Source organism: Streptomyces sp. NPDC018964 (genome assembly GCF_044390325.1).
GTDB lineage: Bacteria > Actinomycetota > Actinomycetes > Streptomycetales > Streptomycetaceae > Streptomyces.
The window spans coordinates 1-41,877 of sequence record NZ_JBIRYZ010000038.1 but is presented as its reverse complement, the minus strand read 5'-3'; the positions used below and the strand labels follow the sequence as shown (position 1 = coordinate 41,877).

General features: G+C 69.7%; 24 protein-coding genes and 1 pseudogene. 11 read left to right on the top strand and 14 right to left on the bottom strand.

All coding sequences use genetic code 11. The annotated features are described in order from the left end of the window. A pseudogene (locus ACH5AO_RS35815) lies at positions 1 to 122 on the bottom strand (alpha/beta hydrolase); the annotation flags it as partial. A 788-nt stretch (positions 123 to 910) separates the two neighbouring features. Between ACH5AO_RS35815 and ACH5AO_RS35810 the strand changes: the two are divergent. The 4 genes from ACH5AO_RS35810 to ACH5AO_RS35795 all read left to right on the top strand — a co-directional run bounded on the left by ACH5AO_RS35810 (position 911) and on the right by ACH5AO_RS35795 (position 8,658). After that, positions 911 to 2,446 carry a GMC family oxidoreductase gene (locus tag ACH5AO_RS35810; protein ID WP_398932146.1) on the top strand — a complete coding sequence of 512 codons (1,536 nt, stop codon included), beginning with the start codon at positions 911 to 913 and terminating at the stop codon, positions 2,444 to 2,446. A 474-nt stretch (positions 2,447 to 2,920) separates the two neighbouring features. After that, the gene (locus ACH5AO_RS35805; RefSeq protein ID WP_398932144.1) at positions 2,921 to 3,541 is read left to right on the top strand and encodes a hypothetical protein; all 621 of its coding nucleotides are present in this window, start codon (positions 2,921 to 2,923) and stop codon (positions 3,539 to 3,541) included. Positions 3,542 to 4,563: 1,022 nt separating this feature from the next. Then, positions 4,564 to 4,950 carry a ricin-type beta-trefoil lectin domain protein gene (locus tag ACH5AO_RS35800; RefSeq protein WP_398932142.1) on the top strand — a complete coding sequence of 129 codons (387 nt, stop codon included), beginning with the start codon at positions 4,564 to 4,566 and terminating at the stop codon, positions 4,948 to 4,950. A gap of 549 nt (positions 4,951 to 5,499) precedes the next feature. Then, positions 5,500 to 8,658 (top strand): amidohydrolase family protein, encoded by a 3,159-nt coding sequence (locus ACH5AO_RS35795; RefSeq protein ID WP_398932141.1) that lies wholly within the window; start codon positions 5,500 to 5,502, stop codon positions 8,656 to 8,658. Between the two features lie 557 nt (positions 8,659 to 9,215). On the opposite strand, the gene ACH5AO_RS35790 is transcribed toward ACH5AO_RS35795, so the two are convergent. Continuing rightward, positions 9,216 to 9,551, bottom strand: coding sequence for a YbaB/EbfC family nucleoid-associated protein (locus ACH5AO_RS35790; RefSeq protein WP_398932139.1), 336 nt, complete (start codon positions 9,549 to 9,551; stop codon positions 9,216 to 9,218). Positions 9,552 to 10,546: 995 nt separating this feature from the next. Between ACH5AO_RS35790 and ACH5AO_RS35785 the strand changes: the two genes are divergently transcribed. The 3 genes from ACH5AO_RS35785 (at position 10,547) to ACH5AO_RS35775 (ending at position 13,420) form a co-directional block, all read left to right on the top strand. Further along, the gene (locus tag ACH5AO_RS35785) at positions 10,547 to 11,149 is read left to right on the top strand and encodes an XdhC family protein (RefSeq protein WP_398932137.1); all 603 of its coding nucleotides are present in this window, start codon (positions 10,547 to 10,549) and stop codon (positions 11,147 to 11,149) included. A gap of 245 nt (positions 11,150 to 11,394) precedes the next feature. Then, entirely contained in the window at positions 11,395 to 12,498 is a 1,104-nt protein-coding gene (locus ACH5AO_RS35780) for an NlpC/P60 family protein (protein ID WP_398932135.1), read from the top strand. Between the two features lie 4 nt (positions 12,499 to 12,502). Continuing rightward, positions 12,503 to 13,420: a hypothetical protein gene (locus tag ACH5AO_RS35775; RefSeq protein ID WP_398932133.1), complete on the top strand. Its 918-nt coding sequence runs from the start codon at positions 12,503 to 12,505 to the stop codon at positions 13,418 to 13,420. A gap of 280 nt (positions 13,421 to 13,700) precedes the next feature. Here the strand turns inward: ACH5AO_RS35775 and ACH5AO_RS35770 are convergent, their stop codons facing one another. From ACH5AO_RS35770 to ACH5AO_RS35720, 11 genes are all read right to left on the bottom strand, one after another. Continuing rightward, complete coding sequence (locus ACH5AO_RS35770; protein WP_398932131.1) at positions 13,701 to 20,534, bottom strand: hypothetical protein; 6,834 nt, start codon at positions 20,532 to 20,534, stop codon at positions 13,701 to 13,703. Between the two features lie 940 nt (positions 20,535 to 21,474). Beyond that, positions 21,475 to 21,993 carry a hypothetical protein gene (locus ACH5AO_RS35765; RefSeq protein WP_398932129.1) on the bottom strand — a complete coding sequence of 173 codons (519 nt, stop codon included), beginning with the start codon at positions 21,991 to 21,993 and terminating at the stop codon, positions 21,475 to 21,477. A 1,125-nt stretch (positions 21,994 to 23,118) separates the two neighbouring features. Further along, the gene (locus tag ACH5AO_RS35760; protein ID WP_398932127.1) at positions 23,119 to 23,895 is read right to left on the bottom strand and encodes a polysaccharide deacetylase family protein; all 777 of its coding nucleotides are present in this window, start codon (positions 23,893 to 23,895) and stop codon (positions 23,119 to 23,121) included. After that, positions 23,885 to 25,084, bottom strand: coding sequence for a lysylphosphatidylglycerol synthase domain-containing protein (locus ACH5AO_RS35755; RefSeq protein ID WP_398932125.1), 1,200 nt, complete (start codon positions 25,082 to 25,084; stop codon positions 23,885 to 23,887). The genes ACH5AO_RS35760 and ACH5AO_RS35755 overlap by 11 nt, the downstream gene beginning before the upstream one ends. Beyond that, on the bottom strand, positions 25,081 to 26,223 hold the full coding sequence (locus ACH5AO_RS35750) for a glycosyltransferase family 2 protein (protein ID WP_398932123.1): 1,143 nt from the start codon (positions 26,221 to 26,223) through the stop codon (positions 25,081 to 25,083). Before ACH5AO_RS35750 ends, ACH5AO_RS35755 begins: the two co-directional genes overlap by 4 nt. Next, positions 26,220 to 27,521 carry an endonuclease/exonuclease/phosphatase family protein gene (locus ACH5AO_RS35745; RefSeq protein WP_398932121.1) on the bottom strand — a complete coding sequence of 434 codons (1,302 nt, stop codon included), beginning with the start codon at positions 27,519 to 27,521 and terminating at the stop codon, positions 26,220 to 26,222. The genes ACH5AO_RS35750 and ACH5AO_RS35745 overlap by 4 nt, the downstream gene beginning before the upstream one ends. Next, the gene (locus ACH5AO_RS35740) at positions 27,518 to 28,546 is read right to left on the bottom strand and encodes a glycosyltransferase family 2 protein (RefSeq protein ID WP_398932119.1); all 1,029 of its coding nucleotides are present in this window, start codon (positions 28,544 to 28,546) and stop codon (positions 27,518 to 27,520) included. The genes ACH5AO_RS35745 and ACH5AO_RS35740 overlap by 4 nt, the downstream gene beginning before the upstream one ends. A 256-nt stretch (positions 28,547 to 28,802) precedes the next feature. Next, complete coding sequence (locus ACH5AO_RS35735; protein ID WP_398932117.1) at positions 28,803 to 29,666, bottom strand: UbiA prenyltransferase family protein; 864 nt, start codon at positions 29,664 to 29,666, stop codon at positions 28,803 to 28,805. A gap of 215 nt (positions 29,667 to 29,881) precedes the next feature. Next, on the bottom strand, positions 29,882 to 30,919 hold the full coding sequence (locus ACH5AO_RS35730; protein WP_398932115.1) for an NAD-dependent epimerase/dehydratase family protein: 1,038 nt from the start codon (positions 30,917 to 30,919) through the stop codon (positions 29,882 to 29,884). A gap of 873 nt (positions 30,920 to 31,792) precedes the next feature. Continuing rightward, a complete protein-coding gene (locus tag ACH5AO_RS35725; RefSeq protein WP_398932113.1) occupies positions 31,793 to 32,755 on the bottom strand; it encodes an ion transporter in 963 nt (320 codons plus the stop codon). A 402-nt stretch (positions 32,756 to 33,157) separates the two neighbouring features. Then, positions 33,158 to 33,688 (bottom strand): MarR family winged helix-turn-helix transcriptional regulator, encoded by a 531-nt coding sequence (locus ACH5AO_RS35720; RefSeq protein ID WP_398932111.1) that lies wholly within the window; start codon positions 33,686 to 33,688, stop codon positions 33,158 to 33,160. A 273-nt stretch (positions 33,689 to 33,961) separates the two neighbouring features. Between ACH5AO_RS35720 and ACH5AO_RS35715 the strand changes: the two genes are divergently transcribed. The 4 genes from ACH5AO_RS35715 to ACH5AO_RS35700 all read left to right on the top strand — a co-directional run bounded on the left by ACH5AO_RS35715 (position 33,962) and on the right by ACH5AO_RS35700 (position 40,819). After that, on the top strand, positions 33,962 to 35,065 hold the full coding sequence (locus tag ACH5AO_RS35715; RefSeq protein ID WP_398932109.1) for an NAD(P)-dependent alcohol dehydrogenase: 1,104 nt from the start codon (positions 33,962 to 33,964) through the stop codon (positions 35,063 to 35,065). Between the two features lie 14 nt (positions 35,066 to 35,079). Then, positions 35,080 to 36,147: an MBL fold metallo-hydrolase gene (locus ACH5AO_RS35710; RefSeq protein ID WP_398932107.1), complete on the top strand. Its 1,068-nt coding sequence runs from the start codon at positions 35,080 to 35,082 to the stop codon at positions 36,145 to 36,147. A 617-nt stretch (positions 36,148 to 36,764) separates the two neighbouring features. Continuing rightward, positions 36,765 to 37,553, top strand: a complete 789-nt coding sequence (locus ACH5AO_RS35705) for a maleylpyruvate isomerase N-terminal domain-containing protein (protein WP_398932105.1) — start codon at positions 36,765 to 36,767, stop codon at positions 37,551 to 37,553. Positions 37,554 to 37,864: 311 nt separating this feature from the next. Next, positions 37,865 to 40,819 (top strand): BTAD domain-containing putative transcriptional regulator, encoded by a 2,955-nt coding sequence (locus tag ACH5AO_RS35700; protein ID WP_398932104.1) that lies wholly within the window; start codon positions 37,865 to 37,867, stop codon positions 40,817 to 40,819. 321 nt (positions 40,820 to 41,140) lie between these two features. On the opposite strand, the gene ACH5AO_RS35695 is transcribed toward ACH5AO_RS35700, so the two are convergent. Further along, positions 41,141 to 41,877 (bottom strand): hypothetical protein (locus tag ACH5AO_RS35695; protein WP_398932102.1); only part of this gene is annotated, 737 nt, incomplete at its 5' end.

Here is a 41,877-nt window from a genome sequence, read left to right as displayed (position 1 = left end):
ATGACCGGATAGCCCTCGCGCTGGAGGTTCTTGATCACGCCGTTCCAGCTCGAGGAGTCCGCGAACGCGCCGTGCACCAGGACGATCGTCGGCTTATCGGTGGGGGACTGGGCGTTGTTCATAGTCTTCCTCACGGTTGTGGATCAACGAGGTGTCGAGGGCGGTTCGCGTGTGCTCCGCCCCTCACGTGCGGGCACGTTGTGCCCTGAGGGCCGGCCCGCCCGGCTTCGCTCATGCTCGGGGTGCCGATGTCCCGGACCGGGCCGGTGAGATGCGTACGGCTGCCGGTGCGTGACGGTCGATACTCTCTGAATGAATGCAATATATTGCACGTGGCATGGTGTCATATGTCAAGCGGTCCGCGTGGGGAACCTGGCGCTTCTGGGCAGAGACCCCTGCGATGCGCTCAGGGGCCGTGGCGGGGTGATGACACCCGGCGGTCCTGCTCCCTCAGTCCTCGGCGTCACGCCGGACCGCGATGGCGGCGCGGTGACCGGCGGGCCGGTCCGGAAACCGGGCGGGGGCCGGCGCCCGTCCATGAGGAGAGGGCTTCTCTGTCGTGCCCTCAGGCCGGGCCCGGTGAAGCGGAACACCGCTCGCGGCACCGGCGGCGAGGTGAACCGTGACTCGACGAGAACCGTTGGAATGAAGAGGGCGCCTCTCCGCCGGAAGTTATCGGAAGTGCGGGACGGCCCGTCCGCCGACCGTACCGCATTGATGCCTGATGGCCGGCCGGGCGAAAGCCCGGCAGTGATGCCCGTCGAGCGCACGGACAAGTAGCCGGCCGGTAATTCGACAAGGCGCGTGCCGTCCCGCAGCGCCGACTTCTCGGACCGAGTCGCGGATCCGTCCCCTGCCGGACAGGCGATGCATTCATGTGTTTCAGGAGAAGCGAGCAGAAGGAGAAGCTGTGAAGCATTTCGATTACGTGATCGTAGGGGCTGGTTCTGCCGGGTGCGTCGTCGCAGCGCGGCTCACCGAGGACAGCGACAGCCGCGTGCTTCTCCTGGAAGCCGGCGGGGAGGACACATCGGATTTGATCCATACGCCGTCGGCCTGGCCGGCGCTCTGGGGTACTGAATTCGACTGGAACTACAGAACCGAACCGCAGGCGGGCACATCCGGATCAGTACATTCCTGGCCCCGAGGAAAGGTGCTCGGTGGCTCCAGCAGCATCAACGCCATGGTTTACCTGCGAGGTCACAGGAATGACTTCGACAGATGGGAGAGAGGGGGCGCCGCCGGATGGGGGTACAGCGGTGTGCTTCCGTTCTTCCGTCGGATGGAGCACGTTCCGGGTAACGAGATCGACTACAGGGGCCGAGGCGGTCCGATAACTCCGGGCGTCGCGAGCGACCCCAATCCCCTCTCCCAGGTTTTCCTCGATGCGGCCGCAGAGCTGAGCTACCCCCTGACTCAGGACTTCAACGGCTCTGTCCAGGAAGGCGCCGGATGGCATGAACTCCTGATCGCGGGCGGTAAGCGGCTGAGCGCCGCCGCTGCCTATCTCCATCCGGTATCAGGCCGGCCGAACCTGACGGTCGTCACGGGCGCACGGGCACGGCGGCTTCTTTTCCGGGCATCGCGATGTGTGGGAGTGGAGTACGTACACGAGGGTGAACTGACCCGAGTGGGGGCAGAGGCGGAGGTGATCGTATGCGCCGGCGCCGTGGATTCCCCGAAACTTCTTCTCGCCTCGGGAATCGGGCCCGCCGAACATCTCCGTGAAGTGGGCGTCGAGGTGGTCAACGACCTTCCTGGCGTAGGGCAGAACCTGCACGACCACCCTCTGCTGGGATATGTCGTCGAAGCAAGCAGGGAAATTCCCCCGGGCACGGCGAATCATGCCGAGGTCTCCATGCTCTGGCGCAGTGAACCGGGTCTTCCCGGCCCGGACATGCAGTTCATGTTCATCCATGTCCCGTTCCACCCGCCGACTCTTCAGTCGCCGGCCAACAGTTACACCATCGGCATCGCCACTGTTCCGCGCAGCAGGGGCTGGATCAAGCTGTCCGGTTCCGACCCGGACAGGCCGCCCGTCATCAACCCCAACTATCTCGATGACGACTACGATGTCCAGCGACTGCTGTTGGGGATCGAACGGGCCCGCGAGCTGAATGCTGCTCGCGCGTTCAGCGGTTGGCGCAACAAGGAAGTTCTTCCGGGCCGCGACGTTCAAAGCGAGGCGTGGCTGCGTCAATTCATCGCCCAGGGTACCGGAACGTATTATCACCCGGTGGGCACCTGCAAGATGGGGGTGGACGACATGTCGGTCGTCAATCCGCATCTCCAGGTCCACGGTATGGCCGGCCTTCGCGTGGCCGACGCCTCTGTGATGCCGACCATTGTCAGTGTGAACACCAATGCCGCCACCCTCATGATCGGCGAGAAGGCCTCGAGCCTCATCCGAGGAGATCGCCTTTCCACGGGCCTCCGCCAGGGCTGACTCGATGACCTGTGCCGTCCGGCGGGCGTCCAGGCGGGAAGTGAGCGTCCTCCGTTCCGCCCGCCGGGGCCACGCCGGCCCGCCCGACGCCTCCCCGGTGCCGTGGCTCCCGCGGAGAACGCCGGTCTTCCTGTGCCCCGTGATGAACCCGGCGGCGGTGGCAGACGTTGTGACGGACGGGAGTCCCGGGCAGTGCTCGCGTCGCGCCGGGGCCCTGAGTTCCCCGGTCGCGGACGTCGGCCATCGCGCGTTGCTGCCCCAGGCCGGCCCGGCACGAGTGAGGGCGGGCCGCGCCGGTGACACAGCACCAGGACCGGGCCGACAGCGGACAACGCTGCCGGTACCGGGAAGAAGGCGCTGCGACGACAGCCTCGGCGTGGTGGCCGGGGCACGCGCCCGTGATCGAGCACGTCCAGAACCCGAAGGTCCTCCTGTCCCGTCCCCTCATCACCCCGCACAAGGAGATGGCTCTCTGTGAGCACCGCACCCGACCTGCTCCGTCAGGAACCATGCCCTGATGACGCGCCCGCGGACGGTGAGCATGCGGTGGCCCTGGCCGTTGCCGCGTGGGAACGGGCCGGTATCGACCTGGGGAGCCGGAGCCTGGACCGCCACCTTTCCGAGATCGCCGACAGGGGCGCCCTCCGGCTCCTTCGTGATCGCGGTGGCGACCTGCCCTCCTCCGCCGCTCACGGTGAACTGCTCACGGTGACCGCGGCCCTGCGCCAGGTCCTCGGCTACAGTCCCACGCCGACGGCTGCGGAGGCCGCCGCCTGGGCACTGGCGCTGAGGCAGGCGGCGGCCCGGTCGCTGGAAGGCCCCGTCAGGGACTTCCCCATCCGCTTCACCGACGGCCCGTATCGGGGTCTTGTCCTTCCCTGGCCCGGTCACAGCACGGGGCGGGGCCCGGTGATGTCGTTTCTGGTGCCCGTCAAGTGGTACGACGGCCCCGTCCTCCGGCACGGAGAGGCGTGGTACACGCGCGCCGACGATGCCGGGGGCGACGGAGTATGGCCGTACCGGCTGGCGGAGAAGGCACCCGAGGGAGCCGTCCCGCACATCACGGCGCCGGACACGAAGCGCGGTGACAGGTGAGGGAAGCGTCTTCACCGGAGACCGACGACCGCCCCTGCGGGCCGACGGACCGCTCGGCCCTGCCCGCCTCGGTGCTCCCGCCCCGGCCACCCCTCGGCGCCGGTCGCCGCCGTGTCCTCGGACGGGGACCATGACGGCGCCGGGAACGGCGGCGCGGGCCCACCCCCGCCGCGTCCCGGCCGGCCGGAGGGAACGGCCGGCCGCCGCGAGGGAGGCGTGCGACGGCACACCGGGCGGGTGCGGGAGGTTCCGGGAGCGGCAGGCTCCCCCGTCGGCCGCCGCTCCGCCGGACCGCCGGCGCCTCACATGCTCCGCCACGCCCGGCTCGCATCACGCCCCCCGTCACAGGCCGTTGGCCGGTCGCGGACTGTGCGTACCTCGTCCGGCGGAGAGCACACAGTCCCTCCTCTCGCTCATTCGTCATCCACAAGCCCCCACGGGAGTTCAAAGTGCCGCCCCAGCCCAAGCCCCAGGACCCGGCGCTGCTGGACGGAGCGTCGTCACGCTTCGCGAAGGCGTTCAGCAGCCGAGCCACGAAGAGCCGCGAGGGTGGGGATCCGGGTTCGCGTCCATGGATCTGGATAGTCAGTGCGGTCGCGCTCACCGCCTGCATCATCGCGGTGATCTTCGCGGTCGCGAACTTCCGGTCGGACGACAAGGAGGCCGCAGCGCACTCCAAGGCGGTGGAGGGGGGATCGGCGCAACCGGGTGACCCGCGCGGTACCCCGTCCCCTTCGGACCGTCCGGGAGGCGCCGGGGAACCCGGTGCCGGCACGTCCGGGCTCGTTCCGAGGGCGCCCGGTGGCGCCGCCGGAGGCGCGGAAACCGCCAACGGATCCGGCAGGCCCGCTGAAGGACCGGAATCCCCCGGCAGCTCCGACGGCACTGCGCCGTCCTCGCCCGCCAAGGGCTCGCAGCCGCCACGTTCGGGTTCCGGCTCACAGCCCACCGGCGCGGCGGAGGGAACGAATGACGACCGGACGACGGGAAGCACGAGCCGGCAGACCCTCACCTACACAGGTGTGCAGGTCCGCAGCCACAACGGAGGGCGCTGTATCGCCGCCTCCGGTGCGAGAAACGGCACGGCCTCGGACGGCACCCGGCTGGTGACCTGGGACTGCGAGGGCGGATCGTGGCAGAAGATCGATTTCCGGTCCGACGGCACCGCCCGGATGTTCGGCCTGTGCATGGACCTCGCCTGGGCCGGTCAGAGCAACGGCACCGCCATCCAGCTCGCCAAGTGCAACGGCGGCTGGGCACAGAAGTTCAAGCTCAACAGCGCGCACGATCTGGTGAACACCGAGATCGGCAAGTGTGTCGACATCGTCGACAACAAGAGGACCAACGGCGCCGCACTCCAGCTGTGGAGCTGCTCCGGCTCCGACAACCAGAAGTGGAGCAAGCGCTGACCGACGCCGCGGGGAGGACGCCGGCCGGGCCGGATGAGCCCTCGCGGCCCTTCGGGAGACGGCGGACGTGTCCGTGTCCGTGGCCGGGCCCCGGGCGCTCCCTGCGGGCGGACGGGAGGGCCGCGTGCGCGCGCCGCCCCGCAACCGCGGTGCCCGCCCGGCCCCGCCCCGCGCCGGGACCGGAGCGAAGGCGTCCCGGCGTCATCCGGTTCACGCGGATGCCGGACACCGCCCCCCGGCCCGCGGACGCGCGGGCGGTCGCGTCACCGACCGGCTGCCGGCCGCCGCGACGGGCATGACGTATGACCCTCCTCGCCCCCGTGCCCGAGGCGTCGGGCCGGGCGGCCGGGCATGTCCGGTCAGCCGCGGCGCAAGCCGTACCGCCCCCCGGGCCCGCCGCGCCCGGCGAGACAGGGACAGGAGAACACGGTGCCCGGCACCGGGAGAACCGGACGGCCCCTCCTGCCCGCGGCGCAGCGAAACGCGCACCTCAGCCGACCCGGACGTACCGAACGCGCATGTCCGAACCGCACACACAAGGAGTTCTCGATGAACGCCTCCGGCAATCCCTCACGCCGACGCGTCCTCCAGGCAGGAGTCACCGGCATCGGAATGGCCGCCCTGTCCTCGCTGGAAGCCCCGGCGATCGCCGCACCCGCCCGCCGGGCCGGCACGAGGCGGCTGACCTTCACCGGGGCGACGAACGCCTCCGTCGCCGTCTCCCCGGTGAACGGCGCTCTGATCGCCGAGGTGCAGGGGGTGCTGTGGTCGGTACCTCGCACAGGCGGAGAAGCGACGGCGCTCACTGCCGTGGACCTCGAACCGACCCGTGTCGTCTGGGCCCCCGACGGCTCGCGCATCGCCTTATGCGCCTACCGGGGAGGCGGATTCGGCCTCTGGACGATGCGCCCCGACGGCTCCGAGCTCCTGCAGGTGACGTCCGGCCCCTGGGACGACCGAGGAGTCTCCTGGTCCACCGACGGCTCCCGCCTGGCATTCTCCTCCGAACGAGGCGGCGACCCCGTCGGCGGCACGTCCTACGCGATCTGGACGGTCGATGTCCGCTCCGGCGAACTGACACGGATCACCCGTCAGCCCGGCGTCGACGACTACGACCCCGCCTGGCACCCCGACGGATCGCTCGTCTTCGTCCGCGCGGGGAAGGACGGAGGCCGGACGCTCGCCTCCGTCCCCGGCACCGGCGGTGACGTGACCGTACTGCGCACGGTGGAGAACAGCACCCTCGTGGGACCCGCGGTGAGCGCGGACGGAAGGATCGCCTACGTCCAGATCGCGGACGCGGTACCGCCGTTCAACGCCACCTCGTCCCGCCTCATGATCGACGGCCGGGCCGTCTCCGACGGAGAGGACGTCGCACCCCATCCTCCCTCCTGGAGCCGGGACGGCGAACTCCATTACTTCGCGGACGGACAGCTCCGCGTCCGCAGGCCCGAGCCGGGCAAGGCGGGCGGCGCGCCCGTGACGGTGGACTTCACGGCTTCCGTGGACGCGCCCCGGCCCGTCCGCCCGACCAAGACATACGATTTCGACGGGACGGCCGCACAGCAGGTCCGCGGCATCCACCTGCCCGTCCTCTCGCCGGACGGCACGTCCGTCGCCTTCACCGCGCTCAACGCACTGTGGGTCATGCCCATCGGCGGACGCCCGCGGGAGGTGGTCCGTGCCAACCGCTTCGGCTACGTCCAGATGCCGTCGTGGGCACCTGACGGACGCAGCGTCCTGTACTCCTACGAGGGGACGGGCCACGGGAACGGGCTCATCGGTGTGTACCGGCACTGGCTGGACAGCGGCAGGGAGGAACTCCTGGCGACCGGCGGCCGCCTGAACCCGGTGCTCAGCCCGGACGGTTCCCGGCTCGCCTGCCAGGACTCCACGGGCAACCTCCTGGTCAAGGACCTGGCCTCCGGTGAGGAAACGACCGTCGTCGCGCCCCTGGGCGCCAATGGGATCCCCGGCGGGCCCAGTTGGTCCCCCGACGGCCGGTACATCGCCTTCTGCGACCGCAACCGCCTCACCCAGCGGTTCCGCGAGGGCTACAACGTCATCCGGGTCGTCGACACCCGGACCGGGGAGTGGGCCCTGCACCAGCCCATGCCCCACGCCTCGATCTCCGACCGGGGCAACGCCGGTCCCGTCTGGTCGCCGGACGGGACGGCGATGGCCTTCGTCATGGAGTCGGCCCTGTGGGTGATGCCGGTCCGCCCGGACGGCACGCCGGCCGGAGAACCCCACCGCCTCACCGACGAGGCCGCCGACCACCCCTCCTGGTCCGGCGACGCGCGGACCCTCCTCTACGAGTCGAGCGGATCCCTGCGGCTCATCGGCCGCAACGGCACCTCCCGCCGGAACGTGCCGGTACCCCTCACCTACAGGCGCAGTCGCCCCGCGGCCACCGACGTCACCCGCGTACACGCCGGACGGCTGTGGGACGGGACCGGCCACACGGTCCGCGAGAACGTCGACGTCGTCATCCGGGGCAACCGGATCGCCGCAGTGGAACCCCACCGCGAGGGCCGGCGCCCGGGCGAGACGTTCATCGACGCCTCCGCCTGCACCGTGGTCCCGGGCCTGTGGGACGCCCACACCCATCCGTGGCAGTACACCTACGGAGGACGCCAGACCAGCCTCATGCTGGCCTACGGGATCACCACCAACGTGTCCCTGGGCGGTTTCGCCCATGAGGCGGTACGCATCCGTGAATCCGTGGCCGCCGACCGCATGGCCGGACCGCGGCTCTTCACCAGCGGGGAACTGCTGGACGGCAGCCGGGTCAGCTACAGCATGGGCCGCGCCCACCGGACGCCCGCCGGGCTCCGCCGCTCCCTGGAACGTGCGGCCGCCCTCGAGTACGACTTCGTCAAGACCTACGTCCGGGCCCCCGCATGGCTGATGCGGGAAGCCGGCCGTGTCGCCCACCAGGACCTCGGCGTACTGACCGGGAGCCACTTCCTGCCCCTCGGATCAGGTCTAGGGCACGACCTGACCACGCACCTCCACGCCACCCAGCGCGCCGAGCACGGGCGGTCCTTCTCCCCCACCGGCCGTTCCTACCAGGACGTCAGAGAGACCTACCGGGGCGGCGATTTCAAGCTCATCATGACCCCCTTCCCCGCTCTGGCCCTGATGGGTGCCGACCCCACCCTGGCCCAGGATCCCCGGGTCACCACGCTCATGCCGCCCTGGGACGCGGCTCAGGTCGCCGCCTACAGCGCCACCCCTCCGGGCCCCGACCATCTGCACGCGATCGAGGAGGAGGTGGGGACCTACAAGGACATCATCGACCACGGCGGCGTCGTGGCCCTCGGCAGCGACGCGCCGCTGACCCCCACCGGTCTCCACATTCACCTCGGTCTGCGGGCGCTCCGCTCCAGCGGCCTGTCCGCCTTCGAAGCCCTGCGCACCGTCACCGTCGTCCCCGCCGGCCTCTTCGGCGTCGACGACGCCCTCGGTACCCTCGAACCCGGGAAACTCGCCGATCTCACCGTCGTCGACGGCAACCCCTTCGAGAATTTCGACGACCTCGTGCGCACGTCATGGGTCATGCGTGACGGCATCGTCCACAGACAGGACGATCTCCTGGCGGCGTACAGCGAGGACGCGTCGGCCGGCCGGGACTCCGCCGACTGGCTGGAGGTCAGCCGTCAGCTGCGCAGGGAACCGTGCTGTCCTCAGCACCCCTTGACGTAGGCCGTTCGCCGGACGGGCGCCGTGCGGGACGCCGCCGACGCCCGTCCGGCGGGTGGGGCGGCCGGCCCGCCGGTCCGGCCGCCGGGACCTCAACCGCGCGAAGGCGCGTTCGCCCGGCGCTCCCAGCCGGGCACGGCCGCGGTCGAACCGCCGGTGGTGCGAGTCGTTCGCGGTGGGTTCCGTACGGTCGCGCCGGCGCACCGGCAGGCGCGGTCCGTGAGGATCCCGCCTTGTGGGCACGCGCGGCGGCCGGATCGTGGACGCGTCCTGGCACGGCACGGGAGACGGCGTCCGGCCGTGCGACGGCCCGGACGTGCGTGCGTGATGCCCGGGTTCCCGGGAGTGGCAGGGCTCGTCCGCGCGGACGCGGCCGGCGGCGTCCGGATGCCGCCGACGACGGAGTCGCCACCGCCCGGACCGGCCAGGGCTTCGCGCGGACCCGGCGCCCGGGCCGCGAGGACGCCCGGGGTCTCACCGATGCGGCCGTCCGGGCGGAGCCCCCTGGGCTCGCGGACCGATCGGCGGCCGTCCGGCACGAGGTGAACCGTGCGGTCCGGTCAGGAGGAGGGACCGCCCAACTCCGCGCGGAGGGAATCCAGCACCGGGAGGAGCCGGCTCTCGTGCCGGTCGAGAAGCGTCCGCTGCGCGTCCTGCACGGCGGCGACGATCTGGTCGGCCAGATTCCGCACGTTGCCCGGATCGGCGACGACCGGTGAGATCGTCAGGTCCACCAGAACGCCTTTGCCGTCGACCGAGGCCCGCACCGCGCCACCGCCGGCTGTCCCCTGCGCCCCCGTCCTGCTGAGTTCCTCCTGCGTCTCGGCCACCTTCTCCCTCAGCAGACGGGCGCTGTCCAGGAGTTTGTGGATGTCGAGACCATTGCCGAGTTCCATGTCCGTGTTCCGATCGTGTGGGCCCCGCAGAGCGGGCCGCCGTTCTGGGGAGAGGCCGACGTCACCGCGGTGGTCCGGTCGCTCTTCGGGACATCGGCCGCACCTTCGCACTTCCTCCGCGAAACCGGAACGGCACGGTGCCCGGTCCGTGGGACACCGGCCGGAGCTCCCGCTCCCGGACGCCCGGACTCGTCGACCGCGTCGGTGTCGGTCACCGCGCGGAGGCCGTCGTGTGGCCGTACCGGAGAACCGGGAGTCCCGTGACGGCCGGTCCACGGCACACGGGGTGGATGACGTGGTCGAAGGTGAGCCTCGGCGCGCGGGGGAACAAGACGCCGAGGCTCCCCGTGCACAACAACGTTCGCCCTGGTCCCGGGGTTCACCGCGCTGCCGGCGAAGCCTCCGGGAGCATCGCCGGTGCTCCGGAACGCGCGCTCCGGCGGGCGGTGCCCGGAAGACACCGCACGCGTGGACAACCGGTTCGCTCACGTCAAGTCCCTTCCGGCTTCCGGCCCGTACGGCTCCCGGTCTCCCAGGGGGTGCCCAGGTGAACCGGAACCGGTCGCACTCCGTTGTGCTGACTGAGGCGACACGGCGGGCGCGATCGCCGTCCCGCTCTGCCGACCGGTACGCCGCTCGCGGTGAACGGGGGTGGTGATGTCGTCGGCGGCCTCTTCGGGGCCGTGCCGGAAAGGGAAGACCACGAAGGGTGCCGACGAGTGCCGCAGAACCGAGGTGCCCCGCAAAGGGGTGGTGTCCGCAGTCCCGGCGATGCCGCTTTCGCCGGCGGCCCGGCCCGAAGCGGTGAACCGGACCTCTTCGTCCAGTGCGCCGGTCCTGCGGCCCGGCCCCGCCTGTCCATGGTTCCGTCCCGCGTCACCGACGGGCACCCGGCTGCCGTGGCTCACGCCGGGAACGGTCCCGAGCCCTTCCCCGGCTTTGTCCCGGGCGTGTCCGACGGTGACCACACGATCCGCGGGAGGGCGGAGGGAGAGTTGACCGACCGAGCGGTCGCCGACCGTGCCAGGGCTCTTCCACGGGCCGGCCGCACCGGCCCCGGCGGGCCGGAGGGCGGGTGCCCGGAGCCTCTGTCCGTCCTGGCCCACGGGGCGGCCACCCGCCCCCGTCTGCTGATCTTCGGGGCCACGGACCTCGCGGGTGCTCTCAGTTGGGCCGGCGGCTTCCTCGGCTATCGGGTCACCGTCTGCGACGCCCGCCCCACCGGAGCCACGGCCGCACGGTTCCCGTACGCGGACGAGGTGGTCTCCGGCCGGCCGCACCCTTACCTGCGCCGCACACAGGTGGACGAGCGCACCGTCGTCTGCGTGCTGACCCGTGACGTCGAAGGTGACCTCCCGCTGCTGCGGCTGGCCCTCGACCTGCCGCTCGGGTACGTGGGGGCGATGGGATCCCGGAACGTTCATGAAGGGCGGCTGCGCCTCCTGCGGGAGGAGGGCGTCACGGAGGACCGGCTGACGCGACTGTGCCGTCTGACCGACTTCGACCGCGGTACGCACACGCCGGAGGAGATGGCCGTTTCCATCACGGCGGAGATCGTCTCCCGCGTCGGTCGTGGTGCGGGCCGGACGCCGCCGTGAATCACCCGGCTCAGGGGTGGTCCTCTCCCGTCGGCCCGTCCCGGAACCCGTGGGTGGTGTGGTTCCGCGGGGTCGTGGCAGAAGGTGATGTTCTTGCCGGTGGGACGGCGGGCCATGAGGCCGGCCGTTCGAGGGTGGGCAGGGTGTCCGAGGTTCGGAAAACCCTTCGCGCAAGCCGCGATGGAGACCGCGACGGGCCACTCGTCCGTCCGAGTCTGTTCGCACGACCTTTGAAAGTGGAGCGGATGAACGTGTCGACCGGCGGCAGGCGGCTGCGAAGCCTGGCCGCCATGGCAGTCCTCGTCTGTGCGATCGCTCTGACATCCGGCCCGAGTCACGCGGCCCCGGGCGCCCCCGTTCCGCGGGAGGACCGGACGATCGAGGGCATCCGTGCCGAACTGGACGGTCTCTACCGCGAGGCGGAGGTGGCCACCGAGGCGTACAACGCCGCGGACGAGAAGGCGGACGGGCAGGAGAAGCGGCTGACGTCGCTGCGCGAGGACCTGGCCCGTGCCGAGGACCGGGTGGACGATCTGCGCGACCTTTCGGGCGTGGCCGCCCGCACCCAGTACCGCGGGGGCAACCTCGCCGCCACGGGCATTCAGCTGCTGCTCGGCGACCACCCCGACCAGGCCCTGAACGAGGCCTCCCAGGCGCGTCAGGCCCTGCGGAGCCTGGTCGGCGTCTCCGAGAAGCAGAGGACCGCTCGCGCGGAGCTGGCCCGGCACACCGACGCCGCCGAAAAGGAACTGCGGAAGCTGAGGAGCACCCGTGCGGACAAGGCCGAGGCGAAGCGGAAGATCGAAGGCAGGATCGCCGCGGCCGAACGGATCGAGGCGGGACTGGAGAAGGAACAGAAACGCAGACTGGACCAGCTGGAGAGGGAACGAGCGAAGGAGGCCGAGTCCAGGTGGGCGGCTTCCGGCACGGGCGGAGGTCCCTCCACCGGAGCGGGCGCGACGGGAAACGGGCCGGGCGGCGGCGGGACGAAGGCGAGTGGAGCGGCCGTGAGGGCCGTCGGCTTCGCGATGGCGCAGATCGGCAAACCGTACGTGTGGGGTGCCGTGGGTCCCTCGTCGTACGACTGCTCGGGCCTCACCTCCGCGGCGTGGGCGGCGGCCGGGCACTCCGTACCCCGTACCTCGCAGGCGCAGTGGCAGGGACTGACCCGCGTCGCCCTCGCGTCCGCGCGGCCCGGCGACCTGATCATCTACTACAACGACGCCACGCACGTGGGCATGTACATCGGAGGCGGGCGGATGGTCCACGCTCCGCGGCCCGGACGCACGGTCACGACCGCGCCGGCCGCCTCCATGCCCGTACTCGGTGTCGTCCGGCCCGGAGCGTGAGCGGATGTCCCACTCGCTGACAACCCGTGACGAGGGGAACCTGCCCGCGCTCGGCGCGCCGCCGCTGATCCGTCTCGACGCCTACGTGGCCGAGGACGGCTCCACGGTGGTCAACGGCCATCTGCTGCAGATGGGCGGCACGCGACCGCCCGACGAGGCGATCCTCGACGCCGTCGCCATGTTCGCCCGCACCCTGGGAGCCCCGGTGGCGGCCACCGTCATCGACCGCACCGCACAGCAGATGGTACGCCTGCGCGTGTACCCCGACGGTTCCAGCAGGACCATCGCCGACGAGGACGACCTGCCGCCCGGGCCCGAGCGCACCGCCGCGGAGGAGGAGGCGTTCCCTCCGCTCGCCCGCGTCCAGCGGATCATCCAGCACGCGCAGCGCGAGGAGCTGCACGCGGCGTTCGTCCTCGCCAGCGCGCTGCGCGAGCACCTCACCCTGCGCAGAGGAACGGAGGACGAACTCGCGCTGGAGGCACGGGCGATCGAGGCGTACCTGGCGTACCGACGGGGCGACTACACGGTCGCCACGACTCTCGCGCTGACCGTCGCGCGCGTTCGCTGCCGCACCGAGCTGGACCGGGCGGCGCCCGAGGTGGCCCGCGCCACCGCGGCGTGGCAGCGGCTGGTGGACGAGGGCCAGGTGGCCGTCCGGGGGCGGGAACTGCTGCACATGTGGGAGCGGTTGTCCGAGGAGGGCCTGCTGCTGGAACCGGCCCACCAGGTCATGGCCCAGGCCGTCCGGAGCCGGCTCGAACAGGACGTCCGGTCCGTACCGCCGGCCCCGGCCGCGACACCGGTGCTGCCCGCGGGCCAGGGGCCGGCCGCCCCCGAGGACAAGCCCCTCAAGCCCGCACGACGAGGACTGCGGCGCTTCACCCGCCGGCCCGGCCGGTCCACCGGGGCATCGCTCTGAAAGCCCGTCGGGGAACACGCGAGGGTCAGGGGCGGTTACCCCGCCCGGTCCCTGCCCCCGAAGGCCGATGACCGCGTCTGCCGACCCCGTTCCGCACGGTGCTCGTCGCTTCGGCGCGGCAAGCGCGGGGGCACCCGATGAGGCGAGGGATCCGTCGCGGCACGCGATCTCGGCCCCGGGTGTTCGCGGAGCCACCGGGCGGACCGTTCCGCGTCGCGTCCCTTCCCGGACGCCGTACGGAGGACCGCGGTCCGCCGCGGAGGCGAGGGGGTCCGTGAGGTCACGGCACGGGACCTCGCCAGCCCACGACTCCCGTCGGGTCGGCACCCTGGTTCAGAGCACAGAAATCGGTCCTCGGACTGGGCCGGGCGGCTTCTCCCCTCCGCCTCACCTCTTCCAGGGCAGGCCCCGTGAGCCGGCCCAGATGGTCGATGTCGATGGAAGCGAACAGACCGTCGGCGAAGTCCGGAGCCGGAATGTCCCTGACGTCGAGAGTGCGCCACGAGATGCCACCGCGCTCATCGCGAAATGCCCATAGGGGATGATCCAGTCGCGTCCCGAAGACCAGTGACCGCGCCCCGGGTGAGCGCAGAATCCTCCTCAGCACCTCCACCTGATCGGCGGCGGCCGGATCCCACCTCCGCACGGCCGGACGCACCTCATCGTCGAGCCCCGCCAGCAGGCCTTCCAGACCTCGCATGAACGGATTCACCAGAAGGGTGCGACGTCGCCCGTCGAGCGGCTCGACAGTACCGATGACATACGCGTCGAGTTCGTGTGCGATGTTCCGCAGCAGGTCCGCGGGCGACAATGACAGGAAGCCCAGGATCGGCGGGCCACCGAGGGGAGGGGACGGGCGGCCGGACAGGGAGGTGCCGGCAGGTTCTTCCTGACGCGCCTGCGCGGACGTCACGTTCTCGACGCCGTCGAGGACACCGCGAACGGTCTCCCAGACCGCCGACCGGGTGGGGACCGGCGGCGGGCTGTCCGAGAGGCGTCGGTAGTGGAGCAGCAGCTCGCGCGCCTCGGTTTCGTGGGCCCGGTTTCCTCCCTCGATGCTGCGGCCGATCGTCCCGACCGCCCATCGCGCAGTGGCCCGCACCGCCGAACGCGACAGGCCGGCCTCGTCGTAGACGAGGGAGACCGACTGGATCGCCCGGGTCGTCCGCTGCCGGATGAGCCTGGCCACCACCTCGTGCGCGCGTGCCGCGGCGGCCCCGGGCTGCTCGGCCGCCTCCGCGAGCAGGGCGGCCAGATCGAAGTGCTGGGCCCGCTCCCTCATCACCTGCCAGTCGACGGCGGGCACCCTCGGGTGCTCCGTGCGTTCGACGCGTGCGAGCAGCTCCTCGACCTCGGCCTGGTACAGCTCCATGTACACATCGCCGGTGAAGGCATCGGTGCGGACGATCTTCGGGGGGATCCGGCGCGCGGCACCGGCCGTGTTCCCGCGCCGCTTCTCCTTCGGCGGTGCCCAGGCGAACGGCTCCGCCTCCAGGCGAAAGCGGCCTCGTACCACGACGAGCTGCATCGGGCCCTGCATCTTGACGTGCTGTTCGGGCCGTACGTTCCTCGGCATGCCGCCCGAGGCACTGCTGGTGGTGAGGCGTGAGAGGGCGGGGCCGGAACTGGCGTCGTGGTCGCTGAAGGACTCCCCTCCGGAGACCCCCACGCCGGTCGACGGTCCGGAGCGGTCGGACGCCTGACCGCTCGACGTGCCCTCGGACGCCTTGATGTAGCGGCCCGTGCCGGAACCCGACACGGCTCCGAGCACTCTCAGGTCGAAGAGGTCCCCCGTCATGTACAGCCTGGCCCGGGTGTACTCCTTGCCCGGTACGTGCAGGTTCTCCGTGATCAGGTAGCGCTTGCCGGCCGTGGCCTCCAGCACATGGTTCGACATCTGGAAACGCCCCATGAACTGGGGAAGAGCGTGCCCGGTGTGCACCACCGCGCTGTTCATGCGGTTGCCGAACAGCTCCCGCAGGAGCTTTCGCGCGGCCGGCAGTCCCTCGTCGAGGAGGGCCCCGGCGACGAAGGCGTCTCCCGGCAGCGGCGGCAGCGGCCGCAGATCACGTTCGGGCCGGGGGCCGGACAGCGCACGGAACTCCGCGAGACCACGCGGGACCCGGATCACCAGCCTGCCGGCCACGCTGGCCGTGTTCACCTCCGAGCGGAAGGCGTCGCGGCTGCGGTACCAGCTCGTCAGCAGGTTGTTGACCGGCCGGCCGGCAAGGTCGAGGCGCCGTACCTCCACCTTCAACCGGTGGCGGAACTCGACCAGGTAGTTCCCGTTCCAGTCGTACGCGGTCTGTTCGGTGACTTCGTTGCGGAAGCGGTTGACGCTCCTGTGGTGCCCCTCGCCGACACCGGCGTTGCTGTTCGAGGAGACACCGTCCTCGGCGCCGCCGAACGCGAGGCCGACGTTCTGCGCACCATCGCGGGACTGCCCCTGGCCTGTTTCCACATAGCCGTGGTTGTAGACCTCCAGGCCGGTTCCGCTCCGGAAGTCCAGTGTCTTGGGCGCTCCCTCCAGGACGTCGGAGACGTTGATCTCCACGATGTCCGACAGAGCCCATCCCACCGGGTTCACCAGGAAGAACGAGAACCCGTTCGGCGACAGGAACTCGTCCCACATGGCCTGGTCACGGCCCTTGGCCAGCAGCGCCTGCAGGGAGTTCACGCCGCCTTGCAGCCGCCCCACGAGCGATCCGTCACGTGTCCACATCCAGGGCTTCGACGTCAGCAGTCCCGGCGCCGTCCTGTCGACCAGCCTGCGCACGATGTCGTAGGTGGTGCGGCCGTCGTCGTAGGTGAGGTCATGGACGCCGCTGTGACCGAGCATCCGGCCCCCGGGGTCCTCGCGGGTCAGGTACTCGGGGAACTCCATGTCGTCGAAGACCGACGACATGCCGGCCTCCTGCCGCTCGAAGGCCTGGTTGAAAGCGGTTCTGACCGCGTCGTCGAGGATCGGCAGGCCGCGGCTCCTGTGCAGCGCGGCGAGTGTGTCGGCGAACGACCGCGGGTGCGAGTCCGTCGCATCACGCAGGGGATCGGTGGCCCACCGGGTCAGAACCGAGGCGACGATGTTCCCGCTGAGTCTGAGCTCGCCGTCGCTCCACCGCCGCATCGCGTCGAGCAACTGATCGTGGGGGAGGGGGATGGCGCCCTGTCCGTACTGCTCGAGTGCTTCGGGTTCGGACAGGAGGAAGATGAGGTCCCTCTCCAGCGTCACTTTCCTCGACGCGCTCTTGCGCGGGGCCAGTTTGCCTTCCTTCTCCAATCGGCTGGAAACGGAGAAGTTGACCTTCGTACGGATGGCGTAAGCCCGGTTGAAATCGAGCTGGATTCGCTCCTTCCCCGCAGTGCGTGAGGCCGTCAAGGAGGTGTTCCAGCCCCAGTTCCGGCTGCTGCTCGCACCGCCTTGGGTGGATCCGCCGTCCTCCACGGAGCCGCCGAAGGAGGTTTCTGCCTGCAGCCACGAAAATCCCTTGGAGCTCAGATCGGCGGTGTTCCCCTGACCGAGGTGAAGTTTGATGATCCCCAGGACGAACTTGTCGTCGGTGGCGCCGTAGAAGGAAGCCTGTCTCAGCTGTCCGTTGATGTCGAGGAGTCCGTGTTCATCCCTGAACCATCCCTCCTTGAACAGTTGGTCGGTCGTGAACTGCCCATTCACTATTTCCTTGAGATGGGATTTCACCTGGATGTTCCCGGTCAGGGAATTGATCTCCGCGTCCGCGTTTCCCTGAGGACCGGTCAGGGGTGCCAGCACCGTGGTGGCTGCCTCGCGCAGGCCCTGGGTGTCGAGGTAGAAGATGGCGGCCCGGTCGAGGACGGAGCTCTTGAGGTTCTCCTTGGACCTGAGATCAGGGCGGGCTTTCTCACCCAGATCGAGCAGAAAGAGCGAAGCGTCCTGGCCGGGAAACCTCAGGGGGGCCGGGTTGCGGATTCCCTTGCGGAACTCGCCGCTCATGCCGCTGTGCTGGAACTCGAACGTAACGGTGAAGTCGTTCTTCACCGAGAATTCGTTCACCGTGCCCGGGAACTCGAGAAGTTCCGGCCGGTTGTTGAGGTAGAAGGCGGTCTGGCCGGCACCCTTCTTGTAGGACAGCCCGACTCCGACGGTGGACGCCTTCATGTGACTGAAGAACGTCTTTGGCCGGATTTCGAGTCCGACACCCAGGACACCGCTGGTCGACTGTGCGACGGTGTCCATGCCCATCGCCAGGTTCACCGTGTGCCACTCGTCGGTAGGGCCCAGGAAACGAGGGGAAGATTTCTCGGTGGGTGCGGCCCTGATCGTGATCTTCACCGCGTCCACGTCGAAATCGAGGCCCAGGGTGCCGGTGGGCCGTCTCATCGTGATCGACAAGCCGTCCATGAACAACTCGTCCCAATGGGATTCGAGCCCTCGGTCGGTGAAGTACTTGTTGAACACTTCGAGGTTCTGGGCCTGGGCATCGATGGTGTTGCCATGGGTGTACCACCGTGAACGGGACAGGGGGGCCCTGGTGTCCTGCGGAAGGAACCCGTGGGCCTGGAGCACTTCCCTCACCGGACCGCTCAGGTTCCGGGCGGTCTCTCCCACCTGGACCATGCCCATGCCGATGCCACGCCCCCGGGCGGCGTGCGGCGGCAGGGGCCGCTGATGGTCGACCGGTTCCCGTGCCGTGCCGCGGAGCAGGTCCGGCCGGTACTCCACGGTCGTCTGTCCGGACGCCAGAACCGGCACGTCGGTACCGCCGCCGGAGTGCGCCCTGTCCCCGGACGCCGTGTCGGGCACGCGAGGCACTTCGATGATCTCCGCCGGGGCATCGGCTTCCTCCGTGACCTCGGTGATCGAGGCGGTTGCCCCGGTCACGGCGTCGCGGTCGACCGGGAAACCGTACTTGAAGGCCTCCGGCTCGGGGATGCGGAGCAGCGCACGGCCCGGTACGGCCGGCGTCGTGGCGCCCTCGCCGCCTCGCACCGCGACGAACGCCGTATACCTGAAGTCCACCCGGTAGGCGGAGGTGAAGCCCTTGTAGCGGGGGACGACGACCCACAGCCCGACCCGTGAAGCGCTCAGGCCGTGGGAGTCCGAGCCGGACACCGAGAGCGACGCGCTGCCGCCCACACCGACGTCGGGGCCCGCGAACGGAACCGGGAGCAGATTCACCTCCGCGCCGGCGGAAACCCGCCAGCTGCTGGTGATGGTGTGATTCCCGCCGGTTCCGTCGATGGCTGTGCGTACGTTCTCGATGTGTGCCGGGACGGGCACCCGGCTGCCGTCGGGAGCCTGCCGGCTGGTGGCGCCCACCCTGTCGGCCGTCGGCATGCGCTGTGCGTACAGCGTCACGGTGGCGATACGTGCCCGATTCTCATCGATGAGGGTGATCGGGTAGCCGTCAGGTCCGGCGGCCTCGTCCAGATGCGCGTCGAGAGCCCATATTTTCTGCACCAGTTGGCTGCGGGGTGAGATGAACGACCTGCCGGAGGACGATCCACCGACCGGGAGGTCCACTCCCTGCCGCTCCAGCTCCGACAGGACCGTGTCCAGCAGCGCGGGAAGACCTGTCAGACCGGCCGCGTAGTGGAACTGGGGCAGCCGCGACTCCCGGCCGCCCGTGCCGACCGCCGTGACGTGTGCCGGTGCCTTCTCGAGATAGTGCTCCGGAATCCACAGCATGAGCCGCTCATCGCCCACCGCTTCCTTCCCGGAGCCGTCGACGGGGAGAACGGGCGGGACGTCGGCCCACGCCGGAAGCGTGTCCCGCCGCATCCTGAGTTCCCAGTGGGGCCGGTAGGCGATCAGCCTCGACTCGTCACGGGTCTCCTCGACATGGCCGCCCTCGGCGTCACCCAGGATGTTCGTGGACCGCTGCGACGCGTTCTGTGTGAGCGAGACCGCCGCGAACGCTCTGGCCTTCTCCAGGACACCGGTGCCGAAGGCGGTACCGAACCCGCCCGAGAGCTGCACCCGCGTGGCACTGGTCGCTCCGGAGCGGGTCTGCGAGTACGTACCCAGTTGGAACGCCGCGTTGGTCGTCCCCACCGCGTGGAACGCCTCCGGCTGGTCGTCCCGCTTCGGCGGGCGCGCCGTGAGAGGCGCCTGCTGCTCGGCGGTGACATCGGAGGGAGTGGTTTCCTGCCCGCCGGCCGGCGCCGCCGGCGAGTCGAACGAGGCCGCCGGGTGGCTGACCTCCCGGGGATCGCGCGGATCCAAGGTCACCAGGACCTCGGTGTCGCCGAGTTCCATCACGAATCCGTCGACCGTACCGCCCTCTCCCTCCGGTACGAGATACCGGTAGTTGCTCAGCAGACGGTGCGGCAGGCCGTTCCACTCCCGTTCCGGCACGGTCGCGCCCAGTTGCGCGGCCATCGCCCGCAGCGTCCTGAGCACCTGCGGCATGAACGGAAGCCCCGCCCTGGGCACGCCCCTGGAGCGTACGTCCGCCGGAACCTCGACGGGGGCCCCGAGCCCCGAAAGAGGGCCTGCTTCGGACGGCGGGGCGACATGCGGCTCCGGTGCCCGGTTGTTCGACGACTGTGCCGTCTCTTCGGGTTCGTCGCTCTTCGCCGATGCCGCCCACGGTGTGACGGGAGAGACCTCGAACGACTGCCTCTCACCCTCGCCCGCGCCGAAGAGCTCCAGTCCCCGGCCGTCCGCGGCGGTTCCCTCCGGGGGAAGGGCCTCGGTCAGTGTCCCGGACACCGGGTCGAAACGAGCACCGTACCGGCTCGCCACCACAGGCAGGCCGAGTGTCCCGGCGAGCCGCGGGGCCACGTCGTCCGCACCCGCCATCGTCAGGATCGGGACGCGTCCCGGCGCGACCAGGGAGATCAAGTCGGACAGCGCCGAAGGACCGACCACACGGTCACCCGCTGCGACGTGGCCGTCGCGCATCCCGCCGAACACGAGAACGTTGCCGTCCCCGGCGAACTCCCGCAGCGCGGACCATGCCTCCGTGTCCCTCAGCGCCGCGTGCTCCGGCGCGTCGGGCATCCACAGGGCCACGGCATCGAGGCCGTCCCGGACGACGAACGAGCCCTCCAGCAGTTCCTCCATGGGAACGCGACGCGGAGGGGCCTGGTTCGTGGCGTCCTCGGCGCCCATGCCCCGCGGCACGGAGTCGCCCATGGTGCGGTCGTCCGCGGCAGCCGGTGCGAGGCCCCGCTCGTCGTGGCCGGAGACTTCCCGCGACAGCGGGGGAGCGCCGTCCGTTCCGGTGGGGGACGGGCGCCCGTCCGACAGACTCGGCGCCGGCGGCGCTTGCTCCTGGTGAGGAGGAACGACGCCGGTCACGGGAGACGGTGGCGAGCCGGTGGAGGAACCGGACGGAGCTTCCCGGTCCGCCCGGACGGGATGCGCCGCGTGCTCGGAGTGACTGGCCGCGACGGGACGCCGCGGTGCGAGGGACTCCGCCCCGGTGTCCTCGCCCGCCGTCGTGCGGGGTTCGTCCAGGAAGGCCACCAGCCCCGACGCGGCCGGACTGCCGACCGCGGCTCGTGGCGACCGGTCCTGCCGCGGGAGGGCACCGTCCTGAACCCTGGTCGGCGGAGTGTGTCTTCCCGTCCCGTCCTCAAGTGTGTCGTGCTCCGTCGCCGCGCCTTCGGATATGCCCTCGACGGAGACGGGTGTTTCCGGATTCTGCTCGAAATACGCGGTCAGTGCCTGCAACTGTTGAAGGAAGTCGGGAAGTTCCTTCACCCTCTGCGCCACATCCGGCGGTACCGGGAAACAGACCGTGCTACGGGTGGGAAGAGCTGGCACCTTTACCCCTGCTTCTGACGGCCGGACTGGCAGTGGCGCACAGCGTAGGTGAACTTCTTGTTACACGGTAGGGAATCCCGTGAGTCGTGTCACGGCCTGTGCGAGGCCGGGCTCGCCATCGCGGAATGGGCCGACGGGTTCACCGGCCTTCGTTCCGTTCACCGCGGCGGAGACACCGCGGCCTTTGGACACCGTCCTGCCCCGTCCGCGGACCGGCCGCGATCCCGTCACCCACGCACGGGACCGGCCGGCCCGAGGAAGACGCCGCCGGGCCGTCGTCCGACGCTGCCACCACCACGGACGCGGCTCACGACAGGAACCGTCGCCGCGGTGACGAGCGGGCACTCACAGAGGAGTGGCGGGAGACCCGCGGCTGTTCCTCCGCAGGCGTGTGAACGGCCAGGCGGCGCACGAGGTCGGGGAACCCTTCCCCGGCGTACCGGTACGTCGGCGCGTCCTTGTACCCGGCCCTGGACGGATCCCGTACGAACGACGTGCAGAACGACGCCACCTGCGCCGGCTGCGGCAGCAGACCGGCGCGCATCCAGCGCGCGTACCGGAGGAAGGGCATCTTCCGGTCGGGCCCTATGCCCCAGCCCGAGACGCCTGACCAGTGCAGTACGTACTCCGGCCGGCCGGCGCCGCCGGCTGTCACGGACACTTCCCCCTCGACGTCGTCGAAGGCGTGCTCTTCCGCCTTGTACGGTCCGCAGCTCCGCACCGCCCCCACCACGATTCCCCGGGACACCAGTTCCTTCGACACGGCCTTCATGTAATGGCCCACCGCGGTGGCGAGCGTCTGCGAATCGACCTTCCTCGTCGTCATGCGGTCCTCTGTCACCTCGAGTTCGACCCGGCTCTCTCACGATGCCGCGCCCGCTCGGCCCGCGAACAGGAGGGCACCGGCCAGGATCACGGCACATGCAGGACAACGACGACCACCACCCACCGGTTCAACACGCTGCGCGATCCCCGGCCGTCCGGGCCGAAGGGCATGACCGCGAGACAGAGACACCGCGGAGCTGTTTTCCCGAGGGGAAATGGCCGCGCGCCGACGGTCCCGCGGATCTCGCGGCGCGAAATATTTTCCCGGGAGGTGAACCGCTGGAGCGTCCTGCGAGTAGTACTGGATGTAGGTCCGCAGGCTTTGTCACCGCCCAGCCGTCGCATCCCCGGACGGGCGGTCACTACGGACTTCGCGCCTTTCTCCATGCGTGAAAGGCGAGTTGTGGCTTGAGGCATTGTTGGTCCGCTGCCTCAAGCCACAACACAGAACTGCACCGGCTTCACCGGGCCCAGCCGTGGTGATGTCACGGATCCTGCCCGAAGCCGGTGGCGGAAACTCCTGCCGCGTTCTCGTGGTGGGAGTGTCTCGGTGAATTCCTGTGGGGGGAGTTCACCGAGATCCTGCCGGCACCTGCGGTATGCGCGGCAGATGACATCCGGGCCGCGGCTCCGGGTGGGGCCGGTTCGCCGGCCCCGTAGGACCCTGGTCGTCCCAGGGGCGCCCGCCGGGTTCGGATGGGCAGGCGCGGTCCTGCCTCAAGCCGTCAGCAGGACCGCGCCTTGACCGGCACCCGAGCAGCCGCCGGCGGCAAGACGGCCACGCCCGCCTGGGCGGAGAGGACGGTGCCGCGACCTCACATCCGTATGCCGGCCACCGCCGGTGCGTCGAACGCGCCGCCCTGCTGCCGCGCACCCCGCCGCGAGCCCTCCTCCGCACCCGCCCCCCGGCCCACCGAGGTGACCCTGCGGCGCGGCCGTGAGGGCGCGACGCCCTCACGGCGCGTGGTGCCGGCCGTGCGGCCCGCGGGCAAGCGGTCCCTGGCCGTAGCCCGGTGGGACGGCGAGGGCCGTCGTCCCACCGCGGCCCGGAACCACGGCGACGGTCCGCCGGGCACCGCGGCCGCCCGGCGCGGGTACGGGCCGGTACCGGCGCCGGGCGGGGACGTCACAACGTGGTGAGAGGAGTGCCCCGTTCGCGTAGCCGTGCGAGTGCCAGGTCCAGCGCCTTCACGGTGCGGGAGCGGTCGCCGCCGCCGTCATGACAGAGAACGATGTCACCCGGGCGAGCCCGCGCCACCCGCTCGGCTATGCGGTCCGCGGGAGGCTCCCGCCAGTCCTTGGGATCGACCGTCCAGTCCACCGGCGTCAGACCGTGGTCGCGTGCGGCTGCCAGCACACCACGCGACCAGCCTCCGGCCGGAGCCCTGAACAGAGTGGGCCTGACACCGGTCTCGCCGGTGACCACCCGCTGGGTCTCGGCCATCTCCCGGGCGACGGCCGCCGCCGGCAGCGCGGCGAACGGCTGGACGTGCGAGTACGAGTGATTGCCCAGACGATGGCCGGCGGCCAGGAGACGCCGCAGCAGTCCGGGGTGTTCCCGGGCGCGCTCGCCGACCACGAAGAACGTGGCCTTCACCCCGTGGGCGGCGAGTACGTCGAGCAGGGCCGGTGTCCACGTGGGATCGGGACCGTCGTCCACGGTGAGAGCGACGGGCCTCACCACGTTCCACGGCTCACCGGCCGTTCCCGTGCCCCCGCCGGGAACCGCCCCGGCGACCGCGTTCCCGTACGGCACACGGAACACCGGGCCGCGCGCGAGGAGGGGTTCCCCGTCGCTGTGGCCCGCTTTCCCGGTACGCAGCGCCTCGGCGCGGCGGACGATGCTCCACCCCACCTGGGAGCCACGGGCACGCAGGACCGCGGGGCGCGTGTCAGGCCGCACGGGACACCTCCGCGGCGACCCCGCCCGTATCCCGGCCGCGGTGGGCCCACCGGAAGGCCAGCAGTGCCGCACCCGCGCCGACGATCTCCGTGACCGTGCAGCACACCCGGCTGGCCAGGGCCGCCGCTCCGGCCTGCGCCCAGGGCAGGTCGGCCGTGAGGACCACCATCAGAACGACCTCGCGCACGCCCGCACCACCGGGTACCACCAGGGCGGCCGCTCCCGCCGCCGCGGCCAGGGCGAAGCCCCCCACACAGAGAGCGAGGGACTCCGTCACGGGCGCTCCGAGCACTACCGCGATCATCCACAGATGCGCGCCGCCGACGAGCCAGGACAGCACTTCCCAGACGACCGCACGGCGCAGGTCGCCGTCCGCGACCCGCAGGTCCGGTACGGGGCGGCGCAGCAGCCGGGCCGCCCGGCCGGCCGCCCGCACGATGACGCCCGGCTTCCTCAGCAGTGCCGCCAGGGCGAGGGCCACCGGCAGCAGCCACCAGGCGCCGTCGCCCATCACGCGCGGTGCCGCCAGCGCCCCCACCACCGCGGCGGTCAGCAGCACCACCACGGAGTTGAGGACGTAGGCCGTGACCATGCGCTGTGTGGTGACTCCGTGGCGGCGCCCGAGATGCACTCCGGCCAAGGCGCTCCAGAAAGGTCCGGGAAGGTATTTCCCGAGGACGGTCGCACCGAAGATCTGGCACGTGGGACCCCAGGACAGCGGGCTCCCCAGACCGGTGACCGTGCTGCGCCAGGAAGCCATGCTGAGGGCCAGCCCCGCCAGGTTGACCGCTGCCGAGCCGGCCAGCCAGGGGGCGGCGCCGTCACGGGCGAGCAGTTCCCCGATGACGTGACCGCTGCCCCCGAGGGCCCGCCACATCCCGTATCCGGCGCCGGCGACCAGCGCTGCCGCCAGGAGGGGCCGGAGCCGTGCGCCCCAGCCGCGCTTGCCCGCCGGCGTTCCGCCAGGGTCCTGTGGCGCGCCGCCGTCCGGCGGCCGGGTCCGTTCCCGCACGGCCTGTGCGCGCGCGCCGGGCTCCTGAGCCGGGACGGCCGGTACCGCGGGCTGTCCGCGGTCCGGTTCCCCGAGGGCCTCCCCGGGCGTTCCGTGCGGCTGCCCGGGAAGGGGGCTTCCCGTCCGTTCCTGGTGAACGGCGGGTGCGTCCCTGGTGTGGTGCACGGCTTCGGTCATCCCGTCGTCCGTCCTTCCATCGCGTCGGGCCTCCCGGCGTCCGGGCCCGTGTCGGGCCCGGCGGAAAGGCCCGTGTCGCGGGGCGGGCCGTCGGCGACCCTGCCGAAGTCGCGGTCGAACCTGCTGCGCAGCCAGCCCGTGCCGGCGCCGAGCGCGATCTGCAGGTTGACCAGCAGGTGCAGTCCGATGAACAGAGGCAGGAAACCGAGCCCCCGTCGTCGCCGTACGAAGCGCAGCAAGGAAGGATCGGCGCAGGCGAACGCCAGGATCCCGAGGACGGGGAGCACCGCGAGGGGCGCGGAGAGGACGGCGGCCGGCACGGTGGCGACGGTGAACGTGGCCGCCGCCACCCCCGCCATGCTGTTCGCCCGCAGCGCTCCGCGGCGGCGGCGGTGGGCGGCGGCGAAGGGGAGCAGGTACTGGGCACGCCGGAACTGCTCGCGCAGCATGGGACCGAGCCGGTGCTCCTCGTCGTGGGCGGCGACCACCTGGTCGGTGAGCAGGATGCGGTAACGGGCGGAGAGCCGTTCGCTGTACTCCACGTCCTCGCTGTCGCGCAGCGCGGGATGGAAGGGACCGATCTCCTCGAAGACCCGGCGGGGCACGGCCGCCGCGGCGAAGAACGCGGTGGGGGTCGGACCCACTCCCTTGAGCCGCCAGTGATGGGCGTGCAGGGTGCGGTACCACTCGACGGGCCCGTGGTCCACGAGAGGTGCGAAGGCGATGATGCCGTGCACACAGCCGAGTCCGGGGTCCGCCCGGAGCAGCCGTACGGCGTTCTCCAGCGAGTCCGGGGACAGGGCCTGGTCGGAGTCGAGGAAGAACAGGATGTCGCCCCGTGCCGCGGCGGCCCCGGCATTGCGCGCGGCGGAGACACCGCGGTTGGTGTCGGCGCGCAGGACCCGGCAGCCGAAGCGCTCCGCGACAGCGACGGAGCCGTCGGTGCTCGCGTCGTCCGACACGATGATCTCGAACGGCTGGAGGGTCTGCTGGAGCAGGGAGGCCAGGCACAGCTCCAGCGTCTGCGCGTAGTTGTAGTTGGGGATGACGACGGACACCCGGGGAGGCGTGCCGCCGTTCTCGGCGTCGCTCGCGCTGTCCCCGGGAACGGCTGCCGCCGCGGGGCCGGTGCCGGTCACAGGGACACCTCCAGGATCTGCGCCCGGTGATCGGACAGGTTGTTCATGCCGTCGAGGCGGTAACGGTCCACGGTGACCGGGCCGGTGGAGAACGCCCAGTCGAGCCGCCACAGTCCGAGAACGGGGACGAGTTGGTTCCAGGTACGGGGATAGAGACCGCCGCCGCTGTCCGCCGCGTCGCGCAGCGTGGCGCGCAGTTCGTCCATCTCCCCCATCACGGGGCTGCTGTTGAAGTCCCCTGCGATCACGGCGGCGGCACCACGCCGGCGCTGCTCGCGGAGTTCCGCCTCGAGTCCTTCGAACTGCGCGGTCCGGGTCCGCTGCCGCTCCCGCAGCATGCCGAAGAACGAGGGGGAGACGAGATGCGGTCCGGGATCGATCTGCACGGGGATGTGCACGTTGTACAGGGACAGGGACCGGCCGTTCACCCGGATGTCGGTGCGGAGCGTCTTCACCGCGCGGTACACCTCCAGCCACGGCGCGTCGGGCCGGCCGGCGACCGCGCTGCCCGGGCCCACCAGCTCGTATCCGGTCACGGGGAAGCGGGACAGCGTGATCAGCTCCCCCCGGGAGACGACGTGATAGCCGGGGAACTCGCGGCGGATGCGCGCCAGGTCGTCGACCGGCCTCAGGTTCTCCTGCCGGTGGTCGATCCCGTGCACGTACTCCTGCAGCAGGTACACGTCCGCCCGCTGGGCCCGCAGCGCCGCCCAGAACCGGTCGGTGTCGACGTCCTGGCCCCACCAGGTGGTGTTCCAGGAGACGACGCGCAGGTCACCGACGGCGGACGAGCCCTGGTGGGCCAGCGCGGACAGCCGTACCCCGTTACGGGGCCAGCTCACCGCGGCCGAGGCGAGCGCCAGGCAGCACACCAGGAGCAGGGCCGTGCCGCGCGGGCGGCGTCCTGGCACCGTGGGCCCGCGGAGCACGGAACCCGTGACGGAACCGGAGGCCGACGTGCCGGAACCCTCCTCGGGCCCGCTCGTGACCGGACCGCCGGTTTCCCGCGCGCGCCGCCTGTTCCGCCGCAGTGCCAGGGCACAGGCCGCCGCGATCAGCAGCACCGGCATCAGGAGGAAAGCCGCGGGCGGCAGGAGATCGAGTGCCAGCATCACCCACCACCGGCCGCTGAGCAGACGCTGCAGCACCGTGTAACAGACCCACAGCACGGCCAGAGCCACCAGGAAGCGGACCGCGCGACCTCGTCCGGGAGGGACCGCGCGGGCCTCTTCCCCGCTGTCCGGGCCGGGCTCCTCGAGGACGGTGTCCCGGGGAGCCGGCTCATGGAAGACGGTCACAGGACGGCCGCGGTGGACGGGACCGCGTGGTCGCGGTCGTACAGCCTGCGGAACGACGGGGAGAGCAGCCAGTGCACCGCGCCGAAGGCCACTCCCGCCACGACGGTGAGGTTGAAGGCCAGTTGCACGCCGATGAAGGCCGGCATGAACAGCGGTCCGCGCCGCGCGGCGACGAAACGGTACATGCCGAAGTCGAGACCGATGGCGGCGCCGAGCAGCAGGACCGGCAGCATCCACCCGGCCGGCCCCAGCACGACCGGAGCCGCCAGCGACACCACCGCCAGTGCGGAGGCGAGGCTCGCCCAGGAGCGGGAGGCCGTCTCGAAGCCCTTGGCGAACCGCTTGCGCCGGGCGTAGAGCGGGACGCGCAGCCGCCCCCGGGTGAAGATCTTCCGCACCAGCGGCCACATCTCGTGATCGTCGTCGTGCGCGCCCCGGACGGCCGGGGTGAGCAGCAGGTCGTAGCGCTGGCTGAGCCGCTGCCCGTAGTCGACCTCCTCGGTCTGCCGCAGCTTCGGGTTGAACGGGCCGATCTCCTCGAAAACCTCCACGCGCATGGCGCACATGGCGGATATCAGGAAACTCACCGTGCCCTCGGAGCTGGTCCGCCAGTAGTACGCCTGGAGACAGCGGCACTCCTCGACGAGGCTGTCCCGGATCAGCGGCTCGGGCTCGTACATGCCGCACACCGCGCCGATCCCCGGGTTGTCCCGCAGCAGGCTGACGGCGGCCCGGACGGCACCGGGACTCAGAGCCACGTCCGAGTCGAGGAAGAAGAGGATGCTGCCCCGGGCCCGGGAGGCTCCGGTGTTCCGGGCGACGGCGACTCCGCTGTTGGTGCCGGTGCTCACCACGGTCACACCGAGGGACCGGGCGATCTCCTCGGAGCCGTCCGTGCTGCAGTCGTCGACGACGATGATCTCCAGGTTCGGGTAGTTCTGTTCCTTGGCGGACCGGATGCACATGCTCAGGGAGCGCCCGTAGTTGTAATTGGGGATGATGAGGGAGACCAGTGGTTCTTCCATGGGTGTCCTTACTCTCTTGGCTCTTCGGTTCGTGTCGCCGGCCGCCGGTCCGCTGTGTCCCGGTGCCTCATGGCTCGTGCCGCCGCCGCGCGCCCGGGCAGCGTTTTTCTCGCCGGTCGCGCAGGGGCCTCGCGGCTGCCCGGGTGCGGCCGGGCGGCAGTGGGACACACGGGAGGGGAAGGGAGCGGAGCGGTCGGGGCTGCGGCGCCGGCGGGCGTGGGGGCGGGGGGCGGCGCGCTGGGGCGTCGTGCGGGCCTCAGGAGAGCAGCGTGAAGACGCCGGTCCACACGATGCCGCAGCCGACCATCAGCCGGTCTCGGAACAGTGTGCGCACCGGGTCGGCGCCGCCGCCGCCCACGAGCAGCAACTGCAGATAGCGGAAGACCGCGAACACCGAGGTGCCCAGCGTCAGGAAGACGAGAGCCGTGGCTTCGGGGCTCTCGTCGGGGGTGGCCGTCAGGTGGATCCCGAGGGTCACCGCGGACAAGGTGGCGCTGATCAGGGTGAGGTAGTCGATGAACTGCACCGAGTACCCGGCGAGGGCGGGCCGGTGCTCCCCGCCGACGTCGAGGAGTTCCCTGCGGCGCTTGCCGAGCGCGAGCAGCAGACAGCCGGTCAGTACGGTCAGCAGCAACCAGGACGACGGTTCGGCGCCCAGCGCCAGGTAGCCCTGGACGGCGCGCAGGACGAAGCCCACGGCGACCACGAAGGCGTCGACGAGCGATATGTGCTTGAGCCGGTAGCTGTAGGCCAGGTTGAGCGCCAGGTACACCAGCACCGGCCAGGCCCGTTCCAGGGAGGCCAGGGTGACGCCTGCCGCGAGGGCGGCGCAGACCGCGGCCAGGTAGGTCCAGGCCGCGCCCGGGGATAATTCACCGGAGGCCAGCGGACGGTGGCTCTTGGAGGGGTTGAGGCGGTCGCGCTCCCGGTCGAGGATGTCGTTGAGCACGTAGACGGCTATCGAAGCCAGGGTGAACAGGGCCGTGGCCCACAGCACGGCGAGCGCCGTCTGTGCCGTGCCCCGGTGCAGGATGACCGCCGGCAGGGCGATGACAACCGGGTTCTTCGCCCACTGGTAGGGCCGTGACAGGTGCAGCAGCGCACGAGGGACGCGCAGCACGCGGTGTGCGGGTCTGCTGGGAGGCCGCGCCACAGGGGAACCGCCGTGCGCGGCAAGCGCCGGGGGAGTGACGGAGGTGGTGGGCGCGGACGAGGCGGGAGCGGGGGCTGAAGGGAGGGGGGACGCCGCGGAATTGACGCCGGACATGACTCTCCTTGGAACCGGTGTGAGGGGTGGGAGGTGCGCGGATGCTGTCGGGCCTGTCTCGCAACGGTTCAGAAGACCGCCTTCGCCAGTTTGAGCGCTCCCTGCCCCCAGGCATCGCGGCTGGTCCTGCCGCCCGCTGCGGCACCACCGCCGCGTGGCTGCGACCGCCACCACGCGAAACTGCGCAGAATGGCCTCACGGTTGGAGTGACGCGGCGTGAAGCCGAGCCGCTCGCGCATGCGGGTGATGTCCATGTAGGAGTCCATGCGCAGCTTGTGGATCAGCCGCATGTACACGGGGGAGAGACGGGCCCGGGCGAGCAGTTCCAGGGCCGCCACGGCGGGCCTCATCGGCAGTCCGATGACACGCTTGCCGTGTCCGGCGGCGTCGAGCACCGTCTGGAAGTCCTCCCGCAGGGTGCCGAACTCCGCGGAGCCCACGTTGAATTCCGTGTTGACCGCTTCCGCGGGGGCTTCGGCGGCCAGCAGGATGACATCGATGAGGTCCTCGACGTCCAGCATCTGGCTGCGTACGCGGCCGTCGCCGAGCACGGGGAAGTGGTGTCCCTCGTCCGCCCATTCGAAGAGCATCGAGAAGATGCCGAGACGTCCCGGACCCAGGAACGTCTTCGGGCGGAGCACGGGGACGACCATGCCGTCGGCGCGGGCCTTCTCCACCAGCTCCTCCGCCCGGGCCTTCGCCGTGCCGTAGGGATCGATCGGCCGGCGGGGGTGGGTCTCCGGTGTCGGTACCTGGGTGGGCAGTCCGTACACGGAACCCGTCGACAGATGAATGACGCGTGGCACGTTCTCGCTCGCCGCCGCGGCGAGCACCGTGCGCGTTCCCTCGACGACGACGGAGTCGATCTGGGCCGAGGGATAGCTGGGCAGGGCCGAGGCGCTGTGCACCACCAGATCGGTGCCCTTGACGACCTGCCGCAGCAGAGCGACGTCACGGATGTCGCCCGTGACCAGCCGGGTGGCGGGTGAGTCGGCACGGTGCGCCAGGTCGAGTCCTACGACCTCGCAGCCGCTTTCGGCCAGCCGCCGCGCCAGGGCGGTGCCGAGCATGCCGCTGCTGCCCGTGATCACTACGCGGGTGAGCATGTCGGTGTCTCCGTCCCTGTGGTGCTGAGGAGACGGTGGTGTGCGCTGTGACTCATGGAGAGGGACGACTGCGGCAGTGCCGGCGTGTCGACCGCGAGAACGCTTTGGAATGTACCTCCGGCATATGCTAAAGCCGGAGGCATGGGTACGGGAGAAAGCTGTTTCACGTTGATTCCGTTCATTGCATCGCGCGGACAGGGCGGCGAATGCTGGAGCAGGACATCCGTCGGCGCTGACGGGCCGTTCAATCGGAACGATGACACGGAGTCAGGCGACCGGTGAAGAAGCACTGTGGCGCGGCGGTCCGCCAGGGAACGTATGCGGCCAATGTTGGGCCCTCGCCGATCATGCGCGCCGATGTCGTACGCGCAACGCGGGGATGACGGTTCTACGGCAGTCGCAGGAGCGTTTTAACCTTTTTGTCTATTTTTTTGGACAACGATGTCGACGGTGCCGCCGGCGCGAGCGGGAAAGCCGCATGCAAAACTCTGCGTCAGATGCGCAAGAAGTGACTGGAACGGGCCTACGCGATCGCTGGAGATGAACCTTCCCGCTGATGCCGGATGCTTCCTTTTTGCGTTGCGAGAGCGTGTCCTTGCTCGTGCCGTCGCCGGGTGCCCCCGTGGGTGAGGCAGCCCCGGTGCGGACGTTTCCGCGGCCGCGGCACCTGCCGCACGACCCGGTCCGCCCGGGGCCGTCCCACCCGTGCCGGACTCCCGCTGCACTCCCCGCCGTCAGGCCGTTGACAGGGCGGACACAGGGGTCCGGCCGGAGTGCCGGGCCCGGCGGCTCACCGCCTCGCCGGTCCGGGTCGTCGGGCGGATCCCGTCCCGGACGCGCTTCAACGGCCATGACGTTCATGAACGAGGCCGCTCAGCGGGCGTCGCGGTCGACGGCGGTGAGGCTGAGGCTCTGTGCTTCGCGCCGTTCCCCTTCCCCGCCCGCGAGCGGCCCGGCCCGGGGGGCGAGGTCGCGTTCCAGGTCGTCCAGGGCTCTGCGGGCCGCTTCGATACGCCGGCGCAGGTGCTGCTGGTCCGTCCGGTCCGGGGCCGGCCGGCGCGCTGCCGGCGTTTCCTCCTCTTCCCCCTCCATGCCCCGGGCCTCCTCGAGGGAGGTGAGGACGACGCCGATGAGGACGTTGACGAGGACGAAGGAGGCGAGCAGGACGTAGGAGGCGTAGTAGAGGAGACTCCACCGGGATATCTCCAGGCCCGCGTGGATCGCGTCGCCGATGCCGTCGAGCATCATCAGGAGGAAGAGGGTGAGGACGGCGCGGCCGATGGAGCCGTAGTGCTCGGGGTCGTGGTGGCCGAAGAAGACCCAGCCGACCATGGCGTACACGTACAGGAGCAGGGCGCCGACGAGCAGGAAGCTCAGGGTGCCGGGCAGGCTGCGGGCGACCGCGACGAGCACGATGCGCAGCTGGGGCAGGAAGCGGGCGGTGCGCAGGACCCTGGCCAGCCTGAGCAGCCGCAGCACCGTGGTGTTCTCGCGGACGACGGGCAGGAAGGCGCACAGGATCACGGCCAGGTCGAAGAGGTTCCACGGCTCCTTGCAGAAGTCCCGTGGACGGTCGGCGTGCGCGGCCGCGCGCAGCAGGACCTCGACGGTGAACGCGGCCAGACAGGCGTGCTCGGCGAGCCGTAGCCAGCGGTGCCACTCCTCGACGACTCCGGAGTACGTCTCCAGGCCCAGCAGTGCGGCGTTGACGAGGATCAGAGCGAAGACGGTGACGGCGAACCAGCGGGCCTCCGTGATGTCACGGCAGCGGCGTGCGAGTTGCCCGCGCCCGGACGGGACGACGGATCCGGCCACGTGGTCTTGGTGCTGCGGCATCCTGCTGCCTTGTCTCCTCCGTGCCTGCGACGGTCCGTCCCGGCCGAGCCGACCGGACACGGGACCGTTGAGTGATCATGCTCTCAGAAGAGACCTCTGTATCAATGCGCGAACGCCCCGGGGGGCGGGGCATCCGGCCGGGTCCTGCCGTCACACCGCCCGCGGCCGTGGGAAGCGGGCGGCGGACCACGCGGGTTCACCACACCGGTGAGACGCCCGGAGCCGTCGCGGACCACAGCGGGCGCGGCCCGCGTTCCCGTGGTTGCCGGCGAGTTCCCTCCCGGCCCGGTCCCGGGGGCCGGGCACGAGACCGCCGTTCACCGGCACATGAGGGGACGAGGGCCGGACGCCCGGCAGCAGGGCGCCGGGGCAAGGAGCGCCCCGGCGCACCGAACCCCTTCGTCACTCCGGCTGCTGTGCGGTCGCTGCGCGCCCGATGGCCTTGAAGGGGTCGTCCACCCGCTGCTCGTCGGGATCGATGGCGCGCAGGACGCGTCGGCAGATCTGGTTGAGCCGGCCCTGCTGCGCCTTGGTGAGGGGATCGAAGAGCAGACGGCGCACCTCCTCGACGTGCCCGGGAGCGGCGGCGACGACCTTCTCCAGACCGGCTTCGGTGAGGACGACCCGAGTGGAGCGGCCGTCGGAGGGGTCGGCCGTTCGGCACAGCCACCCGCGCCGCTCGAGCCGTGAGGCGACGTTGGACAGCCGCGACAGGCTGCTGGTGGTGTACTCGGCCAGGTCGCTCATCCGCAGGCTGTACCGGGGAGCCATGGAAAGTCCGGAGAGGACCTGGTACTCGAACAGACTGATCCCGGAATCACGCTGCGTCTGCGCGTCCAGCGCCGAAGGCAGCCGGGCGAGCAAGTACACGACCGCGAGCCAGGTCTGCTGCTCCTCGGCGTTGAGCCAACGCGGCTCCGGTGCACTGTCCATGCCGCCATTGTAACTTCAACCCGAAAGTGATCGACCCCCCGAAGTCGCTTCAAGCTAAAACTTTTACTTCTCCCAGATCTCTTGAAGCTTGAAGTTATTGCGGATACCTTTTGCTCAACGCTTGAAGTGATGGACGGCGGCTGCGAGTGTCGTGGGCCGTCTGCGGGGAGCTGCGTTCGCCGCTTCTTCGCGCTGACGCGCCGGACCGCCGGCGCGCCCTGCGCACCGAACCGCCGGGGAACGACCGCCCCGTGCCGATGGGAAGGACCTCTTATGCGCATCCGAGCAGCAGTCGCGCGAGCCCGGTCGGAACCTCTTGTGATCGAGGACCTCGAACTCGAGGAACCGGTCGGCGACGAGGTTCTGGTCAGAGTGGTCGCCACGGGCATCTGCCAGACCGATTCCCATGTGTGGAACCAGCGCATCCCCGCCCCGCTCCCCCTCGTGCCGGGTCACGAGGGAGCGGGCGTGGTCGAGCGGATCGGCCCGTCCGTCACGGAACTGCGACCCGGGGATCACGTCGTCCTGTCGTTCCAGGCGTGCGGCCACTGCGAGCAGTGCCTGAGCGGGCATCCCGCGTTCTGCGACAGCGCGTTCGCCGCGAACTTCGCCGGTGCGCGGCTCGACGGAACCCGGGGAATCCGCCGCACCGACGGCGGCGGGATCCACGGGCACTTCTTCGGCCAGTCCTCGTTCGCCACGTACGCGCTCGCCACACAGCGCAACGCCGTCAAGGTCCCCGACGACGTCCCGCTGGACATGCTCGGACCACTCGGCTGCGGCCTGCAGACCGGAGCCGGCGCCGTACTGAACTCCTTCGCCGTTCCCGCGGGTTCCTCCGTGGCGGTCATCGGCGTCGGAGCCGTCGGGTTCGGCGCACTCATGGCCGCGCATCTGTCGGGCGCGGCGACCGTCATCGCCGTGGACGTGAATCCACAGCGGCTCGCGCTCGCCGCGGAACTGGGCGCCACGCACGTCATCGACGCCCGCCGGACGCACGTGGCCGAGGAGATCAAACGCATCACCGGCCGGGGGGTCGCGTACGCCCTCGACACCACCGGCCGCGCCGACATGATCGACCACGCTGTCGACGCCCTGGCAACAGCGGGGCAGGCCGGCCTCGTGGCGGGCAGCGAGGACGCCAGGATCCCCACCGCCAAGCTCGGGCTCGGGATGTCGGTACGCGGCATCGTCCAGGGCGATTCGAACCCCCGCCTGTTCATCCCGAAACTCATTCAGCTGTACCGGTCCGGACGGTTCCCGTTCGACCGGCTGGTCCGCTTCTACGACTTCGACGACATCAACACCGCGTTTGCCGACGCGGCGCGCGGAGACGTCATCAAACCGGTCCTTCGCATGACGGACATCGACGACTGAGAAGGAGCAATGCCATGGCCAGCACGTACGGAGACTTCTACGCCGCGCGGAAGTGGGGTTTCCCGAAGTCCGAGCCCTCGGAGAACATCGAGGCCCCGCAGCACTTCCTGCCCGGGCATCTCGACGACCCGGCCTTCTACGAGAAGGGTTACCACGTCGAGAAGCTGGGTGACGGCGACGGGTTCTACTGGGTCGGCAGCCCCAGCGGCTACGACGCCGCCTTCATGCTGACGGGCAACGGCGTCGTCGCGATCGACGCTCCGCCCGCGCTCGGCGAGAACATGGTGGCCGCGGTCGAGTCGGTCACCGACGAACCGGTCACCCACCTGATCTACAGCCACTGGCACAGCGACCACATCGGCGGAGCGAAGGCCTTCGGACCGAACGTCAAGATCATCGGGCACGAGATGACCCGTGAGCTTCTGACCCGTTTCCCCGACCCGTACCGCCCGGCGCCCACCGAGACGTTCTCCACTGACGAGACGCTCGAGGTCAACGGCGCCAGACTCGAACTGTCCTACAAGGGATTCGACCACACCCCGGGCAACATCTACATCTACGCGCCGGAACAGAAGGTGCTCACCAAGATCGACATCGTCAGTCCCGGATCGGTGGCCTTCATGCACGCCGACGCCTCGGAGAACATCAGCGGGTACTTCCAGGCCCACGACGACATCCTCGCCTACGACTTCAAGGCGTACGTCGGCGGCCACAGCTGGCGCTGGGGCACCCGCGAGGACGTGGAGGCCGCGCGTGAGTACTGGCACGACCTGCGGACATTCACCGACGAGGCGCTCAGGGAGCTGAGCACCAAGGAGGTCCTGGGCGGCTTCCTCGGCGGCAGCGGCCGGGGGCATGTGCTGACCGCCTCGGAGAACTGGATCAACTCCATGGCGAACTACATCACCGAGAAGGCGCTCACCAAGTCCACGTCCGACGGCCGGACCTGGCCCGAACGGCTCGCCGGCGCGACCCAGTTCACCAAGTACCACGCCTACACCGTCATGGAGTCCTCCCGCCTCGAGCGGACCCACCACGGATACCAGACGCGCGGTGACGGCGGGCCCTGGTACATCGTCTGATCCCCATGTACGGACCAGCCCTGTGCCCCGGCCGTGCCGAGCGCGGCACTCCGGGGCGGCCCTCGCCCCACGGCAATGATCCAAGGGGAGGATCCACCCCCTGCCCAGGAGGGCAACCGTCATGCCCGGCCCGCGGGCCGGCGGCTTCCGCGCAGGCCCGCGCAGAAGACGACGGTGAGGGTCACCCCGCGGTCCGGGACGGACGGCCGCCGGACCCGACGCCCATGATCCGGCACGGCCGGCGCCCCGTCGGGGACCGCCGTCCCCCGGGACGTCCGCCGGACGCGGACGTCGGCGCGGCCCGCCCGTCGGGAGGTACCGGCCGCGCCACACCGGGAAAGGCTCACTGAACCCGGATGACCGGGACCTCGTGGTTACTGATGCCCCATCCGTCCAGATCGCGACGCCGATGAGTTGTTTGCCAGGGAGCCCCGGAGCCGACTGCCGCACAGCGCCATGCCGCGCTCGGACGCAGGCGACCGCCGCGGGTGATCCCGGCAGGGCCGCCCGCCGCACCGGACGGACTGTGCCTGTGGGCGGGAGTCACCTCTTCTGAAAGGAGTCCGGTCATCGTCGGACACATCGAATCACCTGCCGTGCTGGACGAGAGGGAAGGGATGACGGGCGGCCCTTTCGCGATCGTCGAGGCCTTCCGGTCACAGCGCCGCCGTTTCCTGACGACGGTGTCCTCCTGGGACGCGTCGTTCTGGCGCGCGCCCACCCGGTGCACCCTGTGGTCGGTGCACGATGTCGTACGCCATGTCAGGGACGTGGTCTCCCTCCACGTCGCGCGCCTGGGCGGTCCGCCGGCCCCGTTCCCGGTGGGAGGCCCCTTCGACCCCGCGACCTCGCCCGCCACGTGGCTCGCCGCCTCGGCGGGACAGAGCCCCGAGGAGACCCTGGACGAGCTGAGGCTGTTGATCGACCAGGAGGCACGCCTGCTGGAGCACAAGGCGGGGGCGAATCCGCCGGAGATCGTGAAGGGGCAGTTGCGGCGGGCACTGCACTGGTCGGTGTCCTCGGCGCACACCTTCTGGGACGCGTGGATGCATGAGAGGGACATCGTCCTGTGCACGGGGCCGGAACCCGTGTACCCGGCCGGTGAGCTGCGGGTCGCCACGATGTACGGGCTGCTCGCGGCGGCGGCTCCGGCGGGCTGGGAGGGCCGGTGTGCGCGCACGACCGTAGCCCTCGACGGGAGCCCGGACGGCTGTTACGAAATCACGCACGCCGACGACAGCATCAGGGTGACAGTCGCGTCGCCGCAGGAGGGTGCCGAACTGTCCGGACCGGTGGGGGAGGCGCTCGACAGCCTCGCGGGACGCGGTCCCGAACCCCGGGAGGTGTTCGGATCGTCCGCCCCCGCGGTCGCTCGGCTGACCCTTCTCCGGAAGGTCGCCACCTGACCCGGACACGTCGCCCGGCGCTCAGAGGGACAAGTATTCACTGACACGCAAGACTGTCCTTATTTTTTTTACCGCATGTCAGTGCGAAGTCCGAAAAATTTAGGAATCACCTGCAAGATGTACAACCTTGTACTATGCTGACCGACCCGCATGTGCGACGACACAAGGCGTTACAAGCCGACGTGCTCGATCGAGCGGGATCGGAGTCGGTAATTTTAAGCAGTACCCGATCGATCCGTACATAATTACAGTACAGGGACAATTCGTACGCATCCATATGTACCTGGCAAGATGAAAGGCGATCGGCGCCGATGTCCCACAGCCGGAAAAGAACCAGTACCGAGCAGTTGGCGATCAACCAAAGCGGGGCAGAGCTCCGGTTCTCCGTGCTGGGTCCTGTCCGGGCTTGGTGCGGCGGGAAAGAGGTCGATCTCGGATCGCCGCAGCAGAGGGCGGTACTGGCAGTCCTCCTCATGCGGGAGGGACGATCGGTCTCGATCGATCAGCTCATCCACGCCGTATGGGGAGACAACCCTCCGCTCGCTGCGGTCCCTACTCTGCGCACCTATATATCCCGGTTGCGCCGTGTTGTGGACCCCAGCCTTCCCGCCGGTCGCGAGGCGCAATTCATCACCTCCACTGCGGGGGGTTATGCGATTCTGATGGCCGGAAGTCACTCCCTCGACATGACGGACTTCGAAGCCATGGTCTCCGAAGGGCGCCGACTGGTTCAGGAGGGGAATCATTCCGCAGCGGTGGAGGCATTCACATCTGCGCTTGATGCTTGGCAGGGTTCGCCCCTCGAGGGCGTGCCCGGCCCCTTTGCGCACAAGGAGAGCATGCGCCTCGCGGAGCGGCGTATGAGTATCCTGGAGGAGCGTCTCGAACTCAACCTCCGGCTGGGCCGGCATACGGATGTGGTTGCTGAACTGACAGCCCTTTGCGCAGAGTATCCGCTACGTGAGCAATTGCGGGCCCTGCTTATGCTCGCACTGTACCGATGCGGGCGCCAGGCCGAGGCATTGAGCGTTTATCAGGATGCTCGGCACGTGCTGGTGAACGAACTGGGAGTCGAGCCCGGTCCTCAACTGCGAGAGATACACAGCCAACTGCTGTCGGAAAGTCCTCTCCTCGCTCTTCCAGAGCTCAAGCACTACGAGCAGACCGGCAAAAATTCGACGCCAGAAGCTCCGGCAGTCGCAACAGACCTTTTTGTTCCACAGGACCAGCTCCCTCCAGGGCTGCCTGTTTTCGCAGGACGCCAGGCACAGCTTCAGGACGCAGTCAACCTTGCCACCAGGGTCGATGACCGAGCTGGGCCCACTATCGGTCTCGTCACAGGAACTGCGGGCGTCGGTAAGACCAGCTTCGCGATCCACTGGGCTCATCGAGTAGCGAAAATATTTCCGGACGGCCACATCTACCTCGATCTGCGAGGGTTCAGTGCCGATGGACAGCCCAAGTCGGCCACCGAAGCGGTTCGCATTCTTCTGGAATCCATGGGAGTCACTCCGCAAAAAATGCCGGCGCATCCCGATGCGCAAGCAGCCATGTACCGCGGCATTCTTGCCGATCGCCGGATGCTCATCGTGCTGGACAACGCACGTGACGCACAGCAGGTTCGTCCGTTGCTGGCCGGGGGACAGTCAACTCTCATCATTGTCACGAGTCGTGTGCAGCTGACCGGCCTGATAGCCGGCGAAGGCGCTCATCTGATTCACCTTGAAGTCCTTCCTGTCGAGGATGCCCTCGACATGCTCGAGCAGCGACTGGGTCCTCAGCGCTTGCAGACGGAGCGGGGCGCGGCCCTGGACATCATCGCGTGTTGTGCCCAGCTGCCACTCGCGATCGCCATAGTGGCCGCTCGGGCAGCCGCACGGCCGAATTTTCTGCTCGCTGAAATTGTGCAGGAGCTTCGGGAATCCGCAGGAAATCTTGACGGCTTCGGAAATCAAGATCCCGCACTTGACATAAGAAATGTATTCTCCTGGTCCTATGCTTCCCTCAACGATCCGGCAGCACGGCTGTTCCGGCTTCTGGCACTGCATCCAGGATCGCAGATGACGGTCGCGTCGGTCGCCAGCCTGGCCGACATCGGTGCCCGAGAAGCACGCCGACTTCTGACAGAACTCTGTGAAGCCGCACTCCTCGAAGAGGTGTCGCCCGGCACATTTGCCGCACATGACCTGCTACTGGCATACGCAAATGAGCTGGTCTCCGTGACGGATGCGTCCGAATCCCATCATGCCGCACGCTCTCGTCTGATCAACTTCTATGCCGTCAATGCGCATGCCGCCGCAAAGATGCTGAACCCGAACCGGCCTCAGGTCGACGTCCCCCCTCCGTCGCCAGGTGTCATCGTGGAAAAGTTCGACGCCTACGCGGACGCTTTCAAATGGAGCACTGCCGAACATTCCGTACTCCTTGAAATAATTGACAGTGCGATGCGTTTCGGCATGTATTCCGAAGTCTGGCACCTGGCCCGTGCAATGGAAACCTATCTTCAATTTTCGGGGCGCTGGCACGCGTGGATCCGAACTCAGCTCCTCGCGCTGACCGCAGCGGAGAACCTCAATGACGCCTGGATGCGAGCTCTGGCACGCCATAGTTTGTCAAAGGCGCACAGTACGCGCGGCGAGCACGAGTTGGCACAGTCGTACGCGCAAGCGGCGATGATCGAGTTCCGAGAGATCGGAGAACGTGATTTCGAGGGCCAATGCCATGTCTCGCTCGGAATCAGTGCGGGCGCCCTCGGCAGGCATACGGAAGCAATTGAAAACTATAAAATAGCACTAGGATTTTTCACGGAAAAAGAAAATCCGGCATTTGTGGCCACGATACTCAACAACACCGGCAACGAGTACATACAGCTCGGTGACTTCGAACAAGCGGTTGAAATATGTATGCGCGCCATCCCTCTATGGTCCCAGGCCAGCGATCGATACGGTCTGGCTCACAGCTGGGACTGCCTGGGGACGGCACATCAGAAGATGGGTCACTACGGGGAGGCGACTACCGCCTACAAAAATGCGATCGATCTCTTCCAAGGTCTTGGCAGTGATCTTTTCGCTGCCGTATCCCTGGGTCAGCTGGGTGACGTGTATTCAAGCAGTGGGAACAGTAATGCGGCCTACGGGGCCTGGAGGATGGCGCTCGATTTCCTGGAGGGGTCCGAGGAAGATATGGCGAAGTCCCTCATTCAGTCCCTCAACCTCAAAATGAAAGAAGTCATGCCCGCTCGCTTGTCGAACCGAGGAACGATGTAAAGCGAGAAAACCAAGAAGGGGCCGGGGTACGCCCCAAGAGGATCATTGACCAGGCGCGTCAGCGCATCTGCCGGGCGAAGACCTGCCCGCTCGTGAAGGAGCCGGCCGGAGCGGCACAGCGTGCGGACGCGCTGTTCGACGCGCACCGTGAGGATCCGGAGGTCGGCCACCGCTTCCCGGCCGACGAAGCGCGCGGCGCCGGAACCCAAGGGCTGGAGCCGGCGAAGCACGCCGGTTCCTGCCGCCCGGCCGGCCCCGCACCCGGCCGGGCGCGGTCGTCGCGGACAAGGCCCGCTCCTCCCGCGCAAACGTCACATCACGTCATCGGCCGCCGAGGATCTTGTAAGGATCGGTGCCCAGATTCAGGTCGCAGAACCCGACCGCGCCCTTCTGCACCGCGGATGCCGCGGGCCCGATCAGATAGCCGTCTCGGTGGATGTCGATGGAGGCCACTGGGCCGACGGCCTCCTGCGGAGCCGGCAGCACCATGGTGTCCTTGGCGCGCCAGACGATGGAGCCCCCGTCGTTGACCGCCCAGATCGGGTCGTCCGGCGTGATTCCGAAAACCAGCGATCGCGACCCCGCTACGCGCAGGATGCGGGTGAGTCTCTCCACCTCGGTGACGAAGGGGCCGTTCCAACGCCGTACAGCGGGGCGGAACTTGTCCTCGATGTCTGCCAGGAGTTCGTCGGTGCTGTGCACCGCGGAAGGGGCGTTGTCCGATGCTGCTTCTCCGGTCGTCGAAGCCTCGCGGGTGTCTGTTCGCACGAGGTCTTCGACGACCTGGGTGTGCTCGGGAGCGGAAGAGACCGGATCGATGAGATCGGACGGTTGCTCACGAGTGGTGACACGGTGTTCCGCCCTCTGTCCAGGATCTGCCTGCGCCGAGTTCCTGGCTTCCCTTGTCCCCGTGTCCGGAACCCCCGTGGTCCGGTTGTGTTTCTCCTTCTCCGGCTCCAGGGATTCCGAGCGCTCGTGCGGGAGCGATTGCCGTGGTGCCTGGGAGGCCGGGACGGGCTGTGGTGTCGATCGTGACTTGTCCGTGTTGGGTGCGTCCA

Bases quoted from the DNA above. Each gene is read 5' to 3' on its own strand.
- ACH5AO_RS35795 (WP_398932141.1), top strand. From the start codon at position 5,500: ATGAACGCCTCCGGCAATCCCTCACGCCGACGCGTCCTCCAGGCAGGA.
- ACH5AO_RS35790 (WP_398932139.1), bottom strand. From the start codon at position 9,551: ATGGAACTCGGCAATGGTCTCGACATCCACAAACTCCTGGACAGCGCC.
- ACH5AO_RS35780 (WP_398932135.1), top strand. From the start codon at position 11,395: ATGAACGTGTCGACCGGCGGCAGGCGGCTGCGAAGCCTGGCCGCCATG.
- ACH5AO_RS35775 (WP_398932133.1), top strand. From the start codon at position 12,503: ATGTCCCACTCGCTGACAACCCGTGACGAGGGGAACCTGCCCGCGCTC.
- ACH5AO_RS35770 (WP_398932131.1), bottom strand. From the start codon at position 20,534: ATGGGCGACTCCGTGCCGCGGGGCATGGGCGCCGAGGACGCCACGAAC.
- ACH5AO_RS35765 (WP_398932129.1), bottom strand. From the start codon at position 21,993: ATGACGACGAGGAAGGTCGATTCGCAGACGCTCGCCACCGCGGTGGGC.
- ACH5AO_RS35755 (WP_398932125.1), bottom strand. From the start codon at position 25,084: ATGACCGAAGCCGTGCACCACACCAGGGACGCACCCGCCGTTCACCAG.
- ACH5AO_RS35740 (WP_398932119.1), bottom strand. From the start codon at position 28,546: ATGGAAGAACCACTGGTCTCCCTCATCATCCCCAATTACAACTACGGG.
- ACH5AO_RS35730 (WP_398932115.1), bottom strand. From the start codon at position 30,919: ATGCTCACCCGCGTAGTGATCACGGGCAGCAGCGGCATGCTCGGCACC.
- ACH5AO_RS35725 (WP_398932113.1), bottom strand. From the start codon at position 32,755: ATGCCGCAGCACCAAGACCACGTGGCCGGATCCGTCGTCCCGTCCGGG.
- ACH5AO_RS35720 (WP_398932111.1), bottom strand. From the start codon at position 33,688: ATGGACAGTGCACCGGAGCCGCGTTGGCTCAACGCCGAGGAGCAGCAG.
- ACH5AO_RS35715 (WP_398932109.1), top strand. From the start codon at position 33,962: ATGCGCATCCGAGCAGCAGTCGCGCGAGCCCGGTCGGAACCTCTTGTG.
- ACH5AO_RS35710 (WP_398932107.1), top strand. From the start codon at position 35,080: ATGGCCAGCACGTACGGAGACTTCTACGCCGCGCGGAAGTGGGGTTTC.
- ACH5AO_RS35705 (WP_398932105.1), top strand. From the start codon at position 36,765: ATGACGGGCGGCCCTTTCGCGATCGTCGAGGCCTTCCGGTCACAGCGC.
- ACH5AO_RS35700 (WP_398932104.1), top strand. From the start codon at position 37,865: ATGTCCCACAGCCGGAAAAGAACCAGTACCGAGCAGTTGGCGATCAAC.